The 55,030-nt window shown below is 72.2% G+C and carries 52 protein-coding genes, 2 pseudogenes and 1 riboswitch (2 of these 55 only partly in view); of the genes and pseudogenes, 26 read left to right on the top strand and 28 right to left on the bottom strand.

The features are described from left to right. The 3 genes from AB0C73_RS00820 to AB0C73_RS00810 all read right to left on the bottom strand — a co-directional run. Positions 1–1,823 carry the 5' portion of a nitrate- and nitrite sensing domain-containing protein gene (locus AB0C73_RS00820; protein ID WP_362523091.1) on the bottom strand. Its footprint begins 745 nt before the window's first position, so 1,823 of the gene's 2,568 nt are visible here — the first part of the coding sequence; the start codon lies at positions 1,821–1,823; its stop codon lies beyond the left edge, outside the window. A 198-nt stretch (positions 1,824–2,021) separates the two neighbouring features. Then, entirely contained in the window at positions 2,022–2,291 is a 270-nt protein-coding gene (locus AB0C73_RS00815; RefSeq protein ID WP_362523089.1) for a DUF4031 domain-containing protein, read from the bottom strand. Next, complete coding sequence (locus AB0C73_RS00810) at positions 2,288–2,644, bottom strand: hypothetical protein (RefSeq protein WP_362523087.1); 357 nt, start codon at positions 2,642–2,644, stop codon at positions 2,288–2,290. The genes AB0C73_RS00815 and AB0C73_RS00810 overlap by 4 nt, the downstream gene beginning before the upstream one ends. Positions 2,645–2,707: 63 nt before the next feature. Between AB0C73_RS00810 and AB0C73_RS00805 the strand changes: the two genes are divergently transcribed. From AB0C73_RS00805 to AB0C73_RS00795, 3 genes are all read left to right on the top strand, one after another. Next, complete coding sequence (locus AB0C73_RS00805; protein WP_362523085.1) at positions 2,708–3,724, top strand: MurR/RpiR family transcriptional regulator; 1,017 nt, start codon at positions 2,708–2,710, stop codon at positions 3,722–3,724. Positions 3,725–3,819: 95 nt separating this feature from the next. Next, complete coding sequence (gene murQ, locus AB0C73_RS00800) at positions 3,820–4,773, top strand: N-acetylmuramic acid 6-phosphate etherase (protein WP_362523083.1); 954 nt, start codon at positions 3,820–3,822, stop codon at positions 4,771–4,773. 47 nt (positions 4,774–4,820) lie between these two features. After that, on the top strand, positions 4,821–6,353 hold the full coding sequence (locus AB0C73_RS00795; protein ID WP_362523081.1) for a PTS transporter subunit EIIC: 1,533 nt from the start codon (positions 4,821–4,823) through the stop codon (positions 6,351–6,353). Here AB0C73_RS00795 and AB0C73_RS00790 read toward each other — a convergent pair. The 3 genes from AB0C73_RS00790 to AB0C73_RS00780 all read right to left on the bottom strand — a co-directional run bounded on the left by AB0C73_RS00790 (position 6,350) and on the right by AB0C73_RS00780 (position 8,507). After that, positions 6,350–7,858 carry an alpha/beta hydrolase gene (locus tag AB0C73_RS00790; RefSeq protein WP_362523079.1) on the bottom strand — a complete coding sequence of 503 codons (1,509 nt, stop codon included), beginning with the start codon at positions 7,856–7,858 and terminating at the stop codon, positions 6,350–6,352. The two genes, AB0C73_RS00795 and AB0C73_RS00790, sit on opposite strands and share 4 nt — an antisense overlap. Before the next feature lie 230 nt (positions 7,859–8,088). Beyond that, positions 8,089–8,307, bottom strand: a complete 219-nt coding sequence (locus AB0C73_RS00785; protein ID WP_362523889.1) for a hypothetical protein — start codon at positions 8,305–8,307, stop codon at positions 8,089–8,091. Next, complete coding sequence (locus tag AB0C73_RS00780) at positions 8,304–8,507, bottom strand: hypothetical protein (protein ID WP_362523077.1); 204 nt, start codon at positions 8,505–8,507, stop codon at positions 8,304–8,306. The genes AB0C73_RS00785 and AB0C73_RS00780 overlap by 4 nt, the downstream gene beginning before the upstream one ends. Before the next feature lie 131 nt (positions 8,508–8,638). Here AB0C73_RS00780 and AB0C73_RS00775 point away from each other — a divergent pair, with 131 nt between their 5' ends. Together AB0C73_RS00775 and AB0C73_RS00770 are read left to right on the top strand one after the other, a co-directional pair. Beyond that, the gene (locus AB0C73_RS00775) at positions 8,639–9,484 is read left to right on the top strand and encodes a helix-turn-helix transcriptional regulator (RefSeq protein ID WP_362523075.1); all 846 of its coding nucleotides are present in this window, start codon (positions 8,639–8,641) and stop codon (positions 9,482–9,484) included. Beyond that, entirely contained in the window at positions 9,465–9,725 is a 261-nt protein-coding gene (locus tag AB0C73_RS00770) for a DUF397 domain-containing protein (protein ID WP_362523073.1), read from the top strand. The genes AB0C73_RS00775 and AB0C73_RS00770 overlap by 20 nt, the downstream gene beginning before the upstream one ends. A gap of 411 nt (positions 9,726–10,136) precedes the next feature. Here the strand turns inward: AB0C73_RS00770 and AB0C73_RS00765 are convergent, their stop codons facing one another. Continuing rightward, complete coding sequence (locus AB0C73_RS00765) at positions 10,137–10,514, bottom strand: MerR family transcriptional regulator (RefSeq protein ID WP_362523071.1); 378 nt, start codon at positions 10,512–10,514, stop codon at positions 10,137–10,139. A 56-nt stretch (positions 10,515–10,570) separates the two neighbouring features. On the opposite strand from AB0C73_RS00765, the pseudogene AB0C73_RS00760 reads away from it, so the two are divergent. The 3 genes and pseudogenes from AB0C73_RS00760 to AB0C73_RS00750 all read left to right on the top strand — a co-directional run. Next, positions 10,571–10,945 (top strand): annotated as a pseudogene (locus tag AB0C73_RS00760) (hypothetical protein); the annotation flags it as partial. 222 nt (positions 10,946–11,167) lie between these two features. Beyond that, positions 11,168–11,914, top strand: coding sequence for a class I SAM-dependent methyltransferase (locus AB0C73_RS00755; RefSeq protein ID WP_362523840.1), 747 nt, complete (start codon positions 11,168–11,170; stop codon positions 11,912–11,914). Between the two features lie 71 nt (positions 11,915–11,985). Continuing rightward, positions 11,986–14,157, top strand: coding sequence for a LamG-like jellyroll fold domain-containing protein (locus tag AB0C73_RS00750; RefSeq protein ID WP_362523839.1), 2,172 nt, complete (start codon positions 11,986–11,988; stop codon positions 14,155–14,157). Positions 14,158–14,175: 18 nt separating this feature from the next. On the opposite strand, the pseudogene AB0C73_RS00745 reads toward AB0C73_RS00750, so the two are convergent. Continuing rightward, positions 14,176–14,304: pseudogene (locus AB0C73_RS00745) on the bottom strand (VOC family protein); the annotation flags it as partial. A 76-nt stretch (positions 14,305–14,380) separates the two neighbouring features. Between AB0C73_RS00745 and AB0C73_RS00740 the strand changes: the two are divergent. Then, positions 14,381–15,181, top strand: a complete 801-nt coding sequence (locus AB0C73_RS00740; RefSeq protein ID WP_362523069.1) for an alpha/beta hydrolase — start codon at positions 14,381–14,383, stop codon at positions 15,179–15,181. A gap of 54 nt (positions 15,182–15,235) precedes the next feature. Continuing rightward, complete coding sequence (locus AB0C73_RS00735) at positions 15,236–15,565, top strand: deoxyxylulose-5-phosphate synthase (RefSeq protein ID WP_362523067.1); 330 nt, start codon at positions 15,236–15,238, stop codon at positions 15,563–15,565. Between the two features lies 1 nt (position 15,566). Here AB0C73_RS00735 and AB0C73_RS00730 read toward each other — a convergent pair whose 3' ends face one another. Then, complete coding sequence (locus AB0C73_RS00730; RefSeq protein WP_362523066.1) at positions 15,567–16,118, bottom strand: peptidoglycan-binding protein; 552 nt, start codon at positions 16,116–16,118, stop codon at positions 15,567–15,569. Between the two features lie 398 nt (positions 16,119–16,516). Here AB0C73_RS00730 and AB0C73_RS00725 point away from each other — a divergent pair, with 398 nt between their 5' ends. Further along, on the top strand, positions 16,517–21,436 hold the full coding sequence (locus tag AB0C73_RS00725; RefSeq protein ID WP_362523064.1) for a ricin-type beta-trefoil lectin domain protein: 4,920 nt from the start codon (positions 16,517–16,519) through the stop codon (positions 21,434–21,436). A gap of 15 nt (positions 21,437–21,451) precedes the next feature. Next, positions 21,452–22,135 carry a hypothetical protein gene (locus AB0C73_RS00720; RefSeq protein ID WP_362523062.1) on the top strand — a complete coding sequence of 228 codons (684 nt, stop codon included), beginning with the start codon at positions 21,452–21,454 and terminating at the stop codon, positions 22,133–22,135. Positions 22,136–22,195: 60 nt separating this feature from the next. Here AB0C73_RS00720 and AB0C73_RS00715 read toward each other — a convergent pair whose 3' ends face one another. The 5 genes from AB0C73_RS00715 to thrC all read right to left on the bottom strand — a co-directional run bounded on the left by AB0C73_RS00715 (position 22,196) and on the right by thrC (position 27,031). Further along, positions 22,196–22,675, bottom strand: a complete 480-nt coding sequence (locus AB0C73_RS00715) for an SRPBCC family protein (protein ID WP_362523060.1) — start codon at positions 22,673–22,675, stop codon at positions 22,196–22,198. Positions 22,676–22,822: 147 nt separating this feature from the next. Continuing rightward, positions 22,823–24,445, bottom strand: a complete 1,623-nt coding sequence (gene groL, locus AB0C73_RS00710; protein WP_265867324.1) for a chaperonin GroEL — start codon at positions 24,443–24,445, stop codon at positions 22,823–22,825. Positions 24,446–24,778: 333 nt separating this feature from the next. After that, a complete protein-coding gene (locus AB0C73_RS00705; RefSeq protein ID WP_046911137.1) occupies positions 24,779–24,985 on the bottom strand; it encodes a cold-shock protein in 207 nt (68 codons plus the stop codon). Positions 24,986–25,406: 421 nt separating this feature from the next. Beyond that, positions 25,407–25,685, bottom strand: coding sequence for a MoaD/ThiS family protein (locus AB0C73_RS00700; protein ID WP_362523058.1), 279 nt, complete (start codon positions 25,683–25,685; stop codon positions 25,407–25,409). Between the two features lie 32 nt (positions 25,686–25,717). After that, complete coding sequence (gene thrC, locus AB0C73_RS00695) at positions 25,718–27,031, bottom strand: threonine synthase (RefSeq protein WP_362523837.1); 1,314 nt, start codon at positions 27,029–27,031, stop codon at positions 25,718–25,720. Continuing rightward, positions 27,025–27,171: riboswitch (SAM riboswitch) on the bottom strand. It overlaps the preceding gene by 7 nt. A gap of 121 nt (positions 27,172–27,292) precedes the next feature. Between thrC and AB0C73_RS00690 the strand changes: the two genes are divergently transcribed. Together AB0C73_RS00690 and AB0C73_RS00685 are read left to right on the top strand one after the other, a co-directional pair. Then, positions 27,293–28,246, top strand: a complete 954-nt coding sequence (locus AB0C73_RS00690; protein ID WP_362523835.1) for a glucosyl-3-phosphoglycerate synthase — start codon at positions 27,293–27,295, stop codon at positions 28,244–28,246. 65 nt (positions 28,247–28,311) lie between these two features. Continuing rightward, positions 28,312–29,763, top strand: a complete 1,452-nt coding sequence (locus tag AB0C73_RS00685; RefSeq protein WP_362523056.1) for a trehalose-6-phosphate synthase — start codon at positions 28,312–28,314, stop codon at positions 29,761–29,763. Here the strand turns inward: AB0C73_RS00685 and AB0C73_RS00680 are convergent. Beyond that, positions 29,760–30,533, bottom strand: a complete 774-nt coding sequence (locus AB0C73_RS00680; RefSeq protein ID WP_362523054.1) for a calcium-binding protein — start codon at positions 30,531–30,533, stop codon at positions 29,760–29,762. The genes AB0C73_RS00685 and AB0C73_RS00680 overlap by 4 nt on opposite strands. Positions 30,534–30,683: 150 nt before the next feature. Then, on the bottom strand, positions 30,684–31,859 hold the full coding sequence (locus tag AB0C73_RS00675) for an NAD(P)/FAD-dependent oxidoreductase (protein WP_362523052.1): 1,176 nt from the start codon (positions 31,857–31,859) through the stop codon (positions 30,684–30,686). A 160-nt stretch (positions 31,860–32,019) separates the two neighbouring features. Here AB0C73_RS00675 and AB0C73_RS00670 point away from each other — a divergent pair, with 160 nt between their 5' ends. Together AB0C73_RS00670 and AB0C73_RS00665 are read left to right on the top strand one after the other, a co-directional pair. Next, positions 32,020–32,640 carry a helix-turn-helix domain-containing protein gene (locus tag AB0C73_RS00670; protein ID WP_362523050.1) on the top strand — a complete coding sequence of 207 codons (621 nt, stop codon included), beginning with the start codon at positions 32,020–32,022 and terminating at the stop codon, positions 32,638–32,640. A gap of 240 nt (positions 32,641–32,880) precedes the next feature. Next, on the top strand, positions 32,881–35,157 hold the full coding sequence (locus tag AB0C73_RS00665) for an immune inhibitor A domain-containing protein (RefSeq protein WP_362523048.1): 2,277 nt from the start codon (positions 32,881–32,883) through the stop codon (positions 35,155–35,157). Positions 35,158–35,224: 67 nt separating this feature from the next. Here the strand turns inward: AB0C73_RS00665 and otsB are convergent, their stop codons facing one another. The 3 genes from otsB to AB0C73_RS00650 all read right to left on the bottom strand — a co-directional run bounded on the left by otsB (position 35,225) and on the right by AB0C73_RS00650 (position 38,023). Beyond that, positions 35,225–36,073, bottom strand: coding sequence for a trehalose-phosphatase (otsB, locus tag AB0C73_RS00660; protein ID WP_362523046.1), 849 nt, complete (start codon positions 36,071–36,073; stop codon positions 35,225–35,227). A gap of 324 nt (positions 36,074–36,397) precedes the next feature. Next, a complete protein-coding gene (locus AB0C73_RS00655) occupies positions 36,398–36,697 on the bottom strand; it encodes a DUF3263 domain-containing protein (RefSeq protein WP_362523044.1) in 300 nt (99 codons plus the stop codon). Between the two features lie 24 nt (positions 36,698–36,721). Continuing rightward, the gene (locus AB0C73_RS00650) at positions 36,722–38,023 is read right to left on the bottom strand and encodes an extracellular solute-binding protein (protein WP_362523042.1); all 1,302 of its coding nucleotides are present in this window, start codon (positions 38,021–38,023) and stop codon (positions 36,722–36,724) included. A gap of 249 nt (positions 38,024–38,272) precedes the next feature. Here AB0C73_RS00650 and AB0C73_RS00645 point away from each other — a divergent pair, with 249 nt between their 5' ends. The 3 genes from AB0C73_RS00645 (at position 38,273) to AB0C73_RS00635 (ending at position 41,424) form a co-directional block, all read left to right on the top strand. Then, positions 38,273–39,235, top strand: a complete 963-nt coding sequence (locus AB0C73_RS00645) for an ROK family protein (protein WP_362523040.1) — start codon at positions 38,273–38,275, stop codon at positions 39,233–39,235. Beyond that, positions 39,235–40,380 (top strand): N-acetylglucosamine-6-phosphate deacetylase, encoded by a 1,146-nt coding sequence (gene nagA / locus AB0C73_RS00640; protein ID WP_362523038.1) that lies wholly within the window; start codon positions 39,235–39,237, stop codon positions 40,378–40,380. Before AB0C73_RS00645 ends, nagA begins: the two co-directional genes overlap by 1 nt. Positions 40,381–40,482: 102 nt before the next feature. Then, positions 40,483–41,424, top strand: a complete 942-nt coding sequence (locus AB0C73_RS00635; RefSeq protein ID WP_362523036.1) for a 1-phosphofructokinase family hexose kinase — start codon at positions 40,483–40,485, stop codon at positions 41,422–41,424. Positions 41,425–41,491: 67 nt separating this feature from the next. Here AB0C73_RS00635 and AB0C73_RS00630 read toward each other — a convergent pair whose 3' ends face one another. Beyond that, entirely contained in the window at positions 41,492–42,478 is a 987-nt protein-coding gene (locus tag AB0C73_RS00630) for a CBM35 domain-containing protein (protein WP_362523034.1), read from the bottom strand. Positions 42,479–42,620: 142 nt separating this feature from the next. Next, on the bottom strand, positions 42,621–44,270 hold the full coding sequence (gene cdgB, locus AB0C73_RS00625) for a diguanylate cyclase CdgB (protein WP_362523032.1): 1,650 nt from the start codon (positions 44,268–44,270) through the stop codon (positions 42,621–42,623). A 322-nt stretch (positions 44,271–44,592) separates the two neighbouring features. Between cdgB and AB0C73_RS00620 the strand changes: the two genes are divergently transcribed. Further along, positions 44,593–45,159: a flavin reductase family protein gene (locus tag AB0C73_RS00620; RefSeq protein ID WP_362523030.1), complete on the top strand. Its 567-nt coding sequence runs from the start codon at positions 44,593–44,595 to the stop codon at positions 45,157–45,159. A 27-nt stretch (positions 45,160–45,186) separates the two neighbouring features. Here the strand turns inward: AB0C73_RS00620 and arfB are convergent, their stop codons facing one another. Further along, a complete protein-coding gene (arfB, locus tag AB0C73_RS00615) occupies positions 45,187–45,624 on the bottom strand; it encodes an alternative ribosome rescue aminoacyl-tRNA hydrolase ArfB (RefSeq protein ID WP_362523028.1) in 438 nt (145 codons plus the stop codon). A 112-nt stretch (positions 45,625–45,736) separates the two neighbouring features. Here arfB and AB0C73_RS00610 point away from each other — a divergent pair, with 112 nt between their 5' ends. Beyond that, positions 45,737–46,312: a TerD family protein gene (locus tag AB0C73_RS00610; protein ID WP_362523027.1), complete on the top strand. Its 576-nt coding sequence runs from the start codon at positions 45,737–45,739 to the stop codon at positions 46,310–46,312. Positions 46,313–46,395: 83 nt separating this feature from the next. Continuing rightward, positions 46,396–46,908 carry a GNAT family N-acetyltransferase gene (locus tag AB0C73_RS00605; protein WP_362523025.1) on the top strand — a complete coding sequence of 171 codons (513 nt, stop codon included), beginning with the start codon at positions 46,396–46,398 and terminating at the stop codon, positions 46,906–46,908. Positions 46,909–46,945: 37 nt separating this feature from the next. Here the strand turns inward: AB0C73_RS00605 and AB0C73_RS00600 are convergent, their stop codons facing one another. Beyond that, positions 46,946–48,409 carry a M1 family metallopeptidase gene (locus AB0C73_RS00600; RefSeq protein WP_362523023.1) on the bottom strand — a complete coding sequence of 488 codons (1,464 nt, stop codon included), beginning with the start codon at positions 48,407–48,409 and terminating at the stop codon, positions 46,946–46,948. An 87-nt stretch (positions 48,410–48,496) separates the two neighbouring features. Beyond that, complete coding sequence (locus tag AB0C73_RS00595) at positions 48,497–49,054, bottom strand: heme-binding protein (protein WP_362523021.1); 558 nt, start codon at positions 49,052–49,054, stop codon at positions 48,497–48,499. 212 nt (positions 49,055–49,266) lie between these two features. Between AB0C73_RS00595 and AB0C73_RS00590 the strand changes: the two genes are divergently transcribed. The 4 genes from AB0C73_RS00590 to AB0C73_RS00575 all read left to right on the top strand — a co-directional run bounded on the left by AB0C73_RS00590 (position 49,267) and on the right by AB0C73_RS00575 (position 53,051). Next, positions 49,267–50,475, top strand: coding sequence for a sensor histidine kinase (locus AB0C73_RS00590; RefSeq protein ID WP_362523019.1), 1,209 nt, complete (start codon positions 49,267–49,269; stop codon positions 50,473–50,475). Next, on the top strand, positions 50,472–51,107 hold the full coding sequence (locus AB0C73_RS00585) for a response regulator transcription factor (RefSeq protein WP_362523017.1): 636 nt from the start codon (positions 50,472–50,474) through the stop codon (positions 51,105–51,107). Before AB0C73_RS00590 ends, AB0C73_RS00585 begins: the two co-directional genes overlap by 4 nt. Positions 51,108–51,236: 129 nt before the next feature. Then, entirely contained in the window at positions 51,237–52,514 is a 1,278-nt protein-coding gene (locus AB0C73_RS00580) for an FAD-dependent monooxygenase (protein ID WP_362523015.1), read from the top strand. Positions 52,515–52,550: 36 nt separating this feature from the next. Next, positions 52,551–53,051, top strand: coding sequence for a hypothetical protein (locus AB0C73_RS00575; RefSeq protein WP_362523014.1), 501 nt, complete (start codon positions 52,551–52,553; stop codon positions 53,049–53,051). Here the strand turns inward: AB0C73_RS00575 and AB0C73_RS00570 are convergent. The 4 genes from AB0C73_RS00570 to AB0C73_RS00555 all read right to left on the bottom strand — a co-directional run. Continuing rightward, on the bottom strand, positions 53,048–53,734 hold the full coding sequence (locus tag AB0C73_RS00570; RefSeq protein WP_362523012.1) for a pentapeptide repeat-containing protein: 687 nt from the start codon (positions 53,732–53,734) through the stop codon (positions 53,048–53,050). The genes AB0C73_RS00575 and AB0C73_RS00570 overlap by 4 nt on opposite strands. A gap of 74 nt (positions 53,735–53,808) precedes the next feature. Further along, the gene (locus AB0C73_RS00565) at positions 53,809–54,144 is read right to left on the bottom strand and encodes a hypothetical protein (RefSeq protein ID WP_362523010.1); all 336 of its coding nucleotides are present in this window, start codon (positions 54,142–54,144) and stop codon (positions 53,809–53,811) included. A gap of 9 nt (positions 54,145–54,153) precedes the next feature. After that, a complete protein-coding gene (locus tag AB0C73_RS00560; RefSeq protein WP_362523008.1) occupies positions 54,154–54,648 on the bottom strand; it encodes a GNAT family N-acetyltransferase in 495 nt (164 codons plus the stop codon). Between the two features lie 19 nt (positions 54,649–54,667). Then, positions 54,668–55,030 carry the final stretch of an aminoglycoside phosphotransferase family protein gene (locus AB0C73_RS00555; RefSeq protein WP_362523006.1) on the bottom strand. It continues 537 nt past the right edge of the window, so the window shows 363 of its 900 coding nt (coding positions 538–900); the start codon falls outside the window, past its right edge; its stop codon occupies positions 54,668–54,670.

The raw sequence follows: 55,030 nt of genomic DNA, 5'->3' as shown, positions 1-55,030 counted from the left end.
GGCGGCCGGGCCATCAGCCCGTTGAGCTCGGCGAGCTGCGCGTCCTCCATGCCGAGGCCCCGGTCCTCGACCTCGATCACCAGACCGCGGCCGACGTGCCCGGCGCGGACCTCGACGGGGTTGGGCGGGCGGGAGAACGCGAGGGCGTTCTCGATGAGTTCGGCGAGCACGTGGGTGACCGGACCGACCGCGCGCGGCGCGATCCAGGGGCTGCCGTCGAGGTCGAGCATCACGCGCCGGTAGTCCTGCACCTCGCCCTGGGCGGAGCGCATGATGTCGAGGAGTGCGACCGGCCGGCGCCAGCGGCGGTGCGGGGAGCCGCCCGCGAGGATGACGAGGTTCTCCTCGTAGCGGCGCAGGCGGGCGGTGAGGTGGTCGAGGCTGAAGAGGTCCTCCAGGATCTCGGGGTCCTCGTGCCGGTGCTCCAGGTCGTTGAGCTTCTTGAGCTGCTGGCCGATGAGCTGCTGGGTGCGGCGGGCGATGCGCTGGAGCAGCCGCTCGAAGCCGCGGTGCTGGTCGGCCTGGCGGACGGCGGCTTCGAGCGCGCTGGTGCGGGCGAGGTTGAGGGCCTCGCCGAGACGGGTGAGTTCGTCGTCCGCGCGGTCGTGCTCGTCCTGCCGGACGCGGAGCACCTCGGCCTCGACGTCGATGCGTTCGCCCTGCCCGAGCCGTTCGACGATGTCGGGCAGGCTCCGCTCCAGGGCCTCGGCCTGTTCGCGGAGGCGGTCGATGCGGGCGCGCATGGTGCGGGTGAGGCGCCAGGTGACGGTGATGACGGCGCCGATGGCGAACAGGCCGATGACGGTGGTGAGCACCATGCGCTGGAGCAGGGCCATGGCGTCGCCCTTGCCCTCGTCCACGATCTTCTGGGTGCGGTATTCGAGGAGCGCCGCGATGCGGTCGTCGGTGGTGTCGACGGCGGTGCGCCAGGTCTGCTCGTCGACGGTGAGGGAGACCGACCCTGCGGCCTGACCGGCGGCCTGACCGGCGGCCTTGCCGCTCGCCGTGACGCGGGTCGGGGCGAGGACGGCGCTCTCGGTCGCCGTCTTGGTCCGCCACTCCGGGCTGTCGACGACCGCGTCCCAGAGGGCCTTCTCGTCCGGCGGGAGGTAGGGCACGACGTTGGTGGTGTAGACGAGCGGCTGGGCCGAGACGAGCTGCCGGAACTCGGCGAACTCGCGGGCGCTCAGCCGGTGGTCGCCCCAGCCTCGGGAGAGCAGGGCGTCGGAGCGGGAGATCATCTCCTTGACGCGGAAGAGGTCGACGAGGGGCTGCGAGAGCGTGGTGATGCGTCCGTCGTCGACATGGCTGAGGGCGGCGAAGAGGTCGAGATCGACGGCGATCAGCTCGGTGTAGTAGTCGTACACCGCCTGCTGCTGGTCCTCGTCGCCGCTGTCCACGAGCGAGCGCTGCGCGTCGAGCCGTTCGATCGCGGCCCGTGCTCCGGCGACCGCGTCCTGGACCTCCTGGGGGGCGCCGCCCTCGGAGACGTCCGAGAGGGTCTGGAACTGCCGTACCGCCTCGTCGGTCCTGGCCCGCTGCTCCTTGAGGGCCGCGGTGGCGCCGGGGTGCCCGTGGAGGACCTCGGCGCTGAGCCGCCGTTCCTCCTGGAGGTTGTAGTAGACGAGGTTGGAGGGCTGGCCCGCCTTCTCCGCGAGCATGCCCTGGCCGGCAAGGCGCTGGAAGTCGAGGAAGACCTGGCCGCTGGTGACGGCCCAGAGGGCGATCAGGGCGACGGCGGGGACGAAGGCGACGACCAGCAGGGCTCGTCCCAGGGAGAGGGAGGACGTCCTGCGGGTCCGCTGAGGTGTGCGCTTGCGCACGGCATGCTCCTCGACAGCGAACGGACGGAACCGTTCGAACACCACATGTGCACCGACGCCTGCATAGTATTCACACGCCGATCACAGGCGATCACGAGGTGTGCGGAATGGTTCATTCCGCAACGAAGGCAGAATCTCGGGTACGTGTACAGGGCATGAGCCCACGTCAGTCGGACGGCGCGTCAGACGGACGAACCGTCAGGCGACCGGGCGGCCCTTCGGGCGGCGCAGTCCCGCCTCGGTGAGGCGTCGCAGCAGCTCCTTCGAGCCGACCTCCACCGCGCCGGCCTCGACCGCCGAGGCGTAGTAGTCGGAGGGGACGTCGTAGTGGTCGCGCTCGAATGCGCGGGGCGGGCAGCCGATGGCGGCGGCGAAGGTGTGCAGCTCGTCGAAGGAGACGTCGCTGACCAGGTGGGACCACATGCGCCCGTGGCCCGGCCAGGTGGGCGGGTCGATGTAGAGGGTCACGTCAGGCCGCCGACCGGGGCGACCACCACTCCCTGCTTGCCGCAGACCCAGTGCGGGTCCGGGCCCATCTCCGGTTCGACGTCGAGGGCGTGCGGGTCGCCCGAGGAGCAGACCGGGCAGAGCGGCCAGCGGCCGTACCGTTCGAGGAGGGCGTCCTGGACGTCCTGGGCGACGAGCCCGGCCACGTACGCCTGACCCTCCGGCCACTGCTCGACCCACCAGCGGCGGTGGGCGACGGACTCCTCGACCATCGAGACGACCTCGGCCATGGCGACCTCGCGGGCCGCCAGATCGGCGAGGACCCGGGCACGGGCGGCATGGAGACTCTGCTCCAGGGGGTCGATGTCGTCCATGTTCACATTGTCGCCCTTGTTGGAGGTCTTGACGCTCCTCCACCCCGAAAATATCTTTCACGTGTGACCAATGACGTGAAGGAAAGTTTCACCGGCGCGGGTGCGGGCACAGGTGCGGGCATGGCCACGGGGTCCGCCCCGGCCGGTCGGCCGGGCGCCCCGGCGGTGCCCGCCCCGGCGACGGCCGGTCCGGCGACGGCCCCGCCCGCCCCCGCCGCGCTCGCGGCGAAGGTACGGACCCTCGCGCCCTCCATGACCCGCTCCATGCAGCGGGTCGCCGAGGCCGTCGCCGGGGACCCGGCCGGCTGCGCCGCCCTCACCGTCACCGGCCTGGCCGAACTCACCGGCACCAGCGAGGCGACCGTCGTCCGCACCGCGCGCCTGCTCGGCTACCCCGGCTACCGCGACCTGCGGCTCGCCCTCGCCGGCCTCGCCGCCCAGCAGCAGTCCGGCCGCGCGCCCTCCGTCACCGCCGACATCGCGGTGGACGACCCGGTCGCCGACGTGGTCGCCAAGCTCGCGTACGACGAGCAGCAGACCCTCGCCGACACCGCCGCCGGACTCGACACCGTCCAGCTCGGCGCCGCCGTCGCCGCGCTCGCCGCCGCCCGCCGCATCGACATCTACGGCATCGGCGCGTCCGGCCTCGTCGCCCAGGACCTCGGCCAGAAGCTGCTCCGCATCGGCCTGATCGCCCATGCCCACAGCGACCCGCACCTCGCCGTCACCAACGCCGTACAGCTGCGCTCCGGCGACGTCGCCATCGCGATCACCCACTCGGGCTCGACCGGCGACGTCATAGAACCCCTCCGCGTCGCCTTCGACCACGGCGCGACGACGGTCGCCATCACCGGCCGCCCGGACGGCCCGGTGGCGCAGTACGCCGACCACATACTCACCACCTCCACCGCCCGCGAGAGCGAGCTGAGACCCGCGGCGATGTCGTCCCGCACCAGCCAACTCCTGGTGGTGGACTGCCTGTTCACCTGCGTGACGCAGCGTACGTACGAGACGGCGGCCCCGGCCCTCGCGGCCTCGTACGAGGCCCTGGCGCACCGCCACACCCCGCGCAACCGCTGACCGCGCCGACCGCTGACCGCTGACCGCTGACCGCTGACCGCAGACCGTTCACCCATCTGCCGACCGCTGACCGCCGACCGCTGAAAAGAGCGCCCGTGTCCGCCACCTACCCCGGCTCCGCCTCCGACTCCGACTCCGATTACTCGGAACTGCGCGCCCAGCTCGCCACCCTCACCACCGAGGCCTTCCGCCCCGAGCTCGCCGACATCGACCGGCTGCCCACCGCCGAGCTCGCCGCGCTGATGAACCGCGAGGACCAGACCGTCCCCGCCGCCGTGGCCCGGCAGCTCCCGGCCATCGCGGCCGCGATCGACGCCACGGCGGAGCGGATGGGCCGCGGCGGACGCCTGATCTACCTGGGTGCCGGGACCGCCGGGCGGCTCGGCGTGCTCGACGCCAGCGAATGCCCGCCGACCTTCAACACCGACCCGTCCGAGGTCGTCGGCCTGATCGCGGGCGGCCCGTCCGCCATGGTCAAGGCAGTGGAGGGCGCGGAGGACTCGAAGGAACTCGCCGTCGAGGACCTGACCGCGCTCGGGCTCACGTCCGACGACACCGTGGTCGGCGTCTCCGCCTCCGGCCGCACCCCGTACGCCATCGGCGCCGTCGAGCACGCCCGCGCGCTCGGCGCGCTCACCATCGGCCTGTCCTGCAACGCGGACAGCGCGCTCGCCGCGGCCGCGGAACACGGCATCGAGGTCGTGACCGGACCCGAACTCCTCACCGGCTCCACCCGGTTGAAGGCGGGCACGGCGCAGAAGCTGGTCCTGAACATGATCTCGACGATCACGATGATCCGGCTCGGCAAGACGTACGGAAACCTCATGGTCGACGTCCGCGCCTCCAACGACAAGCTCCAGGCCCGCTCGCGCCGCATCGTCGCGCTGGCCACCGGCGCGCCGGACGAGCAGATCGAGACGGCGCTCGCCGCGGCCGACGGCGAGGTGAAGACCGCGATCCTGATGATCCTCGCTGACATCGATGCCAAGGCCGCCGAACAGCGCCTTTCGGACTCCCGCGGCCACCTGCGCGCGGCCCTGCACGCGTAACCCCCTCACACGGCAAGGCACCACCACACAGCGAGGCACCACCCTCTATGAGCACAGACGACAAGAACCGCGCCGTCGCCGCCGCGATCCTCCCCCTCGTCGGCGGCGCGGGGAACATCGACTCCGTGGCCCACTGCATGACCCGCCTGCGCCTCGGCCTGCGGGACCGCTCGCTCGTCCAGGACGAGGCCCTGAGGGCCCTGCCCGCCGTCCTGGGGGTGGTGGAGGACGACACGTACCAGATCGTCCTCGGCCCGGGAACGGTCGCGAGGGTGACGCCGGAGTTCGAGGCCCTGGTGGCGGAGGCGGGGGCGGAAGCGGGGACGGAAGCGAGGGCGGCCCCTCAGCCCGCCCACACCGCGGAGGAGCTGGCGGACCGGGGCGCGGCGCTCAAAGCGGCGCGGAAGGCGAGGAACGCCACCCCCCTCAAGCTCTTCCTCCGCCGGATCGCGAACATCTTCGTCCCGCTGATCCCCGCCCTCATCGGCTGCGGCATCATCGCCGGCCTCAACGGCCTGCTGATCAACCTGGGTTGGCTGCCGGGCGTGACCCCGGCGCTCGCGGCCATCGCGAGCGGCTTCATGGCGCTGATCGCGGTGTTCGTCGGCTTCAACACGGCCAAGGAGTTCGGCGGCACGCCGATCCTGGGCGGCGCGGTGGCGTCGATCATCGTCTTCGCGGGCGTCGCGAAGATCGAGGTCTTCGGCCAGCCCCTCTCCCCCGGCCAGGGCGGTGTGCTCGGCGCGCTGGGCGCGGCGGTCCTCGCCGTGTACGTGGAGAAGTGGTGCCGCCGCTGGGTCCCTGAGGCCCTCGACGTCCTGGTCACCCCGACCCTGACCGTACTGATCTCCGGTCTGGTCACGGTCTTCGGCCTGATGTACGCGGCGGGCGAGGTCTCGCGGGCGATCGGCGACTTCGCGAACTGGCTCCTGGCGCACGCGGGCGCGGGCGCGGGCTTCGTCCTCGGCGGCCTGTTCCTGCCGCTGGTGATGCTCGGCCTGCACCAGGCCCTGATCCCGATCCACACGACCCTGATCGAGCAGCAGGGCTACACCGTGCTCCTCCCGATCCTGGCGATGGCGGGCGCGGGCCAGGTGGGCGCGGCGATGGCCGTCTACCTGCGGCTCCCCCGCAACGGCTCCATCCGCCGCACCATCAGGTCCGCCCTCCCGGCCGGTTTCCTCGGCGTCGGCGAACCCCTCATCTACGGCGTCTCCCTCCCCCTGGGCCGCCCCTTCGTCACCGCCTGCGTCGGCGGCGCCTTCGGCGGCGGCTTCGTCGGCCTCTTCAGCATGCTCGGCACCCAGGTCGGCTCGACCGCGATCGGCCCGTCCGGCTGGGCCCTCTTCCCGCTCCTCGACGGTGACAAGGGCCTGGGCGAGACGGTCGCGATCTACGCGGGCGGGCTGCTCGTCGGCTATCTGGCCGGCTTCGTGGCGACGTACTTCTTCGGCTTCAGCAAGGAGATGCTGGCGGAGTTCAACGTGGAGACGGAGAAGGAGACGGAGACGGCGGCGGAGCAGGCGGCCCCGGTCGCCGGCCGGAAGCCGGAGCCGGATCCGGCGCCCGCGAAGGTCTAGCAGGTCACATCGGCGGCCGGACGCTCACCCGTCAACAGGAAGCGGGTGACCGTCCGGTCGCCGCAGGCATTGCCGTTGGACAGGTACATGCCGTGGCCACCGCGGTCGACGGAGACCAGGCGGGCGCGGTCGCCGAGCGCCTCGCGCATCTTGAGGCCCGCGGAGTGAGGGGTGTTGGGGTCGCGGAGGCCCTGGATCATCAGGATGTTGGAAGGCCCGTCGGAGGTGAGGCGGGTGGGCGGCTCGACCGGGGAGTCGTTCCCGGCCTCCTTCCAGAAGGAGCAGGGCGTGATGTTGACCGGCATGCCCGCCGTCAGCGGGTGGGCGGCGCGGTCGGCGGCGACGGCGCGGCGGATGGCGGGGAGCGAGCCGCGCCAGCGCACGTCGTTGCAGATCACGCCGACCGTGACGGTCGCGTCCTCGTCGGGCAGCGGCCCGGCGAGCATCGGCGGCAGGACGGGGACGCCGTCCGGGTCGGCGGCCTGTTCGACCAGGCGGGCGAAGTCGGCGAAGGCGCCGTCGGTGGTGAGGGCGTTCTGCAGGGCCTGGAGCAGGACGGTGCCGGTCAGCGGCACGCCAGGGGTGGTCGAGGGCTTCGGCGCGCGGTCGAGGCGGGCCGCGAGGCCGAGGATCAGCGGACGTACGTCCTCGGGCCGGTCGGCGAGCCGCAGACCGCCGTCGCCCACCCGGCCCCGGTCCGGGTGCGCGGCCCAGGCGGCGAAGTCCGGGAAGCGGTCGTCGACGCCGCGCGCCATGTCGCGCAGCCAGCCCTGGGCGACGGTGGCGGGGTTCGGGTCGGCGCTGCTGTCGAGGACGATCCGGTCGGTGCGGCGCGGGAACTTCTGCGCGTACTGAGCGGTGACGTAGGTGCCGTACGAGTTGGCCCACGCCGAGATCCGGCGCTCGCCGAGCGCCTGCCGCAGCCGGTCCATGTCCCGCACCTGGTTCGCGGTGGTGAGGCTGCGCAGCACGGCCCCGCCGTTGCGCGCGCAGGCCTCGGCCACGCGCCGCGAACGCTCGGCGTTCCCGTCGACCGAGCCGTCGGCGGCGGGCCAGCTGCGCAGGGTCACCAGATACCGGTCCGCCGCGTCGAGCCCGCAGTACGCCCTGACGCTGCCGCCGACCCCGCGCGGGTCGAAGGTCACCAGGTCGTACGCCCCGCCCAACTGCCCCTTCAGCGCCGCCCCCTTCGCGGTCAGCCGCTGCACCCCGGAACTCCCGGGCCCGCCCGCCACCACCAGCAGCGCGCCACGCCGCGCGCCTGGCCCAGCGGCGCGGATCCGGGACACGGCAAGGCCGACCTGCGGACCGCCCGGATCGGCGTAGTCGAGCGGCACCCGCAACGTCGCACACTCCTGCCCGAGCCCGGCGGGCCCGCAGGCACTCCAGGCGAGGGCGGGGGCGGGGGCGGGGGCGGGGGCGGGGGCGGGGGCGCTGGGGGCCTGAACGGGGGCCGCGAGGGCGAGAGCCAGGGAGGTAGCTGCGATTCCTGCGTAAGTCGTCATGCGAGAAGCCTCGTTGACGGAGCATCACTTCCCCATCCGGCGACCACCCGGTTACGGGGTGGGGCCAGCCCCCGCCGGCCTGGACCCGCCCCCCACACACACAGAGGCGCGGCTACGCGGGTCCCCCCGCGCAGGCCCGCCCTACACTCCGCCCCGGGCTCGGCGTACGACCCCCACCTGACCCGCGCGGGCCAGGACCCGGAGCTCCTCGCCCCGCCGCCAGGTGCCGCTCAAGGCAGCCGCGCCTCCCGATTGAGCGCCCGCACCCGCGCCCTCAGTACCTCGCCCGGCGGCGCGGGCGCCAGCGCCTCGGGCGGGCAGTCCCACTCCCGCCCGCCGCCGGGCGGCCGCAGTTGGAGGCATGGCCCCTCGTGCCCCATGACCTGCCCGATCCGCCCGTCGCGGGTGTCGATGACGTACGTGCCGAGGACGTACGTGCCGGGCGTCACCGGCCGCCCTCCGGCGCGAGGGCGACGACGAGCCGCTGCGCCGTGTCGAGGTTGCAGCGCCCGAGCTCGATGAGCGGCTGGGCGAGAGCGCCGCCGGTCGCGGACAGGGTGACGGGGTCGATGCCGAGGGAGGGAAGGGTGATGCCGTGGGCGGCGAGCCCCGCCTTGAGTCGGGCGACGACGTCCTGGACGGGCTGCACGGGCGAAGTGGGCATTGTACGGGCCTTTCCACTCTGTGTATCGATTTCGCTTACGGAGAGTGTCGGCCGGGTGCATCCTGGGGAACAGTGACTTCGCCCCAACAACCCCAGATGCCCAAGCGGGAGTTGATATGGCTGATGCCAGGAAGAAGAAGGACCCGTCGCTCTCCCCCAGGGCGATAATCGGCGCGGAACTGCGCCACGCGCGCGAGCGCAAGGGCATGAGCCAGGAGGCCCTGGGCGAACTGGTCTTCGTGAGCGGCTCGTACGTGGGCCAGATGGAGGCGGGCACGCGCCGCATCCGGCCGGAGATGGCGGTCCAACTGGACGAGGTGTTGGGTACGGGCGGCTTCTTCGAGCGCAACTGCAAGGCGGCGAACAAGTCGAAGTACCCGGACCACTTCGCGGAGGCGGCGGAGGCGGAAGCCGAGGCGACGGGGATCAAGGAGTTCGCCCCGCTGCTGATCCCGGGCCTGCTCCAGACCCCGGCGTACGCGAGGGAGGTCTTCCGCGCGTACCAGCCGACGGCGACGGAGGACGAGATCGACGACCTCATGTCGGCGCGACTGGAACGCGGCCGACTGCTCGACGATCCAACAAAGCCGTGGTTGTGGGTGGTACTGGGCGAGGCGGTGCTGCGACAGGCGGTCGGAGGCCCGGGGGTGATGGCGGAGGCGTTGCGGCACATCGGAGGGCTGGTCAGGCGGCACAGAGCGATCGTGCAGGTGCTGCCGTTCGCGGCGGGGGCGTACGGCGGGATGGAAGGCTCGCTGAAGCTGATGTCCTTCGAGGACGCCCCACCCCTGGCGTACCTCCAGGGCCTGGGCACAGGGCGACTTGAGGACGACCCGGCCACGGTCGCCCAGCACACCCTCACCTACGATCTGCTCGGGGCCGTCGCGCTGTCCCCGCGTGAGTCCCTGGCCCTGATCGAGTCCGTGGCAGAGGATTACGCCCATGAAGATCGAGATCTCTGAGTACGACCTGAGCACGGCCGTGTGGGTCAAGTCCAGCTTCAGCGGCGGCAGCGGTGGCGACTGCGTCGAGGTCGCCACCTGGCGCAAGTCCTCGTACAGCGACGGCAGCGGCGGCAACTGCCTCGAAGTATCCTGCTCCCACCCCGGCCTCGTCCCCGTCCGCGACTCCAAGGTCCCGAACGGAGCGAAGCTCGTGTTCCGCACCGGCGCCTGGTCCGTCTTCGTGGACGCCCTGAAGTAGGGCACCGTACGGCCGCCCTCTTTCCGAGAGTCGCACCCTCCACCGCCGCGTCAAGGGCGCCTTCGGCGTCGCAAGCGATGGGCTTCGCCCACCCTTGACCCGGCGGCTCCGGGTGCGTGAAAACTCTCGGAGGGCGGCCCGGGGGCCCGGCCACGCGGAACGGTCCGGGCAGCCATCCCCGCCGTGGGCGGGCGGCGGGTCGGTGGGTGGGGGCTCGGTTCGTGGTCGGGGCCGGTGGGGCCGTATCCGCCATACCCCGCTGATGGCGGCCCGTGGGCGCGCGTCGTCAGGCATGGCGAGCCCGTCGCCCGCCCATGGTGTTCCCCAAATTACTTGACCCGATGCAACTGTTGAGGCAACCGCCCACCCGACCCTGTGCCCCATCGACGGCGGCCGCGAAGGGGCCACTGGTCACGGCCGCCCGCTGCTCACCCCGTCGATCCGTTGCAGCGGGCAGCCGGCCTCCACCCGCTCCACCAACTCAGCCCGCACATCCCTGAGTTCTGCCATCCGCTGGTCGATGACCTGGATCTTCTCCGCGAACAGCGCGGACAGGGCCGCGGCGGAGTCATCCGTCTCGCGCAGTTCCTCGCCCGCCCGGCGGATCTCGGCGAGGGTGAAACCGAGGGCCTGGGCGGTGCGCACGTACTGGAGCCAGGGCACGGTCTCGGGCGGGAAGTCGCGGTAGCCGTTGGGGCGGCGCTGACCGGTGACGAGGCCGACCTTCTCGTAGAAGCGGATGGTGTCACGTGCCATGCCGGTCGCGGCGGCGAGTTCGCCGATGAGCATGTGTCTCCTCAAGGGACTTGACCTTGGAGTGCGGTCCACTGTTTAGCGTCGCGGACATGGACACTTCTTCCCGCTCCTACGCGCGTCTCGTCCGTGCCAGCGCGTGGTACGACCTCGTCGTCACCGCCGGCTTCGTCACCCCCTGGACGTACACCCTCGTCCACAACGCGCTCGCTCTCGGCCCGCTGCCACCCGCGAACGCTCCGCTCCTCCTGCTGTACGCGAACCTCATGGGCTCCGTCGTCGTGGTCTGGTCCCTGCTCCGCATCGTCCGTCCCCTGCCGGTGCACGGCCTGTACGACGGGGCGGCGCGGGTCCTCTTCGCGACCTGGCAGGCGTACGCGCTGGCGCACGGCGCGTCGGCGGTGGTGTGGCTGTTCCTCGTCGTCGAGGTGGCGTTCGGGGTGGCACAACTCGCCCCGTGGACACGGCCCCATCCCGGTCAAGAAACCCTCCCCGGCTCCGCCCAGAACACCCCTCCCACGGCCCCCGGTGCCGCCACCACCCCACCGCCCCCACCCCCGCCACCCGAGGGCTCCAGCACCCCCGCGCCCGCCCCTCCCCCGGCCGCTCAGGCCCTCCAGGCACCGCCCCTGACCTGGGCTTTCGCCGCTCCCTCCCCTACCGTTTCCCTGACACGGAAGGGGACCCGCATGGACCGCTCGACCCGTACCTCCGACGACGTACTCCGTCTCCTCGACGGCCTGTTCAGCGCAGACACCGACAAGTGGCAGGGCTTCTACGACGACCGGACACGGCCCGTCCCGTTCTTCGTCGACAAGCCGGACGAGAGCCTGGTCGGGTACGTGGAAGCCGGGCTGGTGCCGGCGGGCGGGCGGGTGCTCGATCTGGGCTGCGGGCCGGGGCGGAACGCCCGCTATCTCGCCGAGCGCGGCTTCGCGGTCGACGCGGTGGACCTGTCGGCGGGCGCCCTGACGTGGGCGCGGGAGCGGGCGGCGGCGTCCGGCCTGGAGATCCGTTTCCTGCACGGCGACGCCTTCACGACGCCGGACCTCGTGAACGGCCCGTACGACCTGATCCACGACTCCGGCTGCTTCCACCACCTGCCGCCGCACCGCCGCGTCACGTACCTCGACTTCCTCACCCGCCATCTCGCCCCCGGCGGCCACCTCTCCCTCACCTGCTTCGCCGCCGGCCCCGGCGGCATGGGCTCCGAGCTCCCCGACGCCGCCTTCTACCGCGACGCCTCCCTCCACGGCGGCCTCGCCTACACCGCCGACGCCCTGCGCACCCTGTTCGCGGTCTATGAAGAGCGCGACCTCCGCCGCATGTGCGACGAGCCCGCCGCCTCCCCGCGCTTCGGCGAGTCCTTCCTCTGGAGCGGCCTCTTCCGCCGCCCCCTCGAAAACTCGATCGGCGGTGTCGGTTCCCCCTGTTAGCCTCCTGCCGCTCGGGCTGTCACCAGGCGTGCCCGAGCACCACAGGGGAGGGAACCAAACACGTGTCAGCCATGAGAAGAAGAAGCGGCGCCAGAGCCGCGGTGCTCGGCAGCTGCCTGGCCGCCGTCGTGGGGGCGGGGGTGGCCGTGCCGGGGACGGCGTACGCGGTGGACAACCTGCCGCCGAAGCAGCCGCTCGTGCAGGACCTGCAGAACAACTTCAAGCCGTGCGCGACCGGCGACGAACCGCTCTACGTTCCGCAGCCGCCGGTCCTGTCCGCCCTGCTGTCCGACCCGGTCGAGGACGACCGGGTCGGCTACCAGGAGCTGGTGTCCGGCGAGTTCGAGATCTGGTGGACGGACGCGGCCGGCACCGAACAGCGCCGCTCGTTCACGACGTACCAGCAGCGCAACGACCGGATCCACCGCATCACCGCGCCCTCCGACATCCCCGCGAACACCGTCATCTCCTGGCGCGTTCGCGCCAACGACGGCACCCTGAACGGCCCTTGGAGCTCCGACGCCCCGAGTGGCGCGGCCTGCCGCTTCATCTACGACAACGAGAGCCCCACGGCTCCGGTGATCAGCTCGCCCGAGTTCCCCGCGGAGACGTGGTGGGGCGCCGGGGTCGGCACGTACGGCACCTTCACCCTGGACTCCGCCTCGCCCGACGTCGTGGAGTACCGCTACAGCCTCCCCGACGGCCCGTACGAGGTCCCGCTCCGCCCGGCCGAGCCCGGCGGACCGGCCACGTTCCGCTTCGCCCCGCTGAGCAACGCACCGCAGCGCGTCGAGGCGTATGCCATCGACCGTTCGGGGCGCAGGAGCTCGCCCAAGACCTACTTCTTCTACCCGAAGGCGGCGAGCGCGCCCGTCTCCGAGTGGAAGCTCGCCGACGCCGCCGGTTCCACCACCGCCGTCGCCGAGACGGGCACGCCGGCGCAGGCGGGCAGCGGTGTCAGCTTCGGCGGCCCGGTGCCCTCGGGCACCTCGCTGGCCTCCACCGCCACCCTTGACGGCAGCAGCCACGCCTACCTGACCACGGCCACCCCGGCGGTCGCCACCGGCGCCGGCAAGACCTTCGCCGTCGGCGCCTGGGTCCGCCCGGCCGCGACCGGTGAGTCGATGACCGTGGCAAGCCAGGACACCGCCGGGGGCAGCGCCGCGTACGCCCTGGGGCTCGACGTCCCGGAGGGCGGTGCCGCCGCGTGGTCCTTCGGCATCGGTGACACCAAGGTCTCGGGCGGCGCGCCGGAGGCCGGCGAGTGGGCGTACCTGCTCGGGCTCTACGACACCGAGACGGGCTACGCCCAGCTCTTCGTCAACGGCCACGAGGTCGGTACGAAGGTCAAGGCCGCGCCTGCGGCCACGGCCGAGGACAGCGCGTTCCACATCGGCCGGGTCCTCACGAAGACCGGCTACAAGCACCGCTGGCACGGCGAGATCGGCGACGTACGGACCTACGACCGGCTCGTGGTCCCGTCGGAGGTGTCCGCGCTCGCCCTGCGCAAGGGCAAGCTGCTCGCACACTGGTCCTTCAGCACCGCGGCCGACGGCAGCACGCCCGAGAAGAACGGCGGCGCGCCGCTGAAGCTCGCGCCCGGTGCATCGATCTACCGGTCCACGAGCAACGACTGCATCCCCGACATCGACCCCGACTGCGTCTACCAGCCGCCGGCGCTTCGTGGTGACGGCAACCTGAAGCTCGACGGCGAGTCCGGCCACGCCGCCCTCGACGGTCCGCTGGTGGACACGAGCGACAGCTTCACGCTCGGTGTCGTCGCCCGCGTCCAGGACGCCGACGCGACCCGGCCGATGACGGTGCTGTCGCAGGCCGGTGAGCACACCGACGCGTTCAAGCTGCGCTACGACCCGGCGACGTACGCCTGGCAGCTGGTCGTGCCGGAGAGGGACGAGGCGGGCGCACCCGAGAAGGTCCTCGCCCAGGTCGTCGGCCCGGCCGGCAACAGCGGCACGGGCGCCGATCTGGTCGTCGTGTACGACGACGCCACCGACACCGTCAAGCTGTACGCCGACGGCTACACGAACGACGGGGCGACCGCCCACCTCCCCAACGGCTGGAAGAGCAACGGCCCGTTCCAGGTGGGCCGCGGCCGCACCGCCGACGGCTGGGGCGAGTACTTCAAGGGCGACGTCGACGAGGTCGAGGCCTTCTCCGGCGCGCTCCAGGAGAAGGAGATCCCGTTCCTGGGCCAGGAGCAGGACCCCTGCCTCTGCTGGTGACCCGCACCCGCTGAGCGGTCAGCCCACCGCCCGCGCCCTGCGCGGGCACTGGCAGAACGGGTGACCGGCCGGATCCGCGAGCACGAGAAACCGCTCCGGATCCGGCTGGTACTCCGGCCGGTTCGCGCCGAGATCCAGGAACCGGGCCTCCGCCCCTTCACAAAATCCGAGATGCCGTCCTAACCTCTACCTCGAAACGAGATACATCGAATCGAGGTAGCCAATGTCCACCACGCCCTCCGCCCCGCTCTCCTACGGTGAACTCCCCGACCAGGTCGCCGACCTGTTCCTGCCCTCCCAGGCCGACGCACACCCCGTGCCCCTGGTGCTGCTGTTCCACGGCGGGTACTGGCGGGCCGAACACGACCGGATGCATATCGAGCCCTTCGCCCGGGCCCTGGTGCGGGACACGGGGTACGCGGTCGCCAGCGTCGAGTACCGCCGCGTGGGCGCCGGCGGCGGCTGGCCGACCACCCTCACCGACACCGCCCGGGCCGTCGACCGGCTGCCGCAGCTCGCGGCCGAGGCGTCGCCGGGCCGGATCGACCCGACGCGCGTCGCGTACGCCGGCCACTCCGCCGGCGGGCACCTCGCCCTCTGGGCCGCCACCCGGCACCGCCTGCCCGCCGGCGCCCCCGGCCGCACGGACACCCCGCCCCCGATCCGCGGCGTCCTCGCCCTGGCGCCCACCGCCGACCTCGCCTTCATCGACGAACTGGGCAGCGGCCAGGGCGCGGTCGCGGCCTTCCTCGGGGGCGGACGCGCCGAGGTCCCGGACCGCTACGCCGCCGCCGACCCGGCGGCCCTCGGAGCCCCCGCCGGCCACACGGTCCTCGTCCACGGCACCGCCGACAAGGCGCTGCCCCTCACGATGATCCGCCGCTACGCGGACACGACCGGAGCGACCCTCCACCCCGTACCCGACGGCGGCCACTTCGACGTCGTCGACCCGGCCTCCGCCGCCTGGCCCGTGGTCCTCTCCGCGCTGCGGACGATCGTCGGCACGGCCCCCCGCGACGCCTGACACCGCGCCGAATTCGCCGGCAGCCCGGCCGCCCCGGGACCTACGCTGCCGGGCATGGGCCACGCGAAGACCTCGTACGTATGCCTCCCGTGCCGGGCCTCGTACAAGCAGCCGTACGACTCCTGGCGCGAGCGGCGCTGTCCGCGCTGCGCGCGCGTGATGATCCACGCGGGCTCGGCGTTCGCGCCGCCCAAGCGCCGGGACCGGGACGCCTGGCGCGCCCTGTCCGTCGTCCTCAACGCGGGCATCAGCTTCCACAAATCCTGCTGCGGCGGCCCCGGCTGGCGCCCCCGCACCCTCCGCGAGGTCAAGGAACGCACGGCATACGCCCGCCGCACCGGCGAGCCGATGGCGCGGGCGCTGCTGCGCTACGAGCTGCCCTGACTCACAGCTTGAAGCAGGACCGGTAGTCGTAACCCGCGTTCCGCCACTGGCCGGTGTAGTCCTGGAACGCGTAGATGCCGTTCTCGTCACGGATCATGGCGAAGTCATGCCAGACGCCGTCGTAGACCAGCTCCAGCTTCTGGCCGTCGGCCAGACCGCCGGACACCCACTTGATATTGGCGTCCGCCCTGCTGAAGGTGTCCTTGCCGACCGCCCCGTCGGCGGGCACCAGATGGCGGTCCCCCTGCCAGCGCCCGGTGAAGTACTGCGTGGTGGACCCGAAGTACCCGTCCACCTCGGTGTCGTTGATATAGCTGTCTGCCCAAAGGATCTTCTGCCAGAGGCAGGTGGCGTTGGACGCCGCGTGCTGGGAGACGGACAGCACGCCCTCGTCGCCCCAGTCGTCCCAGTAGTCGTAGCCACCGGCGATGTAGGGAAGGCCGCTGTAGTCACCGGCGGCGGCCGCCGGGGTGGTGCCCATGGCCAGCACAGTGGCGGCCAGCGCCCCCACCAGGCCTGCGCCCAGCTTGAAACGCGTCAGGTTGCGCTTCACGAGTCCTCCAAGAGATATACGTCGAACCAGGTCGGGACTGTAACCCTGCCGGGCCAGGCGGTCTTGGACGAAACCGTGCGGCCCGGCCGGGCCGCATGACGCCACCCACCCGGCGACGAGCTCCGCGCCCTGCCCGTGGACCGTCCGCGGCTTCCGGGCAAGTGGCCTCTTGCCACGCCCCGTTGACGTGTGTCTAAGGTGAACATCGCGCGCATGGGTGGGACCTAGACCACCCCACCCCGGCGCGTGTGTCACTCATGTCATCACGTCGTACGGCGGCCGGGGGAACGGTGCCGCGCTGACGCCTGCGTATCGGAGCCGCCTCTCGGGGCGGTCGCCCCCGCCTGCCTTCGCTCGCCATCGCAACGAAGGTTGATCCTTTGCGTCCAAAAACGGGGTTGTTCAGACTCAGAGCACCCATAACCTCCGCGGCGGTCACCTCCGCCGCCGCCCTCGCCGTCCTCGGCGGCCTCGCCGTCCAGCCCGGCGCCCTCGCAGCCGCACCGAGCCTGGCACCGGCGGCCGCGACCGCCGACTCGTACGACGGCTACGACTCCAAGGCCGCCCAGCAACTGCGCGAAGATCAGTGCGTGGCCGCCTTCGCCCTGCGCAAAGGCGGGCCCAGCCTGTTCGCCCTCGCGCAGAACGCCCTCACACTGCCGCCCGATCAGATGCACAAGAAGCTCGACCGGGACCTCTTCAACGACCAGACCCCGCTCCACCAGTCCTTCAACACGGACCACACCGCCACCGACCAGTGGGTCGACAAGGTCAACAAGCAGGGGTACGCCTGGACCAGCACGGTCGGCGGGCTCGAGTCCTACCCGGGCGCGCCCAAGGACGCGAACAAGATCTACGACAAGACCGGGCTGCTGCCGTGGCTGTACCAGCAGTACTTCGAGCCGATCGACCTGTTCTCGCCGTTCTTCGAGCCGTCGCCGACCGCCGACGACAAGACGAAGGCCGCAGCCCTCGCCATCGGCGACCCGCTCTACACCTCCGGCGGCACGCCGCAGGAGCAGGAGGCGTGGAAGCTGTGGAAGAAGAACTCGGGCAAGATCGAGCCCAACCAGATGTTCGTTCCCCGGGTGTTCGCCGATGACGCCCGCGTCTTCCTCTCCTCCGGCGGCTTCCCCCGTACGGCTCCGGCGCCGGACACGGCGGAGTTCCGGATCGCGGTCGAGGACCTGAAGTCCCGTTTCGCGTCGTGCTCGTGGCACGACCCGATCGACCCGAACCGGGTGCTCGGCAAGGAGGTCGCGCAGGCGGCCGCCGAGTGGCAGCAGGAGATCGCCGCGCAGGCCACCCAGCGGCAGCAGATTCTCGCTTCCTCCGCCACCGCCAACAAGGCGCTCCAGGACGGCACGTACACGCTCGGGCAGGTCCTCGGCCAGTCGTGGCTCGCGGACCACGCGACCCGCTGGCAGGACTACTGGGCGGCGGGCGGCGTCGGCTGGATCGGCGAGAGCCCGGTGGCCGTCCAGGTGCCGGGCGCCGCGGGCAACTGCCTTGACGTGCAGGGCGGCGGCAAGACCAACGGCACGCCGGTGCAGATCTACCCCTGCAACAACGGCGCGGCCCAGCAGTGGACGCTGGAGGGCGGCGAGGACGACCTCCACCTCCGTAACGTCAACTCGCAGAAGTGCCTGGACGTGGCCGGAAACGCCTCGGCGAACGGCACGAAGATCCAGATCTATGACTGCTACAAGTCCAAGGGGCAGTCGTGGAAGGGCGACGTCCGCGCGACCTCGCCGCTGAAGAGCGTCTCCACCGGCAAGTGCCTGGATCTGCCCGCGTTCACCAAGAGCACGGACGCGCGGCTGATGGACTGCAAGACCGGCACCGCGCAGCAGTTCCTGATCAAGCCGTCCGGTCACAAGGGCACCGACAGCCTCTCGTACCCGAAGAAGGCGGAGTTCGACCAGGCGAAGAAGATCCTCACCGACGCCCAGGCGGCGGCGAAGACGCAGCTCGCCGCGCTCAAGGCCCAGCTGACGAAGGCCCAGACGGCGGCCACCGCGTCGGACACGGCCGAGCAGGCGGCGTACGGCATCGCGGACGCCGCCGGCGCCCCGCGGGGTCGCGGGCTGCTCGCCGGGCAGCAGAAGGCGCAGGTCACCAAGGGTGCCGTGGCCGCGCTGACGGCGATGGTGAAGGCCGGTGAGACCGCCGAGGCGGCCACCCGGGCCGCCGCCGGGGACAGCCAGACGATCGCGCAGCGCGCGCTCGCCCAGGCCGCGCAGGTGAACGCCGAGTTCCGCAAGGAGGCGGCGTACAAGGCCGAGCTGCAGGCGAAGGCGGCGGCGGACGCGGCCAAGCTGCACCGGGACAACGCGAAGAAGGACAAGGAGACCGCGGAGGCGAAGCTCACCGAGGCCCTGAAGGCCGAGGGCGACGCCAAGGCGGCCGCCGCCGACGCGCACGCCAAGCGGCTCGCGGCGGAGGCCGAGGAGAAGACGGCGAAGGCGGAGAAGGACACCGCCGCCGCCAAGCAGGGCGAGGCCGCCCAGCACAAGACGAACGCCCAGGCCGAGGCGGTGAACGCCAAGGACGCCAAGGAGAAGGCCGAGGCCGCCGAGGCGACTGCCGTCGCGCGGAAGAACGACGCCGTCAAGGCCCGCGACAAGGCCGCCGGTCTGCGCAACGACGCGTGGGACGCGGAGCAGAAGGCGGATGCCGCGCGGGCCAAGGCGGACGCGAAGGAGGCGTTCGCCCAGGCGCACGAGTCCGACGACAGCGCCAAGGAGTCCCGGGCGGCGGCCGACGCGGCCGCCGGGCACGCGGACGCCGCCGAGGCGGCTGCCAAGCGGGCCCGGGGAGAGGCCGACGCCGCCACCGAGGCGGCGGCGGAGGCGGACGCCGCGGCCACCCGCGCCGAGGCGGCCGCCAAGCGGGCCCGCTCCGACGCGGACGCCGCCCAGGCCGCCAAGCTGCGGGCCGATGCCGCCGTCGCGACCGCGACGAGCGCCGCGGCCGATGCCATCGCCGCCTCGCAGCACGCCGCCGCCGAGGCCGCCACGGCCGTGAAGCTCGCGGACGAGGCGGAGCAGCACGCCAAGGACGCCAAGTCCCAGGCGGATCTGGCGAGCAAGGAGGCCGCGAAGGCCCTTGCCGCGTCGGTGAAGGCCGCGGGCTTCGCGTACGTCACGGCGCAGGCCGCCGTCGCCGCGGGCCAGGCCGCCGCCCAGGTCGCCAAGCCGGCCAACGACGCGATCGAGCTCGGCTCGCCCTTCGTCGACAGCGACTCGGCCGCCGGCCTGGTCGTGCTGACCGGGCAGGCGTCGAAGACCCTCGCCGAGCAGCAGCAGGCCGTCGCCGACGCCCACGCCGCGAACGCGCAGGCGGAGGCCGCGGCGGCCAAGGACATCGCCGCCCAGGCCCAGGGCGACACCAAGGCCGCCTACCAGCACGCGGCCAACGCCGCCGCGCACTCGGCGACCGCCCGCGGCTACTCCAAGGAGGCCCTGGGCTACGCGGCCGACGCCGCCAAGGCCGCCTCGAAGGCCTCGGCGTCACTGGCCCGCTCGATCGAGTACGACCGCCAGGCCGCCGCGGACGCCACCGCGGCCGACCAGGCCGCCGGGCGCGCCGAGGGGTACGCGAAGCAGGCCCGCGAGTCCGCGGACCAGGCCGCTCTCGACGCCGCCGCCGCACGCCAGGCCGCGGCCGCGGCCGAGCAGTCGGCCAAGGAGGCCCGCGCGGCCGCCGACCGCGCCGCCACCGCGGCGACGGAGGCCGAACAGGCGGCCAAGGACGCCCTGAAGTACGCCAAGGAGGCGCAGAAGGCGGCCGAGGAGGCGGCGCGCAACGCCGCGAACAAGCAGGTCTCGACCGGTGCGGGCACCGGATTCGGCGGCACGTGGTACGTCGTCGACGAGGACACCGTAGAGATCACCGACGCCAAGCAGCACGAGCCGTGCACCATCGACATCGGCTTCGAGGGCTGCACCGTCACCTTCACGGTGACGTTCAGCGCGGTGGTCGACTTCTTCCTCTGCACCGACGCCGACAGCGTGGCGAACGGCGAGCGCTGCCCGGCCGAGGACTCGGTGCTCATCGAGAGCAAGCGCATCCCGGGCCTGAAGCAGGACGTCACCCGCTACTTCACCAAGCTGGAGCTCATCCAGCAGACCCTCACCTACAAGATCCTCAAGGCGGTGCTGGTCGACGACTTCGTCGAGTGCTGGCACGGCAGCGCCAGTTCCTGCGCCTGGGCGGCGAGCAACTTCATCCCGGGCAAGGCGTTCGGCAAGGTCTTCGAGGCGATCAACGCCCTCGACGCCGCGATGAAGACCGGCATCGGCGTCGCCGACGCCTTCAAGGCCCTCAAGGCGCTCGACATCGACCCGGCGTCCCTCGCCAAGATCTCGCAGCAGGTCAACATCTACGAGGACGCCTTCACCGCCTGCGTACGCAACAGCTTCCCGGGGCAGACCCAGGTGCTGATGGCGGACGGTTCGCACCGGGCCATCCGGCAGGTACGGATCGGGGACCTGGTGAAGGCCACCGACCCGGCCACCGGCGAACTGCGGACCCAGCGGGTCACCGCGACCTTCGCGCACGACACCGAGCGCCTGATCGACATCACGGTGGGCGACGGGAGCACGGTGGCCAGCACCGCCGGCCACAAGCTCTTCGTCATCGGCCGCGGCTGGCGTACGGTCTCCGAGCTGCGCACCGGCGACCGGCTGCGCACCCCGGACGGCCAGGTCCGTACGGTGACGGCACTGCGCGACCGCGCGGGGCTGCCGGCGACCATGGTGTACGACCTGACGGTCGACGGCCCGCACACCTTCTTCGTCCGCACGACAGGCGGGCGGGGCGGCCAGGCCCAGGACCTTCTCGTCCACAACTGCCTGAACCTCGTGGCGGACGAGGGCAAGAACGGCGCACACACCCTGGGCGCGCATGTCCTCACCGAGGAGCAGGCGAAGGAGAAGGCCCTCAAGGACGGCATCGCGACGGTCTGGAACGACGAGGACACGGCCGTGCGCTGCGTCAACGAGGCGTTCCAGCAGTGGCTGGCGCGCAGCCCGAAGAACGGGAAGAAGCTCACGGACTGGATCACCGCACAGCGGAAGAAGCCGAGCTCGGAGATCTTCGATCCCCGCTACGACCTCTTCACCTTCGAGTGGGAGCTGCGGGGTGAGGGCTCGCTGGGCAAGGTCTGGCACGCGGGCGCGCAGACGCCGGTGAACGCGGGCAACAAGGTGGTCATCAACATCAAGGCGGTACGGGGGAAGGGGAACGCGCATCCTGGGGACCCGGTCACGAACGTCCCGAACAACTTCGTGATCTACACCGCCTACCCGAAGTAGGGGAGGAGAGAGAACATGGCGCACCCACACCCCCACCCTCACCCTCACCCTCACCGGCACCTCGGTGTCGACATCGGGCTCAGCGGGCTGATCAAGTGGATCTGCTACCCCCGGGTCAACAGTGAGGCCGCCGGCCTGGACGTCGTCAGGAGCGGTGCCGACCGCTTCGACGGGCGGTTCGCCCATCAGCTGCTGCGGGACTGCCTCGTACTCCTGGGGTCTCCGCTGTCCAGCCGGGAGATCGAGGTCCTCTGGCTGGCGGGGACGTTCCGGGCGTTCGACCTGGAGCGCCTCGGGATCGACGGCCGGGTGTGGCTGCGCCGTATCGCGGACATCTGCACCGACAGGATCCGCCGCGACGACCCCTCCTTCACGCCCGCCGCTGCCGCGACGGTGGTGGACGAGGCGGTGAGGGAGGCGGTCTTCGCCGAGATCGAATCGGTCGGGCCCGCCCTGGAACAGGCCACGGCCCACCACTCGTACCACCCGCTCGACGGTGTCGTCCCGGCCCTGCGCCGGGCGGCCGAGGCCGATGCGGACCTCGGGTTCCGGCTGTTGCTCCGGGCGCTGAAGGGGTACTTCGTACCGATCAGCGAGGCACGGTACGAGCGCTACCTCGCGCTCGGGGACGAGCTCGGTCTCGGTGAGGACGTCGTGGACGACCGGGACTTCAACATCTGGTCCGATCTGACGGACTGACGGACTGGCCGACCGAGGGACCGAGGGACCGAGGGACCGAGGACGATGGCGCGGGCGGGCTCACGCCTGCGCCATCGTCCTCAGGTGCTCGGCCAGCCGGTCGTACTGCTCCCGCACCCCCGTCTCCATCCCCGCCGCCAGCGCCTGGTCCCGTATCTCCGTCGTCGGCCAGAGCGACGTGCTGGTCAGGGCCGTACCGCCGTCCGGTGTCGCGTCGAAGGTCAGCGTCACATGGACCGGGTCGGCGCCCGGCATCTGCTCGAAGAGCTCCGTGTAGACGAGGCGCTCGCCCGGGACGATCTCCTCGTACGTGCCGGAGAAGACGATCTCCTGGCCGTCGGGGCCCCGCTGGCCCCAGCGCCACGTGCCGCCCGGCCGCAGGTCGATGTCGCAGACGGACATGGTCAGGGCGGCGATCCCGTACCACTCCCGTACGTGCTCGGGCCGCGTCCACGCCTCCCAGACCCGGGCCGGCGGCGCGTCGAAGGTACGGGTGATGACCAGCTCGCGGTCCGCCGGTGTCGTCAGCAGCGTGATCATGGCGTACTCCCGCCGTGAGGGTCTCCCCTCACCAGCATCACCCCGAACGCCCGAGGGCGGCACCCCCGGCTGGGAGTGCCGCCCTCGGCAGGAAACTGGGTCGACCCCGTGCACCGGACGGAATCCGGCGCATCGAGAGGATCAGACTCAGAAGTCCATGTCACCGCCCGGCATGCCGCCACCGGCCGGCGCGGCGGCCTTCTCCGGCTTGTCGGCGATGACGGCCTCGGTGGTGAGGAACAGGGCCGCGATGGAGGCGGCGTTCTGCAGCGCGGAGCGCGTCACCTTGGCCGGGTCGATGATGCCCTCGGCGATCATGTCGACGTACTCGCCGGAGGCGGCGTTCAGGCCGTGGCCGACGGGCAGGTTGCGGACCTTCTCCACCACGACGCCACCCTCGAGGCCGGCGTTCACGGAGATCTGGGTCAGCGGGGCGGCCAGCGCCTTGCGGACGATCTCGGCACCGGTGGCCTCGTCGCCGTCCAGCTCCAGCTTCTCGAAGACGGAACCGGCCTGCAGCAGCGCCACGCCACCACCGGCGACGATGCCCTCCTCGACGGCGGCCTTCGCGTTGCGGACGGCGTCCTCGATGCGGTGCTTGCGCTCCTTGAGCTCGACCTCGGTCGCGGCACCGGCCTTGATGACGGCGACGCCACCGGCGAGCTTCGCCAGGCGCTCCTGGAGCTTCTCGCGGTCGTAGTCCGAGTCGGAGTTCTCGATCTCGGCGCGGATCTGGTTCACGCGGCCCGCGACCTGCTCGCTCTCGCCGGCACCGTCGACGATGGTGGTCTCGTCCTTGGTGATGACGACCTTGCGGGCGCGGCCCAGGAGGTCGAGACCGGCGTTCTCCAGCTTGAGGCCGACCTCCTCGGAGATGACCGTGCCGCCGGTGAGGATGGCGATGTCGTTCAGCATGGCCTTGCGGCGGTCGCCGAAGCCCGGGGCCTTGACGGCGACGGACTTGAAGGTGCCGCGGATCTTGTTGACGACCAGGGTCGACAGGGCCTCGCCCTCGACGTCCTCGGCGATGATCAGCAGCGGCTTGCCGGACTGCATGACCTTCTCCAGGAGCGGGAGCAGGTCCTTCACGGAGGAGATCTTGGAGTTGACGATGAGGATGTACGGGTCCTCGAGCGCGGCCTCCATGCGCTCCATGTCGGTCGCGAAGTACGCCGAGATGTAGCCCTTGTCGAAGCGCATGCCCTCGGTGAGCTCCAGCTCCAGACCGAAGGTCTGGGACTCCTCGACCGTGATGACGCCTTCCTTGCCGACCTTGTCCATGGCCTCGGCGATGAGCTCGCCGATCTGGGTGTCGGCGGCGGAGATGGAGGCGGTGGAGGCGATCTGCTCCTTGGTCTCGACCTCCTTGGCCTGGTCGAGCAGCGCACCGGAGACGGCCTCGACGGCCTTCTCGATGCCGCGCTTGAGGGCCATCGGGTTGGCGCCGGCGGCGACGTTGCGCAGGCCCTCGCGGACCAGGGCCTGGGCCAGAACGGTGGCGGTGGTCGTACCGTCGCCGGCGACGTCGTCCGTCTTCTTGGCGACTTCCTTGACCAGCTCGGCGCCGATCTTCTCGTACGGGTCCTCGAGCTCGATCTCCTTGGCGATGGAGACACCATCGTTGGTGATCGTGGGGGCGCCCCACTTCTTCTCGAGGACGACGTTGCGGCCCTTGGGGCCGAGGGTGACCTTGACGGCGTCAGCGAGCTGGTTCATGCCGCGCTCGAGACCGCGCCGGGCCTCCTCGTCGAACGCGATGATCTTGGCCATGTGAAGTGGTCCTCCCGGACATGGGGTGGATAACGCTCCAGGACCGCGCCGACGCCCGCGACGGACGGTCGGCGCGTCCTCGTGGTTCCTTGCCCCACGCGGCCGGCGACCTCGTCTGCCCGATCCTCGTAGCACTCTCAGCGTGAGAGTGCTAACGCCAATGATTAGCACTCGGCCTATGTGAGTGCAAGCGACTACGGAGGATCCGCCCGTCCTGTGGACGCGCACGGGCACCCGAGGGGCGCCCGCCCGCAGGAACGCGCGAGGGGCCCGCATCCCGGTCAGGATGCGGGCCCCTCGACGGAAGTGCGTCGGTGGCCGATCGCGCCGCGCTCAGGCGGTGGCGAGCTTGACCATGTCCGCCTGCGGGCCCTTCTGGCCCTGCGAGATCTCGAACTCGACCCGCTGACCTTCTTCGAGGGTGCGGTAGCCGTCCATCTGGATCGCGCTGTAGTGGACGAAAACATCCGCACCACCGTCGACCGCGATGAAGCCGTAGCCCTTCTCCGCGTTGAACCACTTGACGGTGCCCTGAGCCATGCCTAACTCCCCTATTACTGGCCCTTGCGCGGATCCGCACTTCGCGGACCCGGGTCAGACCCTGCGCCGGAACGCGTCGACCGCGGCTGAATGTATCTGCCCAACTGCCCTCTGCAACAGGTCAATCGGACGAGAATTCTGGGCACGACGGAATGGGGAATCAGGGAGAACTGGCCGAATTACGGGGCAAGTCGGGCCCGGCAAAAGGCGCACATGGGGCAGATGGCGCGGGCACTTTGGCTGCTTCTTGTCGGGTCGGGGCGCATTCTCATATGCACCTGGCAACAGCAGCGGAGGGGACTTCCCCAACTCTACCGCGCTCAACCCTGCAGAATTGCCCCTTCCGCTTCTTCCCGCGGAAGGGGCAATTCAGTACTGATCGGTAATCCCGACGGGTACCGCCGGTAAGTCCCGTCTCGGCTCAGCAGCCGCCGGCGACGGCCGGGATGATCGAGACGCCGGCGCCGTCCGGCGTGGCCGTCTCCAGGCCCTGCTCGAAGCGCACGTCGTCGTCGTTGACGTACACGTTGACGAAGCGGCGCAGCTTGCCCTGGTCGTCGAGGACGCGGGCGGCGATGCCGGTGTGGTTCTTCTCCAGGTCGGCGATGACCTCGGCGAGGGTGCCGCCCTCGGCGGGGACCTCGGCCCGGCCGCCGGTGTAGGTGCGGAGGATGGTGGGGATGCGGACGTTCACGGCCATGTCTTCGTAACCTCTCAGCGTTCGGGCGGGTCTCAGTGGGCCAGGCCCGCGTCGCGGAACGCGTCCAGGCTCGGGCGGATGGTGGCGGTCGCCTGCGAGCCTTCGGCCACGGCGTCCAGGGTCTTGAGGCCGTCGCCGGTGTTGAGGACCACCGTCGTCAGCGTGGGGTCGATGAGCCCCGCCTCGACCAACTTCTTCGTGACGCCGACGGTCACGCCGCCCGCGGTCTCGGCGAAGATGCCCTCGGTCTGCGCGAGCAGCCTGATGGCCTCGACGACCTGCTCGTCGTTCACGTCCTCGACCGCGCCGCCCGTCCGGCGGGCGATGTCGAGGACGTACGGGCCGTCGGCCGGGTTGCCGATGGCCAGCGACTTGGCGATGGTGTTGGGCTTCTGGGGCCGTACGACGTCGTGGCCGGCCTTGTAGGCGACGGAGACCGGGGAGCAGCCCTCGGCCTGGGCGCCGAAGAGCTTGTACGGCTTGTCCTCGACCAGGCCGAGCTTGATGAGCTCCTGCAGACCCTTGTCGATCTTCGTGAACTGGGAGCCGGAGGCGATCGGGATGACCAGCTGGTCGGGCAGCCGCCAGCCGAGCTGCTCGCAGATCTCGTACGCGAGGGTCTTGGAGCCCTCGCCGTAGTACGGGCGCAGGTTGACGTTGACGAAGCCCCAGCCCTCGCCGAGCGGGTCGCCGATGAGCTCCGAGCAGAAGCGGTTGACGTCGTCGTAGTTGCCCTCGATGGCGACGAGGTCGCCGCCGTAGACGGCGGCCATGACGACCTTGCCCTGCTCCAGGTCGTGCGGGATGAACACGCAGGAGCGGAAGCCGGCGCGGGCGGCGGCGGCGCCGACGGCGCCGGCCAGGTTGCCGGTGGAGGAGCAGGAGAGGGTGGTGAAGCCGAAGGCGCGGGCGGCCTCGATGGCCTGGGCGACGACCCGGTCCTTGAAGGAGTGGGTCGGGTTGCCGGAGTCGTCCTTGACGAAGAGCTTGCCGGGCTCGACGCCGAGCTCGCGGGCCAGGTTGTCGGCCTGGACGAGCTTGGTCCAGCCGGGGTTCAGGTTGGGCTTGTCGGCGACGTCGGCGGGGACGGGCAGCAGCGGGGCGTAGCGCCAGATGTTCGCGGGACCGGCCTCGATGCGCTTGCGCAGCGCCTCGGGGTCGCCGGTGGGCAGGTCGTAGGCGACTTCGAGCGGGCCGAAACAGAGCTCGCAGGCGAAGATCGGGCCGAGCGGGAAGGTCTCACCGCATTCGCGACAGGAGAGCGCGGACGCGGGACCGAGGTCGACGGAGGTGGTCGCGGATACGACGGTCTGAACAGCCATGGAGGCGAGGCCCTTTCTCCTCATCTTCCTCATGGCGAACGTCGCCATGAGACGGATTTGGCACCTTCCCTAGTCGGGGGACCTCGCTGGAGGACGAGTAGTGACCGACTGGAGGGTTGCCGGGGCTTCAACGGGCCGTATCCCTCTGCCCCTCTGGATGAGCGGTATTCGGTTGTGAAACGCGGGCGGCACCCCGACATGCATCGGACATCCGCGTTGTTCAAGACTGTAACCGAAGCCTTCGAGGGTGGAACCGGTCGTCCGATCCGCGAGATGGAGATCACGTTGCTGGAAGAAGTGGAGCGCTGGCTGGCCCGGCGGTCCTGGTCGGTGGCCGACCGTCCGCTGGAGCGGGTCCTCGCGGCCAAGCGGGGGACGACCGTCAGCGTCGTGCTGCCGGCACTGAACGAGGAGGCGACGGTCGGCGCGATCGTCTCCGTGATCCGCCGCGAGCTGATGACGGACGCGGTGCCGCTGGTGGACGAGCTCGTCGTCGTCGACTCGGGTTCCACGGACCGTACGGCGGAGGTGGCCGCGGCGGCCGGCGCGCGGGTGGTGGCGCGGGACGCGATCCTGCCGCGGATACCGGCGGTGCCCGGCAAGGGCGAGGTGCTGTGGCGGTCACTGATGGTGACCGAGGGGGACATCGTCTGCTTCGTGGACGCGGACCTGAAGGACTTCTCGGCGGACTTCGTGACCGGCATCGTGGGCCCGCTCCTGACGGACCCCGAGGTGCAGTTCGTGAAGGCGATGTACGACCGCCCGCTGGGCGATGCCCCTGGTCAGGGGGGCCGGGTGACGGAGCTGGTGGCGCGGCCGCTGCTCAATCTGCACTGGCCGCAGCTGGCGGGTTTCGTGCAGCCGCTGGGCGGCGAGTACGCGGCGCGGCGCTCGCTGCTCGAACGGCTGCCGTTCCCGGTCGGTTACGGAGTGGAGCTGGGCCTGCTCGTCGACGCGCTGCACACGGTGGGCCTGGACGCGCTCGCGCAGGTGGACGTGGGGGTCAGGAAGCACCGGCACCAGGACGGGCGGGCGCTGGGCCGGATGGCGGCGGCGATCTACCGGACGGCGCAGCTGCGCCTGTCGCGCGGGCATCTCGTACGGCCGCGGCTGACGCAGTTCGAGCGGGGCGAGGACGGGGAGCCGGGCTTCACCCCGCGTACGTACGAGGTGGACACGGAGGAGCGGCCGCCGATGACGGAGATCGCGGAGTACGCGGAGCGCCGACGCGTGGCCTGAAACCTCGGCGTCACGGTCTCAAATACGTACGTTTGAGCGTTTACGGGACGGGCTAGGTTCGCCGTATGGCTTCTGTGCTCGTCGCATCCAACCGCGGCCCGGTCTCGTACACCGTGCGGGACGACGGATCGCTGAACGCCCGGCGGGGCGGCGGCGGCCTGGTCTCGGGCCTGAGCGCGGTGTCGTCCGAGGACAGCGTGTGGGTGTGCGCGGCGCTCGGGGAGGGTGACCGGGAGGCGGTGCGGCGCGGGGTCGCCGAGCCGGGTGTCCGGATGCTGGACATCGCGCCGGAGGTGTACGCGGACGCGTACAACGGCATCGCGAACTCGGTGCTGTGGTTCCTGCACCACCATCTGTACGACGTGCCGCGCGAGCCGGTCTTCGACGCGGCCTTCCGCCGCCGCTGGGAGTCGTACCGCGCCTACAACCGCGCCTTCGCCGAGGCGCTCGCGGACGCCGCCGACGAGGGCGCGGCGGTGCTCGTGCAGGACTACCACCTGGCGCTGGTCCCCGGGATGCTCCGCGAGCTGCGCCCGGACCTGCGGATCGGGCACTTCACGCACACGCCGTGGGCGGCGCCGGCCTACCTGCGCATGCTGCCGGAGGACATCCTCCAGGAGCTGCTGTGGGGGATGCTCGGCGCGGACGAGCTGGGTTTCCACACCTGGGGATGGGCGTCCGCGTTCATCCAGGGCGCCCGCATCGACAGCCCCCAGGGGTACGCGGAGGGCGTGTGGCCCAGCGGGGACCCCTGGCGCGGAGTGGAGCACGGCCGGTGGGACGGCCCGGGCCGGAGCAGACGGCGCACCCGGGTGCGTGCGTACCCGCTGGGCGTGGACGGCGACGACCTGCTCGCCCTGGCCCACCGCCCCGAGGTGGACGCCCGCCTGGCCTCACTCCGTGCCGAGGTCGGAGACCGGAAGACCATCGTCCGGGTCGACCGCACCGAGCTGTCGAAGAACATCCTGCGCGGCCTCCTCGCCTACCGCGAACTGCTCACCACCCACCCCGAGTGGCGCGGCCGGGTCGTCCACCTGGCCTCCGCCTACCCCTCGCGCCAGGACCTGGAGTCCTACCGCGCGTACACGGCCTCCGTCGTCGCCCTCACCGAGGAGATCAACGCCGAGTTCGGCACCCCCGACTGGCAGCCGGTCCTGGTCTCCGTCGAGGACGACTTCACCCGCTCCCTCGCCGCGTACCGCCTCGCCGACGTGGCCCTGGTCAACCCGGTCCGCGACGGCATGAACCTGGTCGCCAAGGAGATCCCGGTGGTCTCCGAGGCCGGCTGCGCGCTCGTCCTCTCCCGCGAGGCCGGCGCCCACGAGGAACTCCGCGGGGACGCCCTGACGGTGAACCCCTTCGACATCACAGAAACCGCCGAGGCCCTCCACGACGCCCTGTCGATGCCCCCGACCGAACGCACCGACCGCACAAAGCGCCTCGCCACCGCGGCCACCGCCCTCCCACCCCAACGCTGGTTCCTGAACCAACTGGAGGCCCTGCGGGAGCAGTCCTAGCGGACGTCGACGAAGTCGGCGTTCGAGATGCGGGGCTGCGCCCAGGTGGTGGCCGGGTAGTACCAGCGCCAGTAGCCGTCGGCGGACGCCGTGAGCGAGGCCTTCAGGTAGCCGGTCGAGTTCGTCGTCACGGTCCTCACCGTGGTGTACCCGGTGCACGGATACGTGCAGTACTGGAGCTGGACGGACTGTCCGGAGAGAGCGGTCCAGGTGTTGGTGTCCCAGTTGGCCGCGGTGAGCCTGCCGGAGGCGGTGAGGGTGGTGCCCTTGCGCACCGGCTCGGGGCCCGCGTCCATCGTCAGGGCCGTCTGCCGACGCAGGCCGACGGACGGGAAGTCGCCGCTCGCGTAGTCCCCGTCCTGGGCCTCCACCTGGACGTAGGCCCACCAGCCGTTCCGCCCCGCGAGCGAGTTGTAGATCACGTCGGAGCGCGGGTCGAAGGTGAAGGTGCGGGAGCAGGTCTTCACCGTGCCCGTGCCGGAGCAGGTGGCGAGACCGTGGACGTCGAAGCGCAGGTTGTCGCCACTCCGCTGCTCCAGGTGCATCCAGACCGCCTTCAGCCCGGAGTCCTCGCTGATGGTGGCGGTGACCGTCACGCTCTTCACCGCCGTACCGAGAACGATGTCCTGCCCTCCGTTGACGACCACCTTGGTGATCTGCAGATTGCCGGTGGCGGCCTGGGCGGTCGGCGCGACGACCGCGGCGGTGGCCAGGCTGCCGACGGCCGCGGTGGTCGCGAGGCCGGCACGGAAGAGCGCGCGCAGGCGCATGAGGTCCCCCCCTGGGACGAGTACGGAGGAGATCCGGCCCCCCGGCAGGATCTCGAAGGTGGGAGGAGTGTACGGGGCGGCGCTCGCCGAGGCTGGTCGGGGCGCCCGCCGCTTGACCGCCACCGCCCGGTGATCACGCCCCGGGCGGGGTCACCGGCGCGCAGACTCAGGCCGCGCGGCGTCCGTCGGCCAGACCGCGTCCGGGAAGAGGGGGGCGTCGGTGTCGGGGTCGGGGATGAGGTCGGCGAGCATGTGGGCGGCGGTCTGGGCGTGGGTGTGGGCGCGGGGGAGCATGACGTTCTCGTAGGCGTCGAGGGCCGCTTCGACGGTGGGGTGGTCGAGTACGGCGCGGGCGAGGTCGGCGCCGTCGAGCAGGGCGAGGTTGGCGCCGGTGCCGACGGGCGGCATCACGTGGGCGGCGTCGCCGAGCAGGGTGACGCCGGGGACGCGCGGCCAGGTGTGCGGGAGGGGCAGGACGTGCACGGGGCGGTTCACGAAGTCGCCGTCGTTGTCGCGCAGGAGGGCGAGCAGGCTCTCGTCCCAGCCCTCGTAGCGGGCGAGGAGCCGGGTGCGTACGGAGCCGGTGTCGGCGAGGTCGAGGCCGGCGTGCCAGTCCTCGGGCCCGCGGAAGACGACGTAGCCGCGGACGTGTCCGTCGCTGTTGCGCTGCAGCACCAGGCTGTCGCGGCCGGCCTTGGCCGACATGGTGCCGTCGCCGACCAGGCGGGCGATGCCGGGGTGGCGGCGGTCGACGTCCTCGAAGCGGACCTCGACCATCGTCACGCCGGAGTACGCCGGCCGGGCGCCGGAGAGCGCGGGCCGCACCCGTGACCAGGCTCCGTCGGCGCCGACCACCAGGTCGAACTCCTCGGCGGTGCCGTCCTCGTGGTGCAGCCGCGCGGTGCCGTCGGGCAGCGGCGTGACGGACCGCGCCGCCCGGCCCCAGCGGACCGTGCCCGGAGCGAGGGAGTCGAGCAGCAGGGCGCGCAGCCGTCCGCGGTCGATCTCGGGCCTGCTCAGGTCGCCCTCCGGGGCCCGGTCGTGCCGTACGAGCGTGGCGTGCCGGTCGTACAGGCGCCACTCCTGGCCCTCGGGCCGGGCCAGCGCGAGGAAGCCGTCGAGGAGTCCGGCGGCGCGCAGGGCCGCCTGGCCGGTCTCCTCGTGGATGTCGAGGGTGCCGCCCTGCGCACGGGAGTCGGGGCCGCCGTCCCGTTCGAAGACGGTGACCGGCACGCCGTGCCGCTGGAGGACGCGGGCGCAGACGAGACCGCCGGGGCCCGCGCCGACGATCGCGACGCGCGGACGAGGACGGGTGGTGAGGGACATGGGGAAGCACGCTCCGTTCGACGGATGGGCGGGAAGGGGCGTCGGCGAGATGCCGTCGCCCTCTTCACGGAATCACAGCCGCTCCAAAAGTACAACCGATTCGATTTTGGAGCTGATCGCCTTGACTATCGGATCCGCCAGGCAGGGGTACGATGCCGCCATGGCTGAGACCACCGGGCGCCGCGAGCGCAAGAAGGCCCAGACGCGGCAGGCACTGACCGACGCCGCCGTCCGGCTGTTCACCGAGCGCGGCTACGACGCCGTCGGCGTCCGCGAGGTGGCGGAGGCCGCCGACGTCTCGCTGAGCACGCTCTTCAAGCACTTCCCCGGCAAGGAGGCCCTCGTCTTCGACCTGGACGAGGACCTGGAGAGCGCGCTGGTCGCGGCGGTACGCGACCGGGCCCCCGGCCGGTCGGTCCTGCACGCCCTGCGCGACCACCTGGTGGACACCCGTACCGCCGTACGGACCGACGACCCGACCCACGTCCTGGTCGAGTCGACGCCGGCGCTGCGGGACTACGCCCGGCGCATGTGGTCACGCCACGAACAGGCGCTGGCCGCCGCGCTCGCCGAGGCCACCGGCCTGGCCGCGGACGACCTCGCCGTCACCGGCCTCGCCCGCTTCGCCCTGGAGGCCCCGGACCTGGCCCGCCGGACGGGCGACGACCCGGCCCGGGCGCTCCGCGAGCTGTTCGCCCTGCTGGAACACGGCTGGAAGGACACGCCGTTGGCGGACCCGGCCCCGGCGGCCGGGAGTCCCGCCCCCGGCCGGACGGGCTGACGCCCGGCCCGAACCGGCCCGGCCCAACCGGACCCTGCCCCTCCCCTACCCCACCCCTATGTACGGAGAGGGAATTCCTCGGGATCTCCCCCCTCCTCCTGCGCGTCCTTCCGTGCCAGACTCGCGCCGATCGTTCCCCCAGGCGATCCGTAAGTCTCCTACGGAACCACGCGAACCATGCGGCACCCCGCATGCGAGCGAAGGGATCGCGCAGCCTTGAAGAAAAAGATGGTTGTGGGCATGACCCTCGGGTCGGCGCTCACCGCACTCCTCGCCGCGGGACTCACCCCCGCCGTGGCGCAGGAAGCCCCGGACGGCAGCCAGAGCGCCACCACCGCGCCGCGGTCGGACGACCGGCCCGGGCCGCTCAGCAAGCAGCGCAGCGAGCTGCGCAAGCAGGCGATCGACCTGGTCGCCAAGGGCAAGGCGAAGGCGAACGCCCGCGGCGTCGTCGAGGTCGCGCCCGGCAAGTTCGCCGAGACCGAGACCACGACGGCGACCCGGCAGGAGAAGATCTTCACGATCCTCTCCGAGTTCGGCGACCTGAGCTCCGGCAAGCTCGGCACGGCCCCCGGCCCGCTGCACAACCAGATTCCGCAGCCGGACCGCAGCACCGACAACTCCAACGCCTGGACCGCGGACTTCTCCAAGGCCTACTACGAGAACCACTTCAACGGCTCCGGCGAGTCGATGAAGACGTTCTACGAGAAGCTGTCGAGCGGCCGCTACTCCGTCGCCAACACCGTCGAGGACTGGGTCAAGGTCCCCAACAACGCCTCCTACTACGGCGACAACTCGGTCGAGGACACCGGCGGCTCCTGGGCCTTCATCCAGGACTCCGGCGACGCCTGGTGGAACGCGCAGCTCGCGGCCGGCAAGACGCCCGCCGAGATCGACGCGTACCTCGCGCAGTTCGACGTCTGGGACCGCAACGACTGGGACCACGACGGCAACTTCGACGAGGCCGACGGCTACATCGACCACTTCCAGGCCGTGCACGCCGGCATGGGCGAGGACGCGGGCGGCGGCGCGCAGGGCGAGGACGCCATCTGGTCGCACCGCTGGTACGTCAACGGCGACGACTACGGCCTCACCGGCCCCGACGTCTCCGGCACCCAGAACAAGGCGGGCGGCGCCCGCATCGGCCAGTCGAAGTACTGGCTCGGCGACTACACCACCGAGCCCGAGAACGGCGGACTCGGCGTCTTCTGCCACGAGTTCGGCCACGACCTCGGCCTGCCGGACTTCTACGACACCAACGGCGGCGAGAACTCCACCGCCTTCTGGACCCTGATGAGCTCCGGCTCCTGGCTCGGCCACGGCGCCGCCGCCAACGAGGGCATCGGCACCCACCCGGGTCTCATGGGCGCCGAGGAGAAGCTGTTCCTCGGCTGGCTGGACTACGCCGACGCGCCGCTCGGCGCCACCGGCTCGTACACCCTGAGCCCCGCCGCCCTCCAGGTCGCCGGCAAGGCGCAGGCCGTCCGCATCGCGCTCCCCGACAAGGCGAGCAGCACCACCTACACGACGCCGGCCTCCGGCTCGCACGCCTGGTGGACCGGCTCGGCCGACGGACTCAACCAGTCCCTCACCCGCTCCGTCCCCGCCAGCTCGCGGGTCACGGTCAAGGCGAGCGCCTGGTACGAGATCGAGGCGGACTACGACTACCTCTTCGCCGAGTACTCCCTCGACGGCGGCGCGAACTGGCAGCGCGCGGGCGCCGGGGTCTCCGGCTCCTCCGCCGGCAAGTGGACGACGCTGCGCTTCTCGTACGACTCCGCGGGCCTGCCCTCGCTGTTCCGCTTCCGCTACCAGACGGACGGCGGCGTGCACTTCGCCGGCGCGTTCCTCGACGACATCACCTTCGGCTCCGGCGGCACCACGCTCGCGACCGACGACGTCGAGCAGGGCACCAACGGCTGGACCGCGCAGGACCGCTGGAAGATCTCCACCGGCACCGAGACGGCCACCGCGCCGCGCTACTACCTGGTGGAGAACCGCGAGTACGTCGGCGCCGACGCGCTCCTCGCCGAGGGCCCGTACCAGTTCAGCAAGGGCATCACCGCCCCCGACTGGGTCGAGTTCTTCACGTTCCAGAACGGCATGCTGGTCTGGTACGTGGACCGCTCCTTCGACGACAACAACGTCAGCACCCACCCGGGCGGCGGCTCGGCGATGGTGGTCGACGCCCGTCCGACGCCGTTCCGCTGGGACGACGGCACCGCGCCCAGCAACCGCCGTCAGCCCTTCGACGCCACCTTCGGCCTGGAGCCGACGGACGCGACCTGCCTCCACAAGGAGGTCCTGGCCGGCAAGGGCAAGCAGCAGTCGGTCGTGACGAAGGCGGCCTGCGCCCCGTCCGTCCCCGGCCTGCCGGTCTTCGAGGACACCGACCCGAACGCCTACTACGACGCGACGGCCCCCCAGGCCAGCGTGAAGGTCGCGGGCCACGGCACGAAGGTCACGATCACCGGTGACGCGGGCGACGACCTGACGATCAGCGTGGTGAACCCGTAAGGCCGCGTAGGCCGACAGGATGAAGGGCCCCGGACCGCAGTGCGGTCCGGGGCCCTTCGTCATCCCGTCAGCGTCCCTTCATCGCCTCCGCGAGCGCCGCAAGCAGGTCCACCACCGCCGCCGGGCCCGCCACCGTGAGGTCGGCGCGGGCGGCGAGGTCGGGGACCGCGGAGGATTCGGCGGCGGAGCAGACGAGGAGGCCGGGGGTGCCGTCGGAGCGCAGTTTCTCGACGGCCGCGTAGGCCGCGAGGTCGCCCAGGTCGTCACCCGCGTACAGGACGGCTCCGGCGCCGGTCTCGCGCAGGTAGTCGGCGAGGGCCACGCCCTTGTCCATGCCCGGCGGGCGCAGCTCCAGGACCAGGCGGCCCGGTTCCAGGACCAGGCCGTGGTGGGTGGCGAGGTCGCCGAGGGGGCCCTTCAGGGCCTCGAAGGCGCCCTGCGGGTCCTCGGCCCGGCGGGTGTGGACGGCGACCGCGCGGCCCTTCTCCTCGATCCAGACGCCGGGCCAGGCGCCGATCCGGTCGAGGAAGCCGGGCAGCTCGGCACGGACCGAGGCGACGCCCGGGTGTGGGGCGGAGGCCTGGACGGTGCCGGAGACGGCGTCCCAGCGCTCGGCGCCGTAATGCCCGAGGACGACCAGGTGCTCAAGGCCCGGGACGCCGGCGAAGCCCCCGTACCGTACGGCCACTCCGGCGGGCCGGCCGGTGACCACGACGACGGCCGCCAGATGCGGGGCGAGGGCGGCGAGGGCGGGCACGGCGCCGGGGTGGGCGCGGGCCTGCTCGGGGTCGGGGACGATCTCGGCGAGCGTCCCGTCGAAGTCCAGGGCCACGACGGCCTTCTCGGGCCGCGCGAGAAGCGCGGCGAGTCCGTCGCGGCCGGCGGCTGTGGTCGGGTGCGGAAGGCTGCTGACCATGCGTACGACCCTACCGATGCCGGGCCGTCCCGTCAGCGGCACGGGCAGCAGGCTGGGCGGGCGCCCGTCCCGTGAGCGGCACGGGCAGCAGGCCGGGCGAGCGGGCACACAGCCGAGCGGGCGGCCAAGCAGGCGGCCGAGCGGGCGGCGCGGGCGGCGTGCAGGCAGCGCGCGGGTCCGCGTACGCAAAGCCGGGCAGGCGGCCGCGTAGTCGGCGTACGCACAGCGGCACGCCGACCCGGCTGCCGACCCGCCCGGCGGCGCGGGCGGCGTGCAGGCAGCGCGCAGGTCGGCGTACGGACAGCGAACCGCCCCGCGGGGCCGTCAGCGGCGGGTGCGCCGTTCGTCGCGGACCCGGCGGAGGCGGTTGACCGTGACCGGGTCGTGGGCCAGGGCCCGCGGGTCGTCGAGCAGGGCGTTGAGCAGCTGGTAGTAGCGGGTGGCGGACAGGCCGAGCTGTTCGCGTACGGCCCGCTCCTTGGCGCCGGGGCCGGGCCAGGAGCGCCGTTCCACGGCGAGGACGGCCCGCTCGCGTTCGCTGAGCGCGGCCGCGGCCGCACCGGCACCCGCACCCGCACCCGCCGCCTCCGGCACCGCGGACGGCTCCCCTGTTTCGCTGGTCATACAGACCAATTTATGCGGTGCGGTCTATTCGGAGGACTCGGCCGCCGCCGCCTGCCGGGCCAGGCGCGCCAGTACGTCCGAGGACTTGGCGCCGGGTTCCACCGCCTTGCCGATGTCCTTCTTCACGTTGCTGCTGACCTGCGCCCAGGACGTCTTGCCGACCGGCGGCAGCTGGGACTCGGGCAGCGCCTCCAGGAACTCGCGCAGCTCGGCCGACTCCGGGTCGGCCTGCATGGCCGCGGAGGCGGTGACGGTGGCGGGCAGCAGGTCGTTGTCGCCCGCGAACTTCAGGACGTTCTTGTCGTCGAAGACGAAGTCCAGGAAGGCGCCGATCTCCTTGCGGTGCCCGTTCTGCCTGAAGCCCATGATCCAGTCGGCGACGCCCATGGTGGCCCTGGCCTTGCCGTCGACGCCGGGCAGCGGCACCTTGCCGACCTTGACGCCCTTCTTGGCGGCCTCCTGCATGAGCGAGGGGTGCCCGTTGAGCATGCCGACCTCGCCGCGCGCGAAGGCCGCGAAGGCCTCCTTGCGGTTGAGCTCGCCGGGGGCGGTGGGGCCGGTGAGGCCCTTGGCGACGAGGTTGTCACGCAGCCACTCGAAGGTGTCGAGGTTGGCCTCGGAGTCCAGGTCGTAGTGGCCGGCGCCGTCGATGTAGCCACCGCCGCCGCTGAGCAGCCACATCATGGTCTCGGCCTGGGCCTCCTCGGGCCCGAGCGGCAGCGCGAAGGGGTACGTGACGCCCTTCTTGTCCAGCTTCTTCGCGGCCGCGGCGAGCTCGGCCCAGGTGGTCGGGGCCTTGTCGACGCCCGCCTCCTCGAAGAGGTCCTCGTTGTAGAACATCAGCCGCGTGGAGGCGACGAAGGGCAGGCCGTACTGGGTGCGCTTGTACTCGCCGGCGTCGACGAGCGGCGCCAGGAAGTTGGCCTGTACGGGGATCGAGAGCAGCTCGTCGGCGGCGTAGAGCTGCTCGGCGGCCGCGTAGTCGGCGTACGCGCCGATCTGGGCGATGTCGGGCGCCTCGCCCGCCTTGACCAGCTCGGCGACCTTGCGGTCGACGTCGTTCCAGGACTCGATCTGCACCTGGACCTTCACGCCCGGGTTCTTCGCCTCGAAGGCGGTGACCAGGCCCTCCCAGTACTTCTTGGTGGAGTCGCCGCCCGACAGGTCGTAGTCGGCCGCCACCAGCTTCAGGGTGACGTCACCGCCGCCGTCGCCGCCGAGGGTGCCGCAGCCGGAGAGGCCGGCGGTCAGTCCGAGTGCCGTGGCCGCCGCGGCCAGTCCCAGGAATCGTCGCCGCTGCACAGCCGTAACCCACCTTTTGCTCATCGTCGAGGCAATGTTCGGCCGCAAGTTTCCCCCGCACCTTCACCGGAGGTCTACACCACTCGCATATCGCTTCGGCAACGCATTGCCGCGCGGTGCCGCCGCATTGCCGCACACCGCCGCCGCATCGCCGTGCGGTGCGGCGCACCCCCGCGCACGACCTGGCCAGGCCCCACCCGCTTTTGTATCCGTCCGCAACAATCCATCACAGTGGACTAGACCTTTCGGGGGCTGACACGCGACACTGTCCCCGTGAGACACGTCATCGCCCTCGATGTGGGCGGCACCGGCATGAAGGCCGCCCTCGTCGGGGCGGACGGCACCCTGCTCCACGAGGTCCGGCGCGCCACCGGCCGCGAGCGCGGGCCCGAGGCCGTCGTCGAGACGATCCTCGGGTTCGCCGAGGAGCTGCGCGCCCTCGGCCAGGAGCGGTACGGCGAGCCCGCCGCGGCCGCCGGCGTCGCCGTCCCCGGCATCGTCGACGCCGCGAACGGCATCGCCGTCTACGCCGCCAACCTCGGCTGGCGCGACGTCCCCCTGCGCGCCCTGCTCAGCGAACGCCTCGGCGGCATCCCCGTGGCCCTCGGCCACGACGTGCGCACCGGCGGCCTCGCCGAGGGCCGGATCGGCGCGGGCAACGGCGCCGACCGCTTCCTCTTCGTGCCGCTCGGCACCGGCATCGCCGGCGCCATCGGCATCGGCGGTGCCATCGAGGCCGGCGCCCACGGCTACGCGGGCGAGATCGGCCACATCGTCGTCCGCCCGGGCGGTACGGAGTGCGGCTGCGGCCAGCGCGGCTGCCTGGAGCGGTACGCCTCCGCCTCCGCCGTCTCCCTCGCCTGGGCCGAGGCCTCCGGCGGCCCCGACGCCGACGCCGCCGACTGCGCCAAGGCCGTCGAGTCCGGGGATCCGGCCGCCGTACGGGTCTGGCAGGACGCCGTCGACGCGCTCGCCGACGGTCTGGTCACGGCCCTCACCCTGCTGGACCCCCGCACGCTCATCATCGGTGGCGGTCTCGCCGAAGCAGGGGAAACGTTGTTCACACCCCTTCGGGCCGCCGTGGAGGAGCGCGTCACGTTCCAGAAGCTGCCCGCCATCGTCCCGGCGGCCCTCGGGGACACCGCCGGATGCCTGGGCGCGGGCCTCCTCGCCTGGGACCTGCTCGCCGACCAGAGCTCCCTCGACCGCCCCACCGACTCGGAGGTATCCGCCTGATGGCCGTTTCCACTGTTCTCACCGGGGCCCGTGTGGTGCTGCCGACCGGGACCGTCGAGAACGGACGGGTGATCGTCGAGAACGGCCGCATCGCGGGCAGCGCCGCGGAGGGCGCCCCCACCCTCGACCTGTCCGGCCACTGGCTGGTGCCCGGCTTCGTCGACATGCACAACCACGGCGGCGGCGGCGCGTCCTTCACCTCCGGCACCGTGGACGAGATCCTCACCGGCGTCCGCACCCACCGGCAGCACGGCACGACCACCGTCGTCGCCTCCTTCGTCACCGGCGACATGGACTTCCTCGGCCGGCGGGCCGGACTGCTCTCCGAGCTCGCCGAGCAGGGCGAGATCGCCGGCATCCACTTCGAGGGCCCGTTCATCTCCCCGTGCCGCAAGGGCGCCCATGACGAGACCCTGCTGCGCGACCCCGAGCCCGCCGAGGTGCGCAAGCTGATCGACGCCGCGCGCGGCCAGGCCCGCATGGTCACCCTCGCGACCGAGCTGCCGGGCGGCCTCGACTCCGTACGGCTGCTCGCCGAGCACGGCGTGATCGCCGCCATCGGCCACACCGACGCCACGTACGAGCAGACGCGGGCCGCCATCGACGCGGGCGCCACCGTCGCCACCCACCTCTACAACGCGATGCCCGGCCTCGGGCACCGCGCGCCCGGCCCGATCGCCGCGCTCCTGGAGGACGAGCGGATCACCGTCGAGCTCATCAACGACGGCACCCACCTGCACCCGGCCGCCCTGGAACTGGCCTTCCACCACGCCGGTCCGGAGCGGGTCGCCTTCATCACCGACGCCATGGACGCGGCCGGCTTCGGCGACGGGCGCTACATGCTCGGCCCGCTGGAGGTCGAGGTGAAGGACAGCGTCGCGCGGCTCGTCGAGGGCGGCTCCATCGCCGGCTCGACGCTCACCCTCGACCGCGCGTTCAAGCGCGCCGCGACCGTCGACGGACTCCCCGTCGAGTCCGTCGTCCAGGCCATCTCCGCCAACCCCGCGAAACTGCTCGGCGTGTACGACCGGGTCGGCTCCCTGGAGCCCGGCAAGGACGCCGACCTCGTGGTCCTCGACGCGGACTTCGAGCTCAAGGGCGTGATGCGCAAGGGCGCGTGGGTGGTTGAGCCCAAGCTGGGCTGATTTCGCCGCCACCGTCTCCAGGCGGTTGGTCCGGGGGTCTGGGCCAACCGCCTTCTGTTTGGCATGATCAGGGCGCCTGGCGACAACAGGGGAGGTGGGCCGGTGATCCTGACCGTCACGCTCAACACCGCGCTCGATCTCACCTATCGCGTCCCCGCGCTCCTCCCGCACGCCTCGCACCGCGTCACCCAGGTCATCGAACGCCCCGGCGGCAAGGGCCTCAACGTCGCCCGCGTGCTCGGCGCACTCGGCCACGAGACCGTCGTCACCGGCTTCACGGGCGGCGCCACCGGCGCGACCGTACGCGCGCTGCTCGCCGCCACCACCGCCGGACTCCCCGGCCGGGTCCACGACGAACTGGTCCCGATCTCCGGCGGCACCCGCCGCACCGTCGCCGTCGTCGACGCGGCCACCGGCGACACCACCCAGCTCAACGAACCGGGCCCGGCCGTCACCGCCGCCGAATGGGCCGCGTTCACCGCCCGCTTCACCGAACTCCTCGACGGCGCCCGGGCCGTGGCGCTGTGCGGCAGCCTCCCGCCGGGCATCCACGTCGGCGCGTACGCCGAACTCGTCCGCCTCGCCCGCGCCGCCGGCGTCCCCGCCCTGCTCGACACCAGCGGCGAACCGCTGCGCCGCGGCATCGCCGCCCGCCCCGAACTCATCAAGCCCAACGCGGCCGAACTCGCCCAGCTCACCGGCTCCCGCGAGCCCTACCGGGCCACCCGCGACGCCCGCCGCCGCGGCGCCCACGCCGTCGTCACCTCCCTCGGCCCCGACGGCCTGCTCGCCGCCACCCCGGACGGCCTGTGGCAGGCCGCCCCGCCGGCCCCGGTGAAGGGCAACCCGACCGGCGCGGGCGACTCGGCGGTCGCCGCGCTGCTCGCCGGCCTGGTCGACGGCGCCGACTGGCCCACCCGCCTCAGCCACGCCGTCGCCCTCTCCGCCGCGACCGTCCTCTCCCCGGTGGCCGGCGAGTTCGACGAGTCCGCCTACGAGTCCCTGCTTCCCCGCATCACCGTCCACGACCGGGCGGCGGCGTAACCGCGCCTGCTCCGAGAAACGGGAGAGGGCCCCCGCGGGGGCCCTCGTCGTCGTCTGTCCGTCCGGCCTACGCGTTCGGCCGGATCTCCAGCCAGTCGAAGATCACGTCACACTGGTTGCCCGGCTCGCACGACATCTTGATCGTGTTCTGCCCCTGCTTGAGATCGACCGGCGCCCAGGTGGTCTGCCAGTTCTTCTCCAGGTTCGGGTCCGAGGAGTGGATGAAGTTCTTCAGGCCTATCGGGTTCGTGTTGGCCTTGTCGTTCACCGTCAGCGTCGCGAAGGCGTCCTTCGCCGGGATCGCGTAGCGCACGTACAGCTTGTAGGTGCCGGCGCTCTCGACGTCCGCCTGCCAGGTCACCGAGGACCCGAGCGCGTTGAAGCCGGTGACGTACGCGCCGTCCGCGCCCTCCGCGCCCTTGATGTCCCTGGCGAGGGCCGCCGAGCCGCCCAGCTTCAGCGTCGCCGCGTCCTGCTGCGGCAGCGCCTGCGGGGCCTTCGTGGCCTGGGTGGGGGCCTCCGAGGGGGACTGCGAGACCTGGGTCGGCGCGCCCGTCGGCGTGACGCCGCCCGCGCCGTCCGTCTTGTCACCGCTGTTGGCGATCACGGCGGCGGTGATGCCGGCCACGACGACCGCGACGACCGCGATGGCGCCGATCAGCAGGCCCTTGGTGTTGGGGCCGCGGCCGCCGGTGCCGCGCCCGGCGGGCTGGGCGGGGCCGGGGCGGTACGTGCCGTTGCCGCCGCCGCCCGGGTAGGTCTCGGGCGCCGCGTACTGCGGGTTCGGCTGCCCGTAACCCGGCTGCTGCTGTCCGTAACCCTGCTGCTGCGGGAGCTGCGCCGCCGCCTGCTGGTGGCCGCCGTACTGCCGCTCGCCGACCGCGCGGACCTGGTTGTACGAGGTACGGGGCACGCCCGGCTGCGCCGCCGGACCCGGGTAGCCGTAGCCGCCGCCGGAGGGTGGCTGCGCACCCGCCGCCTGGCCGTCGGCGTACAGATAGCCGAACGGATCGTCGTCCTCGGGCTTGTTCGTGCCGTCGTTACCGGCAGCCATCCGGGTCACTCCTATCCACTGCTCGCCAGCCGTCGCCGACCGGCCGAGCCTACCTCTTGCTGCTGTGTGACCGGTTCGGCGCTTCGTGTACGTCCGGTGAACGACCCTCGCGCACAGGCCCCAACAGCCGTGTCACCTGCGCCTATCCGGCCCTGCGGTGCACCTTCGAGCGGGACCGTTTCTCGATGTACATCCGCTGGTCGGCGCTGTTCAGGACCTCTTCGACGGTCATGCCGCACTCGGCCCAGCCGATGCCGAAGCTGGCCCCGACCCGTACCGCCCGCCCGTCCACCCGGATCGGCGGGATGATCGCGTTCCGCAGCCGGACCGCGAGGTCGGCGGCGTCGGCCGAGCCCAGGCCGTCGGCGAGGACCACGAACTCGTCGCCGCCGAGCCGGGCCACCGTGTCCCCGTCCCGTACGCCCGTGGTGAGCCGGCGGGCCACCTCGATGAGCACGGCGTCGCCGGTGTGGTGCCCGAAGCGGTCGTTGATCGACTTGAAGCCGTCGAGGTCGCAGAAGAGGACGGCGAGCCCCTTGGTGCCGTCGTCGATGTCGCCGCCGGTGGGGGCGACGCTGTGCACATGCCCGTCGTACGCCCCGGCGGCGCCGGCGGCCGGGGAGAAGCCGAAGCCGTGCTCGTAGTCGTACTCGTCGTAGCCGTACGGCGGCTCGAAGCCGGGGGTGCCCTCGGGGGCGGAGGCGGCGAAGGGGCGCTCGCAGAGCCGGGCGGCGAGCCGGGAGCGCAGCTCGGCGCTGTTGGGGAGACCGGTGAGGGCGTCGTGCGAGGCGCGGTGGGCGAGCTGGAGCTCGTGCCGCTTGCGCTCCTCTATGTCCTCGACGTGGGTGAGGAGGAAGCGGGGGCCGTCGGCGGTGTCGGCGACGACGGAGTTGCGCAGGGACACCCAGACGTACGTGCCGTCCCGGCGGCCCAGGCGCAGCTCGGCACGGCCGCCCTCGGCGGAGGTGCGCAACAGGGTGCCTATGTCCTCGGGGTGGACGAGGTCGGCGAAGCTGTAGCGGCGCATCACGGAGGCGGGGCGGCCGAGGAGGCGGCACAGGGCGTCGTTGGCGCGCAGCAGGCGCCCGTACTGGTCGCCGCCCATCTCGGCGATGGCCATGCCGGACGGCGCGTACTCGAAGGCCTGCCGGAAGGACTCCTCGCTGGCGCGCAGGGCCTGCTGCTCGCGCTCCAGGCGGATGAGGGCGCGCTGCATGTTGGAGCGGAGCCGGGCGTTGCTGATGGCGATGGCGGCCTGCGAGGCGTACATCTGGAGCGCCTCGCGGCCCCAGGGGCCGGGGTGGCGTCCGTTGCGCGGGCGGTCGACGGAGATCACGCCGAGCAGCTCGCGCGCGGAGGCGGAGGTGTACATGGGGGCGTAGAGGCGGTCGTGCGGGTGCCACTCGTCCTCGAAGCGGGGGGCGGGGCCGTCGGTGTGCCACTGCGGGACGTCGTCCTCCAGGAGCACCCAGCCCTCGGAGTGCGGGATGAACCGCAGGTCGCCCCAGGCCTCGCCCATGGAGAGCCGCCGGTCCCAGGAGCTGCGGGAGCCGACCCGGCCGGTGATCAGGGCCTCGGCGGCGGCGCTGCCGGCGAACGCGGAGACGATCAGGTCGCCGTCGGGGCGCACGAGGTTGACGCAGGCCAGCTCATAGTTGAGGCCCGCGACGATGCCGTCGGCGACGGCCTGCACGGTGTCCGCCAGGCTGCGGGCGGTGTTGAGGTCCGCCACGACCTGATGCAGCTGCCGCAGGGTCGCAAGACGGACGTACGGCTCCGACTCGGTCTCCATCGCTCGCTCTCCCCGAGACCTCGACAGCTGACTCCTGGGTTCTCATCGGCTTCATCGGCTTCGTGGTGTGCACTGTCTTTGCCACTGAATCACAGCGAGCTGTGCACCCGGTACACAGGGTCAACAAATACTGCGCTCTGTGACTCAAGTCACAGCATATCGCCGGGGTTTGCAAACGGTACGTGAACGGTGCGGGGCGGGGAGACGAAGGTGGTCCAGGACGGGCGGGTCCTGGGACGGGCGGGTCCTAGGACCGGCGGGGCAGCCCGGCTGGTCCCGGGGCCCGATGCGGCGCGGCGGGCGCCCGGATTAGCGTGCGAGGGTGCTGCAGACGACGCCCACGACGGCTACCACCGCCCTCGACCTGGCCATCCCTCATGCTGAGGGGGTGAGCAACGACGAGTTCAGGGCCGCCATGTCCCGCCTGGCGGCGGGCGTGGTCCTGGTCACGGCCCACGACCCGGAGGACGGCCCGCGCGGCGAGGACGTCGGCATGACCGCCACCGCGTTCCTCTCCGTCTCCCTGGACCCGCCCCTGGTCCTGGTCAGCCTGCGCAACGGCTCCCGGATGGACGACCTGCTCGCCGACGTCCCGGTCTGGGCGGTCTCGCTGCTCGCCGAGAGCCAGCGGCACGTGGCGGGCCGCTTCGCGATGAAGGGCCGCGTCAGCGACCGCCTCCTCTTCGCCGACCTGCCGTACACCCGGGGCGTGCACAGCCCCGCCCCGCTGATCGGCGGCGCGCTCGCGACACTCGAATGCCGCACGGAGAACCGCGTGATCGCGGGCGACCACACACTGGTCATCGGCCGGGTCCTCGCCGCGACCCTGCCCTCGGCGGAGGGCCGCCCCCTGACGTACTTCCGGGGGAGGTACCGGACGCTGGGCTGAGCGCGGCGCGCGGGCCGGCTCGCGCCGTCAGCTCCAGTCGCGGGCCTGGCGGCCGCGCTTCGTCTCCGCGCGCTGCTTCTTCTCCCGCAGGCGGCGCTCGTTGATGCCGCGCGGGATCTTCGTCGGGCGGCGCGGCTTCGGCGGCGGCGCGGTGGCCTCCGCGAGGAGCGCGGCGAGGCGGACGGCGGCCGTCTCCCGGTTGCGCCACTGCGAGCGGTGCTCCGAGGCCCGTACGGTGATCACGCCGTTGACCAGCCGGCTCGCGAGCCGTTCCAGGGCGCGCGCCTTCCAGACCTCGGGCAGCGCCTCGGTCGCCGCCAGGTCGAAGCGCAGCTCCACCTGCGAGTCACTGGTGTTGACGTGCTGCCCGCCCGGCCCCGACGACCGCGAGAAACGCCACATGAGCTCGGCCTCGGGCAGGGAGACGGAGCCACGGATCAGATAGGGACCGGACATGCGTCCCATGGTCCCCGGAGCACGACCCGCCCGTCACCCCCTTTTGGAACCGCCGGGGCTTCTCGTGCGTTAATGCGAGCGACGAGTTCGACACCCGCAGGACCTCAGAAAGGGACTTCCCATGGCTGTAAGCCTCTCCAAGGGCGGCAACGTCTCCCTGACCAAGGAGGCCCCGGGCCTCACCGCCGTCACCGTGGGCCTCGGCTGGGACGTCCGTACGACCACGGGCACGGACTTCGACCTGGACGCCTCCGCCATCGGTGTGGACGCCATGGGCAAGGTCGTCTCCGACGGGCACTTCGTCTTCTTCAACAACAAGTCCACCCCGGACCAGACCATCGTCCACACGGGCGACAACCGCACCGGCGAGGGCGGCGGCGACGACGAGCAGATCAACGTCAACCTGGCGGGCCTCCCGGCCGGTGTCGACAAGATCGTCTTCCCGGTCTCCATCTACGACGCGGTGAACCGCTCGCAGAACTTCGGCCAGGTCCGCAACGCGTACATCCGCATCGTCAACCAGGCCGGCGGCGCCGAGATCGCCCGCTACGACCTGTCGGAGGACGCCGCCGTCGAGACCGCGATGGTCTTCGGCGAGCTCTACCGCAACGGTGCCGAGTGGAAGTTCCGCGCGGTCGGCCAGGGCTACGCCTCCGGCCTGGAGGGCATCGCCCGCGACTTCGGCGTCAACCTCTGACGTACGCGTATCCGCGCGTCCGCGGATCAACGTAGAGCCCCGGAACCCGGCACACCCGGGCGCCGGGGCTCTACGCTTTCCCGATGATCGTCGAACCGCTGACCGCCAAGGACCCGCACGACATCCCCGGCCCGCTGCTCACCGAACTCACCGAGCTGTACGCCTCCAACCGGGAGTTCCAGCAGCTCAGCGGCGACTTCCCGGACCCGGACCGGATCCTGCCCGCGCAGGTCGCCGCCGCCCTCGCCGACGAGCTCGCGCATCCCGACGCCGAGGTGCTGCTCGCCCGCTCCGAGGGACGGCTCGTGGGCATCGCCGTCACCCTCGCCCGCCACCCCGACCCGGCCGAACCCGACCCGTGGCTGGGCCTGCTGATGGTCCATGCGGGCGCGCACCGCGCGGGCTTCGGCCGCCGCCTCGCCGCGTACGTCGAGGAGAGCTTCCGGGCGCGGGGCAGGACCGGGCTGCGGCTCGCCGTACTGGAGAACAACCCGCGCGCGCTGGCCTTCTGGACCTCGCTCGGTTACGAGGAGACCGCGCGCCGCCCGGACCTGGAGCACGGCCGCCCGTGCATCGTGATGCGCAAGGCGCTCTGACGCTCTGACGCTCTGACGCTCTGACTGCCGCGGGAACTCAGGGCGTGGCGGGCAGGGCGGGCTTGCCGTCCCCGTACAGCCAGTCGTCCCACACGCCCGACAGGTCCGCGTCCGTCATCGAGTCCGCGTACGCGATGAAGTCCTTCGTGGTGGCGGTGGCGTGCCGGTACTTCGCGGGCCAGCCGGCCAGGATCTCGTAGAAGGTGTCGTCCCCGGCCTCCTGCCGGATCCGGTGCAGCACCATCGCGCCCCGCTCGTACACGGGCGTGCCGAACAGGTCGCCGGAGGTGGGCGGTTCGGCCGGCGAGTAGGCCCAGGCATCGGCGTTCGCGTACGCCTTCTCGAAGTTCTTCTGCACGGGGACGTGCTCGAAGTCCTCCTGGTACAGCCAGTCGGCGTAGGTCGCGAAGCCCTCGTTGAGCCAGATGTCCTGCCAGGTCGCGGGCGAGACGGAGTCGCCGTACCACTGGTGGGCCAGCTCGTGCACGAGCGTCCCGGCGACGAAGGAGGAGGCGGGGAAGACCGGCCGGGTCTGGGTCTCCAGGGCGTAGCCGACGTCGCCGTCGCGCTCGACGACCGCGCCGGCGGCGGCGAAGGGGTACGGGCCGAAGTTCTCCGCCTGCCATTCGAGGATCTCGGGGATGCGGGCGCGCAGCGCGGCCGTGCGCGCGGCGACCTCCGGGTCAGCGGCGGTGAGCACCGGGACCTTGGCCTGGGGCTGGGGCTGACCCTGGGTCCGGGTCTGGCCCTGGGCCTCGGTCTTGCCGAGGGCGGTCGTGGTGCTCATGTCGTACTTCCCGATCGCGAGCATCGCGAGGTAGCTCGCCATCGGTTCCGCGGCGTGCCAGACGGAGGTGGTGCGGCCGTCGGCCTCCTTGCGCTCGGCGGTGCGCACGCCGTTGGAGAGGGCCGTGAGCCCGGCGGGGACGGTGACCGTGATGTCGTACGCCGCCTTGTCGGAGGGGTGGTGGTTGCCGGGGAACCAGGCCATGGAGCCGGTCGGTTCGCCGAGCGCGAGGGCGCCGTCGGCGGTCTTGAGCCAGCCCTCCTTGGAGCCGTCCGAGTCGGTGATGGTCTCGGGAACGCCGGAGTAGCGCACGACGGCGCGGAACTGCGCCCCCTTGTCGATGTCCTCGCGGGGGCGCAGGGTCAGTTCGTCGCCCGCCCGGTTGACGGCGGCGGGCGCCCCGTCCACGGTGGCGTCGCGCACCGTGAGCCCGGCGAGGTCGAGGTTGAACGCGCTGAGGTCCTGGGTGGCGGTGGCGGTGATCTCGGCGCGTCCGTCGAGGCGGCCGGAGGCGGGGTCGTACGACAGGGTGAGCGCGTAGTGGCGCACGTCGTAGCCGCCGTTGCCGAGCTTGGGGAAGTACGGGTCGCGCAGCCCGGCCGCGCCGGGCGTGCCCTGCACCCCGCCGCCGCTGCCGCCGCTCGTGCAGGCGGCGGCGAGCAGGGCGAGGGCGACGGCCAGGGCGCCGGTCCGGACGCGGTTACGAGTGTTCACGAACCGATCCTAAGCAGACATAAGAAGTCAGACGCGCTCGCAGGAACGCGTGTACGACCGGAAGGAAGGGTTCAGAACCGCCGTGGGTCAGTTGAGGGAGGCCACACCGGCCTGGGCGAACTTCTCGTCCAGGTCGCCGGAGGGCGCACCGGCCACACCGATACCGGCGATCGGGCCGCCGTCGGCGGTCACCGGGGCGCCACCGGCGAGGAAGAGGGTGCCCGGGATGTCCTTCAGGGTCGGGGTGTTGGCCAGCCGGCCGACGAGGACGGAGGTCGGGGCGTTCCAGGACACGGCGGTGTACGCCTTCTTCACGGCCGACTCGTACGACTGCGGGCCCGCGCCGTCGCCGCGCAGCGTCACGATGGTGTTGCCGTTGCGGTCGACCACCGCGACCGACACCCGCTGGTTCTCCTTCTCGGCGGCCTTCAGGCTCGCCTGCGCGGCCTTCGTCGCGGCGTCGATGGTCAGGTGCGTGGTCTGGCGCAGGTTGTCGTTCTCGGCGTCGGCCTTGGCGACGGCCGCGGCGGGGGCGGCGGCGGGGGCGGCCTGCGGCGCGGAGGAGGCGTTCGCGGAGACGGCGCCGAAGGTGCCGGCGGCGAGGACGACGGCCGCGGTGGTGCCGAGGAGGAACTTCTTCTTCATGGCGGGCTCCTGAGGGGATCGTGAGGCGTTCGCTCTGCATCGATCCTCCGGCCGGAACCGGCGCCCGCCGGTCCGCGTTCCGGCTGCCGTCGGCGCGCATAGTGGACGACAGGGAGGTCAGCCGATCGGTTGATGCCGCCCTGGTCCCGCCGGGCCAGGATGGATACGTATCCCCAGGTCAGGTGCTACACGGAACACGGAACAGGTGGACGATGGACCGGACGACGGACCGGACGACGGACCGGGACGTGCGGGACCCGGACGCCCGCTGGACGGCGCGGGTCATGCACGTCGCCTTCTTCCTCCTCCTCGGCGCCTCGCTCGCCCGCTTCCTGCTGCGCCACCCCTGGGAGGAGCGCAGCCCCTGGATCGTCGCGCTCTCCGGCGCGCTCGCGTCCCTCTACCTCCTCGGCCCGGTCCTCGGCACCCGCGCCACCCCGCGCCGGATCGCCTGGCTCGGCACGGTCGTCGCCGTCTGGATGGTCCTCGTCGTGCTCGCGCCGAGCTTCGCGTGGTGCGCGGTGCCGCTGTTCTACACGGGCCTGCGCACCCTGCCGTCGCGCGCCGCCCTCGGCCTGGTCGCCCTGCTCACCGCGTTCGTCGTGATCGCGCAGGTGCAGCTCTCGCACGGCGGCTTCGACCCGAACCTGGTGATCGCCCCGCCGGCCGTCGCCGCCATCGCGACCGCCGTCTTCGTGCACGCCGAGCGGCAGGCCGAGCGGCAGCGGGCGCTCATCGACGACCTCATCCGCACCCGCCGCGAGCTGGCCGCGACCGAGCGCCGCGAGGGCACGCTCGCCGAGCGCCAGCGGCTCTCGATGGAGATCCACGACACCCTCGCGCAGGGCCTGTCCAGCCAGCAGATGCTGCTCCAGGCCGCCGACCGCACCTGGGACAGCGACCCGGCCACCGCCCGCCGCCATGTCCGTACGGCCGAGTCGATCGCCGACCGGAACCTCGCCGAGGCCCGCCGCTTCGTGCACGACCTGGCCCCGGCCGACCTCGCCGAGGGCGGCGGCCTGGAGGAGGCGCTGCGCGGGCTCGCCACCCGCGAGACCGGCGCCGGCCTGGAGGTGCGCTGCCATGTCGACGGCACGCCGGACCGGCCGCTGCCCGACCGCGTCCAGTCGGCGCTGCTGCGCATCGCCCAGGGCGCCCTCGCGAACATCCGCGAGCACGCCGGTGCCACCTCGGCCGCGCTCACCCTCACGTACCTCGACGACCAGGTCGTCCTGGACGTCGCCGACGACGGCCGCGGCTTCGACCCGGCGGCCTCGCGCGCGGACGCCGGGGTGCGCGGCCACGGCCTCCCCGCGATGCGGGTGCGCGCGCAGCAGCTGGGCGGCACGCTGACGATCGAGTCCACCCCGGGCGAGGGCACCGTGCTCTCCGCCGCGATCCCGCTGGAGGTACGACAGTGAGCGCGCCCGCAGCGCCCGTACGCATCCTGCTCTGCGACGACCACGCCGTCGTACGCGCCGGGCTGCTCGCCCTGCTCGCCAGCGCGCCCGGCATCGAGGTGGTCGGGGAGGCCGGCAGCGGCGAGGAGGCGGTCGCGATGGCCGCGCACCTGCGCCCGGACGTGGTCCTGATGGACCTCCAGCTCGGCCCGGGCATCGACGGCATCGAGGCCACCCGGCGGATCGCGCCGACCGGGACCCACGTCCTGGTCCTCACCACGTACGACACGGACGCGGACATCACCCGCGCGATCGAGGCGGGCGCGACCGGCTATCTCCTGAAGGCCGAGCGCCCGGAGGAGCTGTTCGCCGCGATCCACTCGGCCGCGCAGGGCCGCACGACCCTGTCGCCGCCGGTCGCGAGCCGGGTCATGGACCGGATGCGCGGCGCGGCCCGGCCCACGCTGACCGACCGCGAGCGCGACATCCTCGGGCAGCTGGCGCACGGCCTCGGCAACCGCGAGATCGCCCGCGCGCTGTTCATCAGCGAGGCGACGGTGAAGACCCACCTGGGCCGGATCTACGCGAAGCTCGGCGTCGACACGCGGGCGGGCGCGGTGGCGGTGGCGAAGGAGCAGCGGCTGCTGCCGTAGCGGCGACGGCGTCACCCGGGCGGGCGGATCGGGCCCCGCTTCCCACGCTTCACGGCCGGAGCACTGCTACCGTGCGTTGCCGTTCCACCGCACCGTGTCATGTCCGGTGCCATGTTCCGTTCCGTTGCCATGTTCCGTTCCGTGGGAGCGCAAGTGAAGATCACCATCGTCGGCGGCGGGCCCGGCGGCCTGTACTTCTCGATCCTGATGAAGCGCCAGGACCCCTCCCACGAGATCACCGTGTACGAGCGGAACCCGGAGGGCTCCACGTACGGCTGGGGTGTCACCTACTGGGCTGGGCTCCTCGACAAGCTGCGTGTGGGCGACCCGGAGTCGGCGGAGGCCATCGCCGCGGCGTCCGTGACCTGGAACGACGGCGTGGCGATCGTCCGCGACGAGTGGACCGTGCACCGCGGCGACGCCGGCTTCGGCATCGGCCGGCGCCGGATGCTGGCGCTGCTCGCCGACCGGGCCCGCGAGCTGGGCGTCCGCGTCGAGCACGAGCACCCCATCAGCGGCCCCGACGCCCCCGAGCTCGCCGACGCGGATCTCGTCGTGGCGGCGGACGGCGTGAACAGCGTGCTGCGCGAGGCGCACCCGGAGCGCTTCGGCCCGGAGGTCGTCAGCGGCCGCAACCGCTATGTGTGGCTGGGCACGACGAAGGTCTTCGACTCCTTCAGCTTCGCGTTCAAGGAGACCGAGCACGGCTGGATCTGGTGCTACGCGTACGGGTTCAGCGGCGAGCAGTCGACGTGTGTGGTGGAGTGCGGCCCGGAGACGTGGACGGGCCTGGGCCTGGACCGGCTGAACGGGGACGACAGCCTGCGCCTCCTGGAGAAGCTGTTCGCCGACCTGCTCGACGGCGAGCCGCTGATCGGCCGCGAGCAGCACGGCGACGCGGCCCCGGCCCAGTGGCTGAACTTCCGCACCCTGACCAACCGGTCCTGGCACCACGGCAGGATCGCCCTGCTCGGCGACGCCGCCCACACCGCCCACTACTCGATCGGCGCGGGCACCACTCTGGCCCTGGAGGACGCCCTCGGCCTCGCCGCCGCCCTCCGCCACCGCGGCCCCGCCACCGGCACCGGCACCGGCACCGGCACCGGCACCGGCACCGGCCTGGACGCCGCCCTCACGGCGTACGGCCGCCGCCGCCGCGCCGAACTCGTCCCGGCCCTGAGCGCGGCCCGCTACAGCGCCCAGTGGTACGAGAACCTCCCCCGCTACATGCACCTGCCCCCGCACCGGATGTTCGCCCTCCTGGGCCAGCGCCACTCCCCCCTCCTCCCCCACATCCCCCCGCAGCTCTACTACCACCTCGACCGCGCCGCCGATCAGCTCGAACCCCTGCGCCGCCTGAAGCGCTGGCTGGGCCCGAAGGTGGCGAGGGCGGCCCACCGGGGCTGAGGAACCACGGGCGGCGCGGCGTGGGACCATCGACGCGTGCTCGACATCGGCTACTCCCTCTCCCGGCGCTTTCCGGACCCCCCGCAGACCGACTACCGCGCCGCGGACGTCCACGCGCTGCGGCACGACCTGTTCTGCGGTGACGTGTATCTCGCGGACACCGTGAAGGACCAGGAGGTGTCCACAGCCTGGGGATGGGTGCCGGTGCTCGACTTCGCGTGGGCGCTGTGCGACATCGTCGAGCAGCTGGACCGCGACCCGAAGGGCAGCCGCGCCGCCCGGCCCCAGTACGCGGAACTGGACTTCACCGAGTCCTCCGACCGCATGCTGTTCGAGCGGCGCTTCGGGTGGGTGGACGTCGAGGCCGACTGGATGCCGGGCGACGAGCCGCCGCTCACCTTCAACCACGCCGAACTGCGCCGCGAGGCCCGCGACTTCCTGCACGACCTGATCGCCGACCTCACCGACATGCACGAGGGCCTCGCGGACAACCCGCTGGTCTGGGACCTCCAGGCCCGCTTCCCGCGCCTTCCTTAGGAAGCGTCTTCCACCCGCACCCCCAGCTGCGCCGCGAACACCGGCGCCAGGTCGAGCAGCTGCGCCGTGGAGATCACCGCCCCCGCCAGGGCGTCCACCCCGCGGGCGATCTCGATCCGCTGGACGGTGCGGAGGTCGACGTCCTTCAGCCGCGCCCCGCTGAAGTCGGCCCGCGTCACCACACAGTCCCGGAACTCCACCCGCTCCAGGACCGCCCCGCCGAAGTCCGGCTCGTCGAGCACGCACCCGTCAAAGACGACGTCCTTCAGCTTCGCCGTCCGCAGATTCAGGTAGTCGATCTTCCCCCCTCTCACCCGCACCCGCTCGAACACCGCCCCGTGCAGCTGCGCCCCGCCGAGCCGCGCGTCCACCAGCTCCACGTCCCGCAGCTGCGCCCCCGCGAGATCGGTGCCCACCCCCCGTACCCCCGTAAGGACCGAGTCCAGGACGCGCGCCGCCGTGAGCCTGGTCCCGTCGAGCCCGCAGTCACGCAGCGCGCAGTCCAGGAAACGCGCCCCGGCCCCGTCCTGGCCGGCCAGGTCCAGGCCGGCCAGCTCCAGGCCGTCGTAGTCCCCGTCGGGCTCCAGACCGCCCTCGTAGGGCTCCAGCGGAGGCAGCACGACCTCCGGCTCGCGCGGCTTGGCGACGCTCCCCCGCTGACTCTTCCTCTTCATGTCACCCATCGTGACGCACGCCACTGACAGTCCCCTGCCGGAGCCGTCGGGCGTCGGCGTGCGTCGGCGTGCGTCGGCGTGTGTCAGATCCCGAGGACGTCCCAGGAGTGCCCCTTGAACTCCTTCAGGAAGTCGGGGTGGTCCTCCCACATACGCGCGATGGAACGCAGCACGTCCCAGTTGTGCTCAAGTGCCTGGTCCACGACCTGCCGCAGCTCCGGCGCCGAAGCCCGCTTCTCCAGCAGCCCGTTGACCGCCGACGCCGCCTGCACGGTGTAGCGGAGCGCGCGCAGCGCCCGTGAGGTGTCGTCCATGCCGAACCCGTGGTCGCTGCCGTTCTCGGGGTCGAAGAGCGGAGTGAGCCGCGCCTCGACGAAGCCGGTGATGTGCTCGAACCGCTGCTGAATGTCCTTGTCCATGCCCCCTTCCTACACTCCCCGGACCGGCGCCCCCGAACCCAGCGACTTCAGCGCCCCGTCCGTGAGCCGGTAGACCGTCCATTCGTCCTGGGGACGGGCGCCCAGGGACTCGTAGAAGGCGATCGAGGGCGTGTTCCAGTTGAGGACGGACCACTCCAGGCGCTCGTAGCCGCGGTCCACACAGATCCGGGCCAGCTCCGTGAGGAGGGCCTTGCCGTGGCCGCCGCCGCGGAGTTCGGGGCGGACGTAGAGGTCTTCGAGGTAGATGCCGTGGACACCGCGCCAGGTGGAGAAGTTGAGGAACCAGAGGGCGAAGCCGGCGACCTCGCCGGTGTCGTCGGTCTCGGCGATGTGGGCGAAGGCGGCCGGGCGGTCGCCGAACAGGGCCTCGTGGAGCTGGTCGGGGGTGGCGCGGACCTCGTCGAGGGCCTTCTCGTACTCCGCGAGGTCGCGGACCATACGGTGGATGGCGGGGACGTCGGCGGGCGTGGCGGTGCGGATCATGAGGCCAGAGTGCACCCCGTCAGGGGCGTCTGGCCAGCAGGTTCCGCGCGATGGACACCTGGTCCGGGTGCAGGGCGGGCGCGCCATCCGACACCGTCCACAGGGCGTTCTGGAGGAAGCGGGCCAGCGTCCAGGCCCTGGCCCGGCCCCGGTCGAGGCCGAGCCGCTCCGTCAGGAGGTCGAAGCGCCACAGGGTCTCCGCCGGGTCCGGGTCCCACCGGTTGACGAGGGCCGGGAACAGTTCGAAGCCCGGGTCGCCGGCGAGCGGCTTCGGGTCGATGGCCAGCCACGGCTCGCGCTCGGCGGCCAGGATGTTGTCGTAGTGCAGGTCCCAGTGCAGCAGCCGGTCGCCGGGCTCGCCCATGACCTCCCGTACCGCCGC

Source organism: Streptomyces sp. NPDC048623, from assembly GCF_040650755.1.
In the GTDB taxonomy this organism is placed as follows: domain Bacteria; phylum Actinomycetota; class Actinomycetes; order Streptomycetales; family Streptomycetaceae; genus Streptomyces.
The sequence above is the reverse complement of the archived record's forward strand: the minus strand, read 5'-3'. Positions and strand labels throughout refer to the sequence as shown.

Bases quoted from the DNA above. Each gene is read 5' to 3' on its own strand.
- AB0C73_RS00810 (WP_362523087.1), bottom strand. From the start codon at position 2,644: ATGGACGACATCGACCCCCTGGAGCAGAGTCTCCATGCCGCCCGTGCC.
- AB0C73_RS00795 (WP_362523081.1), top strand. From the start codon at position 4,821: ATGAGCACAGACGACAAGAACCGCGCCGTCGCCGCCGCGATCCTCCCC.
- AB0C73_RS00790 (WP_362523079.1), bottom strand. From the start codon at position 7,858: ATGACGACTTACGCAGGAATCGCAGCTACCTCCCTGGCTCTCGCCCTC.
- AB0C73_RS00775 (WP_362523075.1), top strand. From the start codon at position 8,639: ATGGCTGATGCCAGGAAGAAGAAGGACCCGTCGCTCTCCCCCAGGGCG.
- AB0C73_RS00770 (WP_362523073.1), top strand. From the start codon at position 9,465: ATGAAGATCGAGATCTCTGAGTACGACCTGAGCACGGCCGTGTGGGTC.
- AB0C73_RS00765 (WP_362523071.1), bottom strand. From the start codon at position 10,514: ATGCTCATCGGCGAACTCGCCGCCGCGACCGGCATGGCACGTGACACC.
- AB0C73_RS00755 (WP_362523840.1), top strand. From the start codon at position 11,168: ATGGACCGCTCGACCCGTACCTCCGACGACGTACTCCGTCTCCTCGAC.
- AB0C73_RS00750 (WP_362523839.1), top strand. From the start codon at position 11,986: ATGAGAAGAAGAAGCGGCGCCAGAGCCGCGGTGCTCGGCAGCTGCCTG.
- AB0C73_RS00740 (WP_362523069.1), top strand. From the start codon at position 14,381: ATGTCCACCACGCCCTCCGCCCCGCTCTCCTACGGTGAACTCCCCGAC.
- AB0C73_RS00735 (WP_362523067.1), top strand. From the start codon at position 15,236: ATGGGCCACGCGAAGACCTCGTACGTATGCCTCCCGTGCCGGGCCTCG.
- AB0C73_RS00720 (WP_362523062.1), top strand. From the start codon at position 21,452: ATGGCGCACCCACACCCCCACCCTCACCCTCACCCTCACCGGCACCTC.
- AB0C73_RS00715 (WP_362523060.1), bottom strand. From the start codon at position 22,675: ATGATCACGCTGCTGACGACACCGGCGGACCGCGAGCTGGTCATCACC.
- groL (WP_265867324.1), bottom strand. From the start codon at position 24,445: ATGGCCAAGATCATCGCGTTCGACGAGGAGGCCCGGCGCGGTCTCGAG.
- AB0C73_RS00705 (WP_046911137.1), bottom strand. From the start codon at position 24,985: ATGGCTCAGGGCACCGTCAAGTGGTTCAACGCGGAGAAGGGCTACGGC.
- AB0C73_RS00700 (WP_362523058.1), bottom strand. From the start codon at position 25,685: ATGGCCGTGAACGTCCGCATCCCCACCATCCTCCGCACCTACACCGGC.
- thrC (WP_362523837.1), bottom strand. From the start codon at position 27,031: ATGAGGAGAAAGGGCCTCGCCTCCATGGCTGTTCAGACCGTCGTATCC.
- AB0C73_RS00685 (WP_362523056.1), top strand. From the start codon at position 28,312: ATGGCTTCTGTGCTCGTCGCATCCAACCGCGGCCCGGTCTCGTACACC.
- AB0C73_RS00680 (WP_362523054.1), bottom strand. From the start codon at position 30,533: ATGCGCCTGCGCGCGCTCTTCCGTGCCGGCCTCGCGACCACCGCGGCC.
- AB0C73_RS00675 (WP_362523052.1), bottom strand. From the start codon at position 31,859: ATGTCCCTCACCACCCGTCCTCGTCCGCGCGTCGCGATCGTCGGCGCG.
- AB0C73_RS00670 (WP_362523050.1), top strand. From the start codon at position 32,020: ATGGCTGAGACCACCGGGCGCCGCGAGCGCAAGAAGGCCCAGACGCGG.
- AB0C73_RS00665 (WP_362523048.1), top strand. From the start codon at position 32,881: ATGACCCTCGGGTCGGCGCTCACCGCACTCCTCGCCGCGGGACTCACC.
- otsB (WP_362523046.1), bottom strand. From the start codon at position 36,073: ATGGTCAGCAGCCTTCCGCACCCGACCACAGCCGCCGGCCGCGACGGA.
- AB0C73_RS00655 (WP_362523044.1), bottom strand. From the start codon at position 36,697: ATGACCAGCGAAACAGGGGAGCCGTCCGCGGTGCCGGAGGCGGCGGGT.
- AB0C73_RS00650 (WP_362523042.1), bottom strand. From the start codon at position 38,023: ATGAGCAAAAGGTGGGTTACGGCTGTGCAGCGGCGACGATTCCTGGGA.
- nagA (WP_362523038.1), top strand. From the start codon at position 39,235: ATGGCCGTTTCCACTGTTCTCACCGGGGCCCGTGTGGTGCTGCCGACC.
- AB0C73_RS00630 (WP_362523034.1), bottom strand. From the start codon at position 42,478: ATGGCTGCCGGTAACGACGGCACGAACAAGCCCGAGGACGACGATCCG.
- cdgB (WP_362523032.1), bottom strand. From the start codon at position 44,270: ATGGAGACCGAGTCGGAGCCGTACGTCCGTCTTGCGACCCTGCGGCAG.
- arfB (WP_362523028.1), bottom strand. From the start codon at position 45,624: ATGGGACGCATGTCCGGTCCCTATCTGATCCGTGGCTCCGTCTCCCTG.
- AB0C73_RS00610 (WP_362523027.1), top strand. From the start codon at position 45,737: ATGGCTGTAAGCCTCTCCAAGGGCGGCAACGTCTCCCTGACCAAGGAG.
- AB0C73_RS00605 (WP_362523025.1), top strand. From the start codon at position 46,396: ATGATCGTCGAACCGCTGACCGCCAAGGACCCGCACGACATCCCCGGC.
- AB0C73_RS00595 (WP_362523021.1), bottom strand. From the start codon at position 49,054: ATGAAGAAGAAGTTCCTCCTCGGCACCACCGCGGCCGTCGTCCTCGCC.
- AB0C73_RS00590 (WP_362523019.1), top strand. From the start codon at position 49,267: ATGGACCGGACGACGGACCGGACGACGGACCGGGACGTGCGGGACCCG.
- AB0C73_RS00580 (WP_362523015.1), top strand. From the start codon at position 51,237: ATGTTCCGTTCCGTGGGAGCGCAAGTGAAGATCACCATCGTCGGCGGC.
- AB0C73_RS00570 (WP_362523012.1), bottom strand. From the start codon at position 53,734: ATGGGTGACATGAAGAGGAAGAGTCAGCGGGGGAGCGTCGCCAAGCCG.
- AB0C73_RS00565 (WP_362523010.1), bottom strand. From the start codon at position 54,144: ATGGACAAGGACATTCAGCAGCGGTTCGAGCACATCACCGGCTTCGTC.
- AB0C73_RS00560 (WP_362523008.1), bottom strand. From the start codon at position 54,648: ATGATCCGCACCGCCACGCCCGCCGACGTCCCCGCCATCCACCGTATG.